At 57.5% G+C, this 57671-nt stretch carries 60 protein-coding genes and 1 riboswitch (2 of these 61 only partly in view); of the genes, 53 read left to right on the forward strand and 7 right to left on the reverse strand.

The features are described from left to right. Both C772_RS00820 and C772_RS00825 read left to right on the forward strand, forming a co-directional pair. Positions 1-102, forward strand: the final stretch of a protein-coding gene (locus C772_RS00820) for a YwdI family protein (RefSeq protein WP_008296589.1). Its footprint begins 162 nt before the window's first position; the window shows 102 of its 264 coding nt (coding positions 163-264); the start codon falls outside the window, past its left edge; its stop codon occupies positions 100-102. A 22-nt stretch (positions 103-124) separates the two neighbouring features. After that, entirely contained in the window at positions 125-505 is a 381-nt protein-coding gene (locus C772_RS00825) for a DUF423 domain-containing protein (RefSeq protein WP_008296590.1), read from the forward strand. Between the two features lie 100 nt (positions 506-605). Here the strand turns inward: C772_RS00825 and gerQ are convergent, their stop codons facing one another. Then, positions 606-977, reverse strand: coding sequence for a spore coat protein GerQ (gerQ, locus tag C772_RS00830; protein WP_008296591.1), 372 nt, complete (start codon positions 975-977; stop codon positions 606-608). 21 nt (positions 978-998) lie between these two features. Then, positions 999-1418: a cell wall hydrolase gene (locus C772_RS00835; RefSeq protein WP_008296592.1), complete on the reverse strand. Its 420-nt coding sequence runs from the start codon at positions 1416-1418 to the stop codon at positions 999-1001. Between the two features lie 84 nt (positions 1419-1502). On the opposite strand from C772_RS00835, the gene C772_RS00840 reads away from it, so the two are divergent. Beyond that, entirely contained in the window at positions 1503-2360 is an 858-nt protein-coding gene (locus C772_RS00840) for a hypothetical protein (protein ID WP_008296593.1), read from the forward strand. Positions 2361-2468: 108 nt separating this feature from the next. Here the strand turns inward: C772_RS00840 and hemQ are convergent, their stop codons facing one another. Continuing rightward, complete coding sequence (gene hemQ / locus C772_RS00845) at positions 2469-3221, reverse strand: hydrogen peroxide-dependent heme synthase (RefSeq protein WP_008296594.1); 753 nt, start codon at positions 3219-3221, stop codon at positions 2469-2471. Between the two features lie 207 nt (positions 3222-3428). Between hemQ and C772_RS00850 the strand changes: the two genes are divergently transcribed. Continuing rightward, positions 3429-4271: a lipoate--protein ligase family protein gene (locus C772_RS00850; RefSeq protein WP_008296595.1), complete on the forward strand. Its 843-nt coding sequence runs from the start codon at positions 3429-3431 to the stop codon at positions 4269-4271. Positions 4272-4368: 97 nt separating this feature from the next. On the opposite strand, the gene C772_RS00855 is transcribed toward C772_RS00850, so the two are convergent. After that, positions 4369-5001 (reverse strand): RsfA family transcriptional regulator, encoded by a 633-nt coding sequence (locus C772_RS00855; RefSeq protein ID WP_008296596.1) that lies wholly within the window; start codon positions 4999-5001, stop codon positions 4369-4371. 212 nt (positions 5002-5213) lie between these two features. Here C772_RS00855 and C772_RS00860 point away from each other — a divergent pair, with 212 nt between their 5' ends. Genes C772_RS00860 through C772_RS00870 form a run of 3 tightly spaced genes read left to right on the forward strand, consistent with a single transcriptional unit; the run spans position 5214 to position 7616 of the window. Beyond that, positions 5214-6512 carry an HD domain-containing protein gene (locus tag C772_RS00860; RefSeq protein WP_035001091.1) on the forward strand — a complete coding sequence of 433 codons (1299 nt, stop codon included), beginning with the start codon at positions 5214-5216 and terminating at the stop codon, positions 6510-6512. 19 nt (positions 6513-6531) lie between these two features. Further along, positions 6532-7038, forward strand: coding sequence for a YwgA family protein (locus C772_RS00865; RefSeq protein WP_008296599.1), 507 nt, complete (start codon positions 6532-6534; stop codon positions 7036-7038). 59 nt (positions 7039-7097) lie between these two features. Then, a complete protein-coding gene (locus C772_RS00870; RefSeq protein ID WP_008296600.1) occupies positions 7098-7616 on the forward strand; it encodes a YwhD family protein in 519 nt (172 codons plus the stop codon). A 273-nt stretch (positions 7617-7889) separates the two neighbouring features. On the opposite strand, the gene C772_RS00875 is transcribed toward C772_RS00870, so the two are convergent. Then, positions 7890-9953 (reverse strand): transglycosylase domain-containing protein, encoded by a 2064-nt coding sequence (locus C772_RS00875; RefSeq protein ID WP_008296602.1) that lies wholly within the window; start codon positions 9951-9953, stop codon positions 7890-7892. A 220-nt stretch (positions 9954-10173) separates the two neighbouring features. Between C772_RS00875 and speE the strand changes: the two genes are divergently transcribed. Together speE and speB are read left to right on the forward strand one after the other, a co-directional pair. Then, positions 10174-11016 (forward strand): polyamine aminopropyltransferase, encoded by an 843-nt coding sequence (gene speE / locus C772_RS00880; RefSeq protein ID WP_008296603.1) that lies wholly within the window; start codon positions 10174-10176, stop codon positions 11014-11016. Next, positions 11013-11885: an agmatinase gene (gene speB / locus C772_RS00885; protein WP_008296605.1), complete on the forward strand. Its 873-nt coding sequence runs from the start codon at positions 11013-11015 to the stop codon at positions 11883-11885. Before speE ends, speB begins: the two co-directional genes overlap by 4 nt. A gap of 57 nt (positions 11886-11942) precedes the next feature. On the opposite strand, the gene C772_RS00890 is transcribed toward speB, so the two are convergent. Continuing rightward, positions 11943-13034: a diguanylate cyclase gene (locus C772_RS00890; RefSeq protein ID WP_008296606.1), complete on the reverse strand. Its 1092-nt coding sequence runs from the start codon at positions 13032-13034 to the stop codon at positions 11943-11945. 158 nt (positions 13035-13192) lie between these two features. Here C772_RS00890 and C772_RS00895 point away from each other — a divergent pair, with 158 nt between their 5' ends. From C772_RS00895 to C772_RS00960, 15 genes are all read left to right on the forward strand, one after another. Next, entirely contained in the window at positions 13193-13627 is a 435-nt protein-coding gene (locus tag C772_RS00895; RefSeq protein ID WP_035001094.1) for a DUF1934 domain-containing protein, read from the forward strand. Next, on the forward strand, positions 13624-15294 hold the full coding sequence (gene argS / locus C772_RS00900; protein ID WP_008296610.1) for an arginine--tRNA ligase: 1671 nt from the start codon (positions 13624-13626) through the stop codon (positions 15292-15294). Before C772_RS00895 ends, argS begins: the two co-directional genes overlap by 4 nt. 186 nt (positions 15295-15480) lie before the next feature. After that, a riboswitch (cobalamin riboswitch) is annotated at positions 15481-15611 on the forward strand. Between the two features lie 151 nt (positions 15612-15762). Beyond that, complete coding sequence (locus C772_RS00905; protein ID WP_008296612.1) at positions 15763-16746, forward strand: ABC transporter substrate-binding protein; 984 nt, start codon at positions 15763-15765, stop codon at positions 16744-16746. Beyond that, positions 16739-17743 carry a FecCD family ABC transporter permease gene (locus tag C772_RS00910; protein WP_008296614.1) on the forward strand — a complete coding sequence of 335 codons (1005 nt, stop codon included), beginning with the start codon at positions 16739-16741 and terminating at the stop codon, positions 17741-17743. Before C772_RS00905 ends, C772_RS00910 begins: the two co-directional genes overlap by 8 nt. After that, complete coding sequence (locus C772_RS00915; RefSeq protein WP_008296616.1) at positions 17736-19226, forward strand: adenosylcobinamide amidohydrolase; 1491 nt, start codon at positions 17736-17738, stop codon at positions 19224-19226. Before C772_RS00910 ends, C772_RS00915 begins: the two co-directional genes overlap by 8 nt. Positions 19227-19437: 211 nt before the next feature. Next, complete coding sequence (locus C772_RS00920) at positions 19438-21603, forward strand: (Fe-S)-binding protein (RefSeq protein ID WP_008296617.1); 2166 nt, start codon at positions 19438-19440, stop codon at positions 21601-21603. Positions 21604-21785: 182 nt separating this feature from the next. Then, complete coding sequence (locus tag C772_RS00925; protein WP_008296618.1) at positions 21786-22991, forward strand: acetyl-CoA C-acetyltransferase; 1206 nt, start codon at positions 21786-21788, stop codon at positions 22989-22991. A 2-nt stretch (positions 22992-22993) separates the two neighbouring features. Further along, positions 22994-23845: a 3-hydroxybutyryl-CoA dehydrogenase gene (locus C772_RS00930; protein WP_008296619.1), complete on the forward strand. Its 852-nt coding sequence runs from the start codon at positions 22994-22996 to the stop codon at positions 23843-23845. 42 nt (positions 23846-23887) lie between these two features. Beyond that, a complete protein-coding gene (locus C772_RS00935) occupies positions 23888-25024 on the forward strand; it encodes an acyl-CoA dehydrogenase (RefSeq protein ID WP_008296620.1) in 1137 nt (378 codons plus the stop codon). A 239-nt stretch (positions 25025-25263) separates the two neighbouring features. Continuing rightward, positions 25264-26403 (forward strand): acyl-CoA dehydrogenase, encoded by a 1140-nt coding sequence (locus tag C772_RS00940; protein WP_008296621.1) that lies wholly within the window; start codon positions 25264-25266, stop codon positions 26401-26403. Next, on the forward strand, positions 26400-27059 hold the full coding sequence (locus C772_RS00945; protein WP_008296622.1) for a TetR/AcrR family transcriptional regulator: 660 nt from the start codon (positions 26400-26402) through the stop codon (positions 27057-27059). Before C772_RS00940 ends, C772_RS00945 begins: the two co-directional genes overlap by 4 nt. Then, positions 27056-30319, forward strand: a complete 3264-nt coding sequence (gene icmF / locus C772_RS00950) for a fused isobutyryl-CoA mutase/GTPase IcmF (RefSeq protein WP_008296623.1) — start codon at positions 27056-27058, stop codon at positions 30317-30319. The genes C772_RS00945 and icmF overlap by 4 nt, the downstream gene beginning before the upstream one ends. Before the next feature lie 111 nt (positions 30320-30430). Next, a complete protein-coding gene (locus C772_RS16600; protein WP_008296624.1) occupies positions 30431-30589 on the forward strand; it encodes a hypothetical protein in 159 nt (52 codons plus the stop codon). 72 nt (positions 30590-30661) lie between these two features. Next, positions 30662-31210, forward strand: a complete 549-nt coding sequence (rpoE, locus tag C772_RS00955; protein ID WP_035001098.1) for a DNA-directed RNA polymerase subunit delta — start codon at positions 30662-30664, stop codon at positions 31208-31210. Between the two features lie 144 nt (positions 31211-31354). Next, positions 31355-32953, forward strand: a complete 1599-nt coding sequence (locus C772_RS00960) for a CTP synthase (RefSeq protein WP_008296626.1) — start codon at positions 31355-31357, stop codon at positions 32951-32953. 214 nt (positions 32954-33167) lie between these two features. Here the strand turns inward: C772_RS00960 and C772_RS00965 are convergent, their stop codons facing one another. Further along, positions 33168-33686, reverse strand: coding sequence for a DUF2529 family protein (locus C772_RS00965; RefSeq protein ID WP_008296627.1), 519 nt, complete (start codon positions 33684-33686; stop codon positions 33168-33170). 169 nt (positions 33687-33855) lie between these two features. Between C772_RS00965 and C772_RS00970 the strand changes: the two genes are divergently transcribed. The 29 genes from C772_RS00970 to C772_RS01110 form a co-directional block, all read left to right on the forward strand. Next, positions 33856-34212, forward strand: coding sequence for a response regulator (locus tag C772_RS00970; RefSeq protein WP_008296629.1), 357 nt, complete (start codon positions 33856-33858; stop codon positions 34210-34212). Between the two features lie 94 nt (positions 34213-34306). Continuing rightward, positions 34307-35164: a class II fructose-bisphosphate aldolase gene (locus C772_RS00975; protein ID WP_008296631.1), complete on the forward strand. Its 858-nt coding sequence runs from the start codon at positions 34307-34309 to the stop codon at positions 35162-35164. Positions 35165-35245: 81 nt separating this feature from the next. Further along, entirely contained in the window at positions 35246-35893 is a 648-nt protein-coding gene (gene fsa, locus C772_RS00980; RefSeq protein ID WP_008296633.1) for a fructose-6-phosphate aldolase, read from the forward strand. 29 nt (positions 35894-35922) lie between these two features. After that, positions 35923-37218 (forward strand): UDP-N-acetylglucosamine 1-carboxyvinyltransferase, encoded by a 1296-nt coding sequence (locus C772_RS00985; RefSeq protein WP_008296634.1) that lies wholly within the window; start codon positions 35923-35925, stop codon positions 37216-37218. A gap of 104 nt (positions 37219-37322) precedes the next feature. Next, complete coding sequence (gene glpX, locus C772_RS00990; RefSeq protein WP_008296635.1) at positions 37323-38288, forward strand: class II fructose-bisphosphatase; 966 nt, start codon at positions 37323-37325, stop codon at positions 38286-38288. A gap of 104 nt (positions 38289-38392) precedes the next feature. After that, on the forward strand, positions 38393-39679 hold the full coding sequence (gene rho, locus C772_RS00995; RefSeq protein ID WP_008296636.1) for a transcription termination factor Rho: 1287 nt from the start codon (positions 38393-38395) through the stop codon (positions 39677-39679). A gap of 240 nt (positions 39680-39919) precedes the next feature. Further along, positions 39920-40138, forward strand: a complete 219-nt coding sequence (gene rpmE, locus C772_RS01000; RefSeq protein WP_008296637.1) for a 50S ribosomal protein L31 — start codon at positions 39920-39922, stop codon at positions 40136-40138. A gap of 195 nt (positions 40139-40333) precedes the next feature. Further along, positions 40334-40945, forward strand: a complete 612-nt coding sequence (locus tag C772_RS01005; protein ID WP_035001100.1) for a thymidine kinase — start codon at positions 40334-40336, stop codon at positions 40943-40945. A 144-nt stretch (positions 40946-41089) separates the two neighbouring features. Further along, complete coding sequence (prfA, locus tag C772_RS01010; RefSeq protein WP_008296639.1) at positions 41090-42166, forward strand: peptide chain release factor 1; 1077 nt, start codon at positions 41090-41092, stop codon at positions 42164-42166. Beyond that, a complete protein-coding gene (prmC, locus tag C772_RS01015; RefSeq protein ID WP_008296641.1) occupies positions 42153-43031 on the forward strand; it encodes a peptide chain release factor N(5)-glutamine methyltransferase in 879 nt (292 codons plus the stop codon). Before prfA ends, prmC begins: the two co-directional genes overlap by 14 nt. A gap of 65 nt (positions 43032-43096) precedes the next feature. Next, positions 43097-43666 carry a stage II sporulation protein R gene (locus C772_RS01020; protein WP_008296643.1) on the forward strand — a complete coding sequence of 190 codons (570 nt, stop codon included), beginning with the start codon at positions 43097-43099 and terminating at the stop codon, positions 43664-43666. 26 nt (positions 43667-43692) lie between these two features. Then, complete coding sequence (locus tag C772_RS01025; protein WP_008296644.1) at positions 43693-44724, forward strand: L-threonylcarbamoyladenylate synthase; 1032 nt, start codon at positions 43693-43695, stop codon at positions 44722-44724. 65 nt (positions 44725-44789) lie between these two features. Further along, positions 44790-45287: a manganese efflux pump gene (locus C772_RS01030; RefSeq protein ID WP_008296645.1), complete on the forward strand. Its 498-nt coding sequence runs from the start codon at positions 44790-44792 to the stop codon at positions 45285-45287. A gap of 30 nt (positions 45288-45317) precedes the next feature. Next, positions 45318-45764 carry a low molecular weight protein arginine phosphatase gene (locus C772_RS01035; protein ID WP_035000993.1) on the forward strand — a complete coding sequence of 149 codons (447 nt, stop codon included), beginning with the start codon at positions 45318-45320 and terminating at the stop codon, positions 45762-45764. A gap of 84 nt (positions 45765-45848) precedes the next feature. After that, positions 45849-46286 (forward strand): ribose 5-phosphate isomerase B, encoded by a 438-nt coding sequence (gene rpiB, locus C772_RS01040; protein WP_008296647.1) that lies wholly within the window; start codon positions 45849-45851, stop codon positions 46284-46286. A 26-nt stretch (positions 46287-46312) separates the two neighbouring features. Continuing rightward, entirely contained in the window at positions 46313-46930 is a 618-nt protein-coding gene (locus C772_RS01045; protein ID WP_008296648.1) for a TIGR01440 family protein, read from the forward strand. A gap of 3 nt (positions 46931-46933) precedes the next feature. Next, positions 46934-48205, forward strand: coding sequence for a serine hydroxymethyltransferase (locus C772_RS01050; RefSeq protein ID WP_008296649.1), 1272 nt, complete (start codon positions 46934-46936; stop codon positions 48203-48205). A gap of 288 nt (positions 48206-48493) precedes the next feature. After that, entirely contained in the window at positions 48494-49123 is a 630-nt protein-coding gene (gene upp, locus C772_RS01055; protein ID WP_008296650.1) for a uracil phosphoribosyltransferase, read from the forward strand. Positions 49124-49137: 14 nt separating this feature from the next. Then, positions 49138-50259 (forward strand): non-hydrolyzing UDP-N-acetylglucosamine 2-epimerase, encoded by a 1122-nt coding sequence (gene wecB / locus C772_RS01060; protein WP_008296651.1) that lies wholly within the window; start codon positions 49138-49140, stop codon positions 50257-50259. A 265-nt stretch (positions 50260-50524) separates the two neighbouring features. Beyond that, entirely contained in the window at positions 50525-50917 is a 393-nt protein-coding gene (locus C772_RS01065) for an ATP synthase subunit I (RefSeq protein ID WP_008296653.1), read from the forward strand. 7 nt (positions 50918-50924) lie between these two features. Continuing rightward, entirely contained in the window at positions 50925-51635 is a 711-nt protein-coding gene (atpB, locus tag C772_RS01070; protein WP_008296655.1) for a F0F1 ATP synthase subunit A, read from the forward strand. Positions 51636-51697: 62 nt separating this feature from the next. Continuing rightward, positions 51698-51910: a F0F1 ATP synthase subunit C gene (gene atpE / locus C772_RS01075; protein ID WP_008296656.1), complete on the forward strand. Its 213-nt coding sequence runs from the start codon at positions 51698-51700 to the stop codon at positions 51908-51910. Positions 51911-52049: 139 nt separating this feature from the next. Beyond that, a complete protein-coding gene (gene atpF / locus C772_RS01080; protein WP_008296657.1) occupies positions 52050-52586 on the forward strand; it encodes a F0F1 ATP synthase subunit B in 537 nt (178 codons plus the stop codon). Further along, positions 52583-53122, forward strand: coding sequence for a F0F1 ATP synthase subunit delta (locus tag C772_RS01085; RefSeq protein ID WP_008296658.1), 540 nt, complete (start codon positions 52583-52585; stop codon positions 53120-53122). The genes atpF and C772_RS01085 overlap by 4 nt, the downstream gene beginning before the upstream one ends. A gap of 26 nt (positions 53123-53148) precedes the next feature. Continuing rightward, positions 53149-54660, forward strand: coding sequence for a F0F1 ATP synthase subunit alpha (gene atpA, locus C772_RS01090; protein ID WP_008296659.1), 1512 nt, complete (start codon positions 53149-53151; stop codon positions 54658-54660). A gap of 40 nt (positions 54661-54700) precedes the next feature. Continuing rightward, on the forward strand, positions 54701-55558 hold the full coding sequence (atpG, locus tag C772_RS01095) for an ATP synthase F1 subunit gamma (RefSeq protein ID WP_008296660.1): 858 nt from the start codon (positions 54701-54703) through the stop codon (positions 55556-55558). Between the two features lie 54 nt (positions 55559-55612). Then, on the forward strand, positions 55613-57028 hold the full coding sequence (atpD, locus tag C772_RS01100; RefSeq protein WP_008296661.1) for a F0F1 ATP synthase subunit beta: 1416 nt from the start codon (positions 55613-55615) through the stop codon (positions 57026-57028). Between the two features lie 24 nt (positions 57029-57052). Beyond that, a complete protein-coding gene (locus tag C772_RS01105) occupies positions 57053-57457 on the forward strand; it encodes a F0F1 ATP synthase subunit epsilon (RefSeq protein WP_008296662.1) in 405 nt (134 codons plus the stop codon). Positions 57458-57597: 140 nt separating this feature from the next. Then, positions 57598-57671 carry the 5' end (the start) of a DUF1146 family protein gene (locus C772_RS01110; protein ID WP_008296663.1) on the forward strand. Its footprint extends 163 nt past the window's final position, so the window shows 74 of its 237 coding nt (coding positions 1-74); it begins with the start codon at positions 57598-57600; its stop codon lies beyond the right edge, outside the window.

Genomic DNA, 57671 nt, shown 5'->3' on the forward strand with positions numbered 1-57671 from the left:
CCGGTGCCGCTTGCAGCACCGGCAGAAACGCCGGGCATTCCTCCCGCACCGCCAAAGCGTGAAGAGGACGGTGCCAACGGCGACTCCATCTTCGACTTTTAATCGCTGAAAGAAGGGGAAAGCAGTGAAGTTCTTTTTGATAGCGGGTGCGGTGAACGCACTGATTTCGGTTGGAATGGGTGCATTCGGCGCACATGGACTGGAGGGCAAGGTAACTGATCATTACATCGCCATCTGGGAGACGGCGGCCAGGTACCAGATGTACCATGCGCTCGGCCTGATCCTGATCGGCATCCTGCAGAGCCAGGCACTCCTTGGTGCTGTGTCCCAGCTGAACTGGGCGGGCTGGCTGATGCTGGCGGGTATCGTCATCTTCTCAGGAAGCCTCTATGTGCTTGCGCTAACGCAGATCGGCATTCTCGGCGCCATCACACCGATCGGCGGCGTCGCCTTTATCGCCGGATGGATCATGGTGATCATTGCAGCCGTCAAACATGTCGGATAAGCCTACCAGTCCGGCCGCCGTTTTTTACGGTGGCCGGCTTTGGTTGACGGGTGATCCGCGAACATGAAAAGAGCCATCCCCGCCGGATGGCTCTTTCCTGTTATCTCGGAGTCTGGTCGAAGTAGTTGAGCTCTTCGTCGAATTCCGCGTAGTCAAAGTAAATCATCGGGAACAGGAAGCGGTGATCGGTGCGCGCTTCCCTCAGGATGACATGATCCCGTCCGGCCGCTTCTACAAATCCCCGTACCGACTTTGTAGTCGTTTGCCGGTCACCGTGCTCGAACGAGAAATGGAACGTGCCCGGCTGCCCCCGGTTCATCCGGAGGATGTTCTCAATGTAGGATTCTTCACCCTGGGGCTGGCGGGAGGCCGTCGGCAGCGTCACCTGCGGAGGGATCACCTGTTGCTGGGGCTGCTGGACCGGCTGCATCGGCATCGGCCGGTAATTCGGATTCCAGTAGTATTGGACCATGTTGTTCCACCTTTCTCTCACTTATACTGTAGGGCAATCACTTTCGGACGGCGAATAGAAGCAGTGCGACTTAAAGCGGCCAGTGTTCCACTGGTTCCACCACTGCGCGGGACACGCTCCCTCAGGCATGAAAAACCAGAGTGAGCGGGTTGCCGGGTGGAACCGTTCCCCGTTGATGACCCGGCGGGCCAGGCGGATGTCCTGTTCGCGGGCGCGCTGATAGAAGTAGCCTTTCGTTGTTGCTTCGAAACCGCCGGGCCGTTGGAAGACCATCTGCTGGATGGTTCGGATGTCCCTGAAATCCAGACAGTCGCCGCGGACCCGATTGACTCCGACGTTTCCGACCATCAGCATTCCGAGATTTCCTTCTCCCTCTGCTTCGGCGCGCATCAGCCGCGCCAGCAGCTGCACTTCTTTTTCAGTTGCTCGTACAACCGCCATCGTCTGACCCCCTCGCTAATGACTATATGAGGAGGGAGGGGGGTACATTCCATATATGCAGATTTGGACGGGAGGAGAATTCGATTGGCGATCAACAACACGGTCTATGAGTTCATGGAGCGGCTGGACAGAGGGGAACTGAAGACAAAGGACGGACTGCTGGATTACTTTTCCCGGTACCCCGAAATTTTCGGGGTGTACTTCCCGGATTACTGTCCAAAAACGGACGAGCGGCTGATCCGGGCGATCGAGCAGTATCCGGCCAAGACGGAAGACATTTCACGTGCGGGCCAGCGGCTTCCCGAGGAGATCGAAAATGTGCGTGACATTTACCGCGGCCTGACCGGAATCGATCCGGACAATGACCATCACCTGTTTGTCGGTGCCTTCGGATCAAGCGCATTTGTGGCGGGCCCGAACAAGGACGAAGTGTTTTACGCGCTTGAAATGCTTTCTTCCGAACCGGATAATCTTCGTCTAGTCGCGGCCCATGAGATTGGCCATGTCGTCCACCACCGCATAAGTGCCAAAGCTTCGGGAGAAGCCTGGTGGCGGGAGGTCGACTGGAGCCATCCGCTCGTCACGCTTGTATCGGAAGGCGGGGCCACTTACCTGTCCAAGCTGGCAGTCCCGGGCAGGGGCCGGCCGGACTATATCTCTTTTGGAGCGCTCGGCGAGGAAGGCTACGGTTTCTACATGGCGAACAGGAGAAAGTTGCATGAAGCCTTTCTTGAAAATATGAAGACCGGCTGGAATGAAGGAAAGGAAAAAGAGTGGTTCCGCCTGTCGGGCGGAACCCGCCACGGCATCCCGCGCCTCGGCTACTATATCGCGGATGACTTTATCGAGCACCGTGCGGAACTTCGCGGCATGGATGCCGCCCTCACCGACTGGGATGCGATGACGCTTGAAGAGGAATTTGCGGATTATCTGAAGCGCTGAGGCTGTATCCGTGGGGATGGAGGAGCCCGGAGGGAGAGTATCACCATTCGGCATACCTGCAACAAAAATGCCCGGCTGCCAAAGAGATGGCAGTCGGGCATTTCTTGCTTAATTTACATTAAAGAAGGAGTCGCGTTCGTCGCCCCGGAGGATGGTTCCGACGAAGAACGAGCCGAAGACGCCGTAGCGCGCGCTTACTTCGTCAAAGCGCATTTCATAGACGAGCTTCTTGAACTGGAGCACATCGTCAGAGAAGAGCGTGACGCCCCATTCGTAGTCGTCGAAGCCGACGGACCCTGAGATGATCTGCTTGACCTTGCCTGCATAGCCGCGTCCGATCATGCCGTGGCTCTTCATCAGCTCGCGGCGCTTTTCCATGTCGAGCATGTACCAGTTGTCTTCGCCTTCGCGCTTCTTGTCCATCGGATAGAAGCACACATACTGAGAGCGGGGAAGTTCCGGGTAAAGGCGTCCGCGGACATACGGGTTCTGGTAAGGGTCTTCGTCCGATTCCTTCGCCAGGTAGTTGGACAGCTCGACCACCGAGACGTAGGAGTACGTCGGAATCGTGTAGTCCGCAATTGCGAGTTTGTTGAACTCGGCCTCCAGCTGCTGGAGCTCATCCATCGTCGGGCGAAGGGTCATGAGCATGAAATCCGCCTTTTGGCCGACCACTGTATAGAAGGCATGGCTGCCCGTCTTTTCGTCATCGGCTTTCTGGAGCTTATCGAGGTAAGCGATGAACTCATCGGTTGCCGCTTTCCGTTCTTCTGCAGGAACGGCCTTCCACGATGCCCAGTCCATCGAGCGGAAGTCGTGGAGGACATACCAGCCGTCCAGTGTGATTGCAGCTTCGTTCATGTGGAAACACTCCTTTGGGATCATATGGCTTCAGTCTATCACAGAAGGCAGGCACGGTCCGCAGGCAAGCCCCCGTGTCACCGATTTGTGAAAAAGTCCCGGTTTTCTGTTTGGCCGCTTTTTGTGTATGCTTGACACTGGAATGAAAAACCGTACCCAGTCCGGCAGGTTCCGGGCGGACGGATCAGATATATGGGAGACATTGCTATGGATCAAACGCTTAATCTTCTCCGGCAGCCGGCCTGGCGGTTCATCGACCAGTCGGTGAGCGGTCTCGGCCGCTCCGCCCTCGAATCGTTCGCCATGGACGACACGCTCTGCCACGTCGTCGGCCAGCAGAAAAGCCTGCCGGCCGTACGCACTTGGGTGCATGACCGGACCATCGTCCTCGGCATCCAGGACCACCGGCTGCCGTATATCGAGGATGCGACGGAACTGCTCAGGCTAAACGGCTGGCGGCCGATCGTCCGGAATTCCGGAGGCCTTGCCGTCGTCCTCGATGAAGGCATCCTGAACATTACGATCGCGCTGTCCGAAAAGGGCCGGGCGATTGACATCCCGGCAGGCTACGAAGTCATGCTTGAGTTTATCCGCATGCTGCTGCCCGAAGCGGCGGACCGGATTGAAGCTTATGAGATCGTCGGTTCCTATTGTCCCGGATCGTACGACCTGAGCATCGGCGGCAGGAAATTCGCAGGCATATCACAGCGCAGGCTGCGCGGCGGCATTGCCGTCCAGATTTATCTGTGTGCGGAAGGAAGCGGCTCCGAGCGTGCACGGCTCATCGGCGACATGTACGAGGCCGGGCTGAAGGGAGAGGAGACGAAGTTCGACTATCCGGCAATCCGGCCGGAGGTGATGGCATCGCTCACCGAACTGCTCGGCCAGCCGGTCACCGTCACGGAACTGAACAGCCGCGTCCGCCGGCTGCTTCATGCACTGTCGGGAGACGTACGGGACAGCCTTCTCGAAGGGGAGGAAGTCGATTTGTACGCGAACTATCTGAAACGCGTCGTCGACCGGAACGAAAAACTCCTTGTGGGCATCTGAACCGGACGCTTAATCAACCGAACAAACGGCAAGGACTCCGCCGCCTGATTCAGAGGCGATGGTGTCCTTGCCGTTTCTATTTCCGGGAGCCGGGGCATCAGTGTGCCTGCTGCTCTTCGTTGTTCACGAGATTTCCGTTCTGTTCCATCCGGAAGACCGCCGATGAGTTCTCGTCCTCCTCGAAGGCGACCAATTTGCGCGCACGGTTCATGATCTGGACGAACTGTTCGTAGTCATCGCGGATTTCGTCGTTTTCCCTGGCAAGACGCGCGACTTCGTTCTCGAGCTCGCCCACACGGCGTTCCGCCGCTTCAGCAGTATGCTTCCACTTCATCGTTTCCTGGTCCGCGAGATTCGTATGCTGCAGGCGCATCAGATAGGCGATCACCACATCCAGCGAGAGGTTCGACAGCCGGATTGCCGCCCGTCCTTCGCCTTCCGCACCGTCCGGTACGACATAAAGTCCCGAATTCTTGCGGCGGAAATCCTTGCCCATCGCCTTCAGGTTTGCCTTGCGTTCTTTTTTCGCCTCGGCAAGCTCTTTTTCATATTCTTTACGGACGACTGCGTTCCACCTGAACCCGCAGGCCGCGGCCGTCCGGTTCATTGCATCACCGGCTTCTTCGAACGCGTTAAGCTGTGTGCTTCCTTCGCGTACATGGCGCAGCACTGTTTCCGCAAGCAGCCGGTCGTTTTCTTCTACCCAGGCATCCTGTCTGACTTTCACCATTTGTGTACCTCCTGCCATCTTCATAGAATGTTTGCCTGGTGTCAGTTTGCACCGCGGCTCCGCGTTTTATACCGTTCCATTTGGAAATGTCGGAGAATGCGCATCTTTTCGGATTTGATTTTAGGAGGGATCAGGAGACCGGCGACCGTTCCAAACAGGCGCCGGTCAGTGGTATACTGGAAGGACCCACTGTTTCCGGGAGGTGCCAGATGATGGACTATGCCACACAAAAACTGAGTGAAGAAAAAGTGTTCAAAGACCCGGTTCACCGGTACATCCACGTGAGGGACCAGGTGATCTGGGATCTGATCGCGACCAGGGAATTCCAGCGGCTCCGCCGCATCCATCAGCTCGGCACGACGTACCTCGTGTTCCACGGGGCGGAGCACAGCCGTTTTAATCATTCGCTCGGTGTCTATGAGATTGTCCGCCGCATCATTGACGACAGTTTCAGCGGACGTCCGCAGTGGAATGATTCGGAACGTCTCGTGACATTGTGCGCGGCGCTGCTTCATGACCTCGGGCACGGGCCGTTTTCCCATGCCTTCGAGAAGGTGTTTGACCTTGATCATGAGCTGTTCACCCAGAAGATCCTGCTCGGGGATACCGGTGTGAATTCGGTCCTCCGCCGTGTCAGCGAGGATTTCCCGAGGAAAGTGGCGGACGTCATCGGTAAAACCTATCCGGACAAGCTGGTCGTGAGCCTGATCTCAAGCCAGATCGATGCCGACCGGATGGATTATCTTCAGCGTGACGCCTATTTCACGGGAGTCAGCTACGGACATTTCGACATGGAGCGGATCCTTCGCGTCATGCGCCCCTCCGAAGAGCAGGCCGTCATCAAGCAGAGCGGCATGCATGCGGTGGAGGACTATATCATGAGCCGGTACCAGATGTACTGGCAGGTCTATTTCCACCCGGTGTCCCGCTCGGCGGAAGTGATTCTCGTTAAAATTTTGCAGAGGGCGAAAGTTTTGAGCGAAGAAGGGTATACGTTCAAGCAGGAGCCTGTCCACTTTAAGTCGTTTTTCGACAAGACGTACGACCTTGCTGATTATATTGCGCTGGATGAATACATCCTTATGACTTATTTTGAAACTTGGATCCGGGAAGATGATGAGATCCTGTCCGACCTGTGTGACCGGTTCGTGAACCGGCGTCTGTTCCAGTACATCGATTTCAACCCGGCCAAGGAATACCGGAAGCTCGGCGAACTGGATGCCCTGTTCCGGAAAGCCGGGATCGACCCGGACTATTATCTTGTCGTCGATTCCTCGTCCGACCTGCCGTATGATTTTTACCGGCCGGGGGAGGAAGAGGAGCGGCTGCCGATCCATCTGCTGATGAGGGACGGCGAACTGCGGGAGCTTTCCCGTGAGTCCGACATCGTCGATGCCATATCCGGCAAGCGGCGCACGGACCATAAACTCTACTTCCCGGAAGACATGCTCAGGGAAGGCAAAAAGAAAAAAGTGCTCAGGCAACAAATCCTAAGCATCTTGAACACATAAAATAGGGAGGGCATTTTTGATGCTTCAGGAACATGCAAAACTTGTTCAGTTCATTTCACTGGCTGATGGGGTGACCGGGCGGAAAAAGCTGCAGAAGATGATCTACATCGCCAAGAAGATGGACTTCCCGTTCCAGGAAAAATACGAACTCCACATCTACGGCCCCTACTCGGAAGAGCTGACGCTCCGCATCGAAGAGCTTTGCGAGATGGGCTTTCTTGCTGAAAACTGCGAGGATAAGGGTTCCTACGTTCAATACAGTTACGGGGTGACCGGTGAAGGCCGGGATTTCATCGGAGATGCGGACGAAGTTCCGGACACTCTCGGCGAGTGCATCGGCCGGATGAAGGAAAAGAGCTCGCGATTTTTGGAGCTGGTTTCCACACTGCTGTATTTTGATTACCTGCCGCGGGAAGAGCAGATTGCGAAAGTACATATCGTCAAGAACAAGCTGAATTATACGGATGAAGAAATGGATCAGGCCTTTGCCTTTATCGGGGAACTCTCCGCCTGTATCCGTCAGTGAGCCGCCGCCTTTTATTGCCGGGGGCGGATTGGCTATAATACAGGGAAGGGGGTATGATCATGGCCAACGGAGAAAAACCGAAACCGAAAATGGAGTTCACAATCATCCGCGACAACCCGACTGCCGGCCACAAGGGATTCGGCATCGGTTCGATTTCGCTGGAGAACGTATCGCCCATTATCATTGATGTGGAAGAGGAACTCGCCCAAATAGAGATCGGCGCACTGCATGCCAGGAGCAAGACGGAGCGCGGCGTCAAGTTCACCCCGAACCGCGAGGATTCCGCGGGAGGCAAGCCGTACTGGCTCGTCTGGGTCGCGATCGACTATAAAGAAGAGGGCCCTTACTTCGCCGGAGTCACGGCGGCCGAAATGGTCGTCAACCGCGAAAAGCGGCGCGGCTACAAGAACCTGCCGGAGCACGTGAACCTGCTGGACAAGGCGCTGAAACGTCACGTCATTGTCGACAAGATGGATGACCGCTCGAAAAAGGTGCTTGCAGAATTTCTGCTTGAACAGAACCCGGAGCTATGGGAACGTAGCCCCGAACTTCAGGAGGCGCTCGGCGTCACCGGATGAATCCGTAATTATGAACGATCTTTGACAGTTTCGCCGGCACGGGTACAGCCGGTTGAACCGCTCCGAAAAAGGGAGTAAACTTGAGTTAACGCTTGCTGAATACAAGCTAGGACAGTGCGGCGTCTAGCTAACGCCTCACACTTAACCCGCCCCGCCTCCATTATTTGGAGGCGGGGCGGGTTTTTGTTGTTTGGATGAAGTTAATCAACGTTTCACTAAAGTTTGTCAACGTCTCAATGAACATCGTCAACGTTTTCCGGCAAAACCGGGTTTTCAGTCAAAAAACGAGAACGGGAACAGCCGGATCGGTCCGCCGTCTTTTGTGTCTTTCGAGCGTTCCTGCCGGAGAGTCGGGTCCGTGCAGAGTTTCCGCGGCACATTCCGTTCCTTGACGTAGACGAGGCGCTGCTTGCCGCATCCATCGACGGCGAGCCCGCCGGTCTCGACGTCGACGATGACTCCGGTGACGCCTTCCGGCTGGGCAAACGGCTTTGGAGGCAGGCCGGCATGGGCGTTTTCCATGAACTCGATCCACATCTTCTTCGCAGCCATCTTGTCGCTGTTTTCGGTGAGCCGGCGCCCTTCATCAAATCCGGCCCAGATGCCGGCGGTCAGGCTCGTGGAGAAACCGATCAGGTACTGGTCGGAAAGCGTCGTCCCTGACTTTGCCGCATACGGACGCGTCTGGCCCGGCCGCATCGACAGGCCTGTCGCAGGGGTATAGTCGCTGAAGACGGGGTCGAACATGCCGGTCATCATCTGGGTCAGGACATAGGCATCTGCCGGATCCAGAACTTCCCGGGTCTCCTTATCCTCCTCGGCGCTCCGGTAGACGGTTTCGCCTGAGGCATCCGTGATTGACTGGATGGTCGTCGGAATGACCCGCTTCCCGCCGGAAGCGATCCGGTTGTAGGCACCTGTCATCTCATAGAGGGTGACCTCGGTCGTACCGAGCGCGGTCGCCGGCGCTTCGACGAAGTTTCCGGTGATGCCGAGGCGTGCCGCCATATCCTTGAACGGCTTGTAGCCGATTTCCTCGAGTGTCTTGACCGCAAATATATTGTCTGAGATGGCAAGCGCCTGGGCAAGAGAAATCGGCCGTTCTGCAAATTTGCCGTTGACGTTCTGGGGCTCGTATTCCTGGCGACCGTCGTCGAAAGTGAAAACGGTCGGCTCGCTTTTCAGGAAGGTGAGCGGCGTGAATCCCTGTTCGAGCGCAGCGGCATACAGCACCGGCTTCATCGCGGAACCGGATTGGCGCTCCGCCTGGGTGACCCGGTTAAAGGGGCTCGCCGCATAATCCCGGCCGCCGATCAGGGAAGTGATCTGTCCGCTTTCCGGCTCCATCGTGACGAATCCGAACTGGAGCCCGTTATCGGGCATCCATTTATCCGCTGCGGCTTCCGCCGTTTTCTGATGGAACGGGTCGAGTGTCGTCCGGATCGTCCAGCCGCCTTCCGCGATGTCGCGTCCCGCTTCATCCAGCCGTTTTTCGGCCTCCCGCCATACCTCGTCCAGGAAGTACGGGGCGACTTTTTCGCCCGCATCCCACTGGTCGTGCTTCAGTGCAATCCGCTGGTTCAGGGCATGGTCCGCCTGATCACGCGTCACGTACCCTTCACGCACCATCGCATTGAGGATGACTTTCTGGCGTCCCGCGGCCGCCTCCGGATTGTTGACAGGGGAGTAGACGGACGGCCCCTTCGGCACTGCGGCAAGCAATGTCGCTTCAGCCAGCGTCAGGTCCTTCGCTTCCTTGCCGAAGAAGAACTTGCTTGCCGCCTCGGCACCGTACATGCCGTGGCCGAAATAAACCGTGTTCAGATAGCCTTCGAGAATCGTGTCCTTGTCGTAGAACGTTTCGATCCTTCTGGCGTAGACGGCCTCGTTGATCTTCCGGGTCCAGGTTTTCTGGTGGGTAAGGAACAGGTTTCGGGCATACTGCTGGGTGATCGTGCTCGCGCCTTCCGCCTTGCGGAACGATTTCACATCCTTCAGCACGGCTGAGGCAATCCGGGAATAGTCGAACCCTTTATGCTCGTAAAAGTCCTTGTCTTCGACAGCGACGAACGCATCTGTAAGAAACGGGGACATGTCATCCAGGGAAGCCCAGTACCGGCGCTCGCCCGAATGCCGGTCGCCGATCGGATCGCCGTTGCGGTCGAGGAAGACGGTCGCGTTCGGCACCTTCAGTGAAGGGGGGCCGGCCGAATGGATATAGATGAGGAGCGCTCCGTACATGACCAGCCCGGCCACGCTGAGGCTCAGGGAAAGAAGCAGCAGCCGTTTCACGAGCGTCCGCCGTTTCCGCTTCCGTTTGAAATGTGCCCGTTTCACCGCAATCCCGCCTTTCGTGCGCTTTTCCGCAAGTATGTGCAGACAGGCAGCGTTTCATCCGGCGGATTTAGGAGAGTTTTGGCTTCTGGACAATCGTCGGGATTCATGAAAAAACAGTTGCAACGAATGCCGGTGGCCGTATAATGAAGCTTAGTTTCGTGAAGGCCGGGAATACAGGCAGTGCGGGACGTTTCCCTTTAATGAAGGAGGAATGCAGCCCATGGCAGGGTTATGGTATACAGAAAAACAGACGGACAACTTTGGAATTACGATGAAGATCAAGCAGACGCTGCATGTTGAACAGACGGATTTCCAGCTGCTGGAGATGGCAGAGACGGAAGAGTGGGGGAACATGCTGTTCCTCGACGGCATGGTGATGACCTCTGAGCGTGATGAATTCGTTTACCACGAGATGGTCGCACACGTGCCGCTGTTCACCCATCCGGACCCGAAAAAGGTGCTGGTCGTCGGCGGCGGCGACGGCGGCGTGATCCGCGAAGTGCTGAAGCATCCGCAGGTCGAAAAGGCGGTTCTCGTCGACATCGACGGGAAAGTCATCGAGTACTCGAAAAAGTACCTGCCGTCGATCGCGGGCAAGCTCGAGGACCCGCGCGTGGACGTCCGTGTCGGCGACGGCTTCATGCATATCGCCGAGTCCGAAAACGAATATGATGTCATCATGGTCGATTCGACGGAGCCCGTCGGCCCTGCGGTCAACCTGTTTACGAAAGGTTTTTACGCGGGCATCTCAAAGGCGCTGAAGGAGGACGGCCTGTTCGTCGCGCAAAGCGACAACCCTTGGTTCAAGGCCGATCTGATCCGCCAGGTACTGAAGGACGTCCGGGAAATCTTCCCGGTCACCCGAATGTATACCGCCAACATCCCGACGTATCCGAGCGGGCTCTGGTGCTTCACGCTCGGCTCGAAAAAGCATGACCCGCTCGAAGTGAAGGAAGAGCGGTTCCATGAGATCGACACGAAATACTACACGAGTGAACTGCACCGGGCAGCTTTCGTATTGCCGAAATTCGTCCGTGACCTGGCGGAAGGAGAAGGCGAATGAAGTTCGATGAAGCATACTCAGGCAATGTGTTCATCAAAAGCGCCGACAGCTACAATGAGGCCGATGCGGTCATCTACGGGATGCCGATGGACTGGACGGTCAGCTGGCGCCCGGGCTCCAGGTTCGGCCCCGCGCGTATCCGCGAGGCATCGGTCGGGCTTGAGGAATACAGCCCGTATCTGGACCGGGAACTGGATGACATCCGCTATTATGATGCGGGGGACATCCCGCTTCCGTTCGGCAACGCCGGAAAATCCCTCGACCTGATTGCCGGATTTGTCCGGCAGCTGCTGGCTGACGGAAAGATCCCTGCGGGGATGGGCGGCGAGCACCTCGTGTCACTCCCGGTCATGAAGGAAGTGGCGGCCGTGCATGAGGATCTCGCCATCATCCACATTGATGCACACACCGATCTCCGTACAGAGTATGAGGGGGAGGAGCATTCCCACTCGACGCCGATCCGCAAGATTGCCGACATCATCGGCCCTCGCAATGTGCATTCGTTCGGGATCCGTTCCGGGATGAAGGAAGAGTTCGAATGGGCGCGGGAGAACGGCATGCACATCTCGAAGTTCGACGTGCTCGAGCCGCTTAAAGAAGTGCTTCCCTCACTCTCCGGCCGGCCTGTCTACGTGACGATCGATATCGACGTCCTGGATCCCGCCCATGCGCCTGGCACGGGCACGGTCGACTGCGGCGGCATCACGTCCCGCGAGCTGCTCGCGTCGATCCATGAAATCGCACGCTCCGGTGTCCGGGTCGCCGGCTTTGACCTGGTCGAAGTCGCACCTGTCTACGACCCGTCGGAACAGACGGTCAATACGGCTAGCAAGCTGTTCCGGGAAATGCTGCTCGGGTTTGTGAAATAATTGAAAAGGTGATGCGCCAGGGAAATCCGCGCATCACCTTTTGTGTTGGATGGATATTTAGCTGACGGGCTGAGTGGTTCCGTGGACCGCAACCCGGTTTCGTCCGCTGTTTTTCGCCCGGTAAAGAGCCTCGTCGGCAAGTTCGTACAGCTCCTTCGTGCCGGCGGCATCCTCCGGGTGGGCGGAGACGCCGAGCGAGACGGTGACGGTGAGGGAAAGCCCGCTGTCCAGGATAAACGGGTTGTCGCCGACAGCCCGCCGGATGCTCTCTGCAGCTGCTGCAGCCTCCTGTTTGTCCGTCCCGGGCAGAAGGGCGGAAAATTCCTCCCCGCCGTTTCTCGAGAGGATGGCGCCTTCCGGGAGACGGAAATTCTTCAGACGAAAAGCCAGTTCCCGAAGCACCTCGTCTCCTGCCGGGTGGCCATATGTGTCATTGACGGACTTGAAGCGGTCAATGTCGAGCAGAATCAGGGAAACCGGCCGATCGCCTGTGAGGAGCGCCTCCGATAATTCGCCGAAGGTACGGCTGTTGTGCAGACCCGTCAGATAGTCGGTACGGGACAATCGCTCGATACCGGAAAGCTTTTTGAAATGGCCGGACAGTTCGGCAAGGATAAACGTGATCGTGAAAAAGGAGATATAGGAATAGAGGGCAAAAATAGAGACGTTCATGACCATATTTGAACCTGCCGGTAATAGATAAATGATGACGAGGCCGGTCTGTACCGCCGCATAATGGAACACGAAGCGTGCCGTCCGGAATGATGCTCCCCGCCACATGAAAATCAGGGCCGCGACCGCTCCGATCAGCAGGGTGTTGCTTCCTGCGATCAGCGCCTCCCCGGAAAAACCGCCCAGCATGATGCGGTCGATGCCGATGATGAGGGCGGAAATCAGCGGCGAAGCGGGACCCCCGAACACACCGGACAGGATAATCACCGGGAGACGGGCGTCAACGATCACGCCGTCCGAGATGGTGACGGATGCGCCAAGCAGGAATAGCCCGGTGACGCCCGCCATCATTCCGATCAGGATGGGATGAAGCCGCGGAAAGGGAATCCGGAACCGGACCCTGTCCTGGAATGGCCAATAGCTGAGCACAGAGAATGTGAAGAGGATACAAAAATTGATCGCGAGCTGGTAGAACATGGACATCCCTCCGTTGGCACGATTATACCAATTTGCGGGATATTCGTGGACAGCAGATGGAAATTCTTTTCCGCTCACAGCTGTATAGCCGGCTTCCGTTGAAATCCCCCACCCGTGCGGGATATAATAGGGAAATGACTATGAACGGGGGCATCCAGATGAACATACCCGAGGAAGGAAGGGCGGTCAGCATCCGCCTCGTCACGACGGTCCGCCAGCCGGGCGAGAAGCCGTTCCGGAACTTCATCCGGGCGGAGGGCCAACTGATCGAAAAAGCGGGCAGGTTCTATCTCAGTTTCGAAGAGAACATGGACGGCCACGGTGTCCGGACGATGGTCCGCATGGGACATGATGAGGGCCTCATCATGCGGAACGGCGACGTTTCGATGCGGCTTCCCCTCGTCCCGGGCGAACGGCGGGAAGGCCGCTACGCGAGCGGCGGCGTGGAACTTCCGCTGACGGTCAAAACCGATTCGGTCCGCTATGAACCGGGATCCGACGGGCGGTTTTCGGCCGCATATGACCTGCTGTCCGGCAGCGAGACTGTCGGCACCTATGATGTGGAATTTACTTATTCGGAGGGAAAAGCATGAGCACAGTGGAACAGATCAAACAGCAGCTGAAAGACGCGCTCGGCAGCGCGGTGGAAAAGGCGGGCCTCACGGAAGGCGCAGACGTGCCGGATGTGATGCTCGAGACGCCGAAAAACAAGGAAAACGGCGACTACGCAACCAATATCGCGATGCAGCTGACGAAAATCGCGAAAAAGCCGCCGCGCGCCATCGCTGAAGCGATTCTCGGCAACCTGGACACCGACGGTACCCCGATCAAATCGGTCGATATCGCCGGCCCGGGCTTTATCAACATCACCGTCAAAACCGACTACCTTGGTGATGTCGTAAAGGACGTGCTGGAGAAAGGCGAGAACTTCGGACGCAGCGATGCGGGCGGCAGCGAGAAGATCCAGGTCGAGTTCGTCTCGGCGAACCCGACGGGCGATCTTCACCTCGGCCATGGCCGGGGCGCATCAATCGGTGACGCGCTCTGCAATGTGCTCGATTATGCAGGCTATGATGTTTCCCGCGAATACTACATCAATGATGCCGGCAATCAGATCAACAACCTGGCTTTGTCGATCGAGGCCCGCTATTTCCAGGCACTCGGCGAGGAGCGCGAGATGCCGGAAGACGGCTATCACGGCAAGGATGTCATCGAGATCGCCAATGCGCTTGCGCAGGAGCACGGAGACAAGTTCGCCAAGATGCCGGAAGAAGAGCGGTTCCAGTGGTTCCGCAAGCATGGACTCGGCATCGAACTGGACAAGATCAAGAAGGACCTGGCCGACTTCCGCGTGTCGTTTGACAACTGGTTCTCGGAATCGACGCTTTATGGATCCGGAAAGATCGATGCAGCACTCGATAAGCTCAAGGAAAACGGCCATGTCTACGAGGAGGACGGTGCCACCTGGTTCCGCTCGACGACATTCGGCGACGACAAGGACCGCGTCCTCATCAAGCAGGACGGCTCCTACACCTACCTGACTCCGGACATCGCCTATCACGAGGACAAGCTCCAGCGCGGCTTCGACAAGCTGATCAACATCTGGGGAGCCGACCATCATGGCTACATCCCTCGCATGAAGGCGGCGATCGAGGCGCTCGGCTACGACAAGGATACGCTTGAAGTGCTCGTTTCCCAGATGGTCCAGCTGTACAAAGACGGAGAAAAGTTCAAGATGAGCAAGCGGACAGGCAAGGCAGTCACGCTGCGCGAGCTCGTCGATATGGTCGGCCTGGATGCAGTCCGCTACTTCTTCATCATGCGCTCCGGCGACTCGCAGATGGACTTTGACCTCGATCTCGCAGTGTCCCAGTCCAATGAAAACCCGGTTTACTACGCGCAGTATGCGCACGCCCGGATCTGCTCAATTCTCCGCCAGGCGGATGATGCAGGGCTGTTCCGCTCGGAAGAAAATGTCGGATTGCTCCAGGACAGCGAAAAGGCGATCGATCTCATGAAGAAGATCGGCGACTTCCCCCAGGTTGTCGCGGACGCGGCGAAGCTTCGTGCACCGCACCGGATTGCCACCTATATCCAGGAGCTGGCATCGGCATTCCATACGTTCTACTCGACCGACAAAGTCGTCGACCCGGACAACAAGGAGCTGTCGGAAGCGCGCCTTGCGCTCGTCACGGCAACCCGCACGACCGTTGCAAACGCACTTCGCCTGATCGGCGTCGCCGCACCGGAGCGGATGTAAGATCATGATGACCGGCCCTCTCAGCATCGGCTGAGGGGGCCTTTTTATAGGTGAAACGTTGGTGATATTCATTGAGACGTTGATTAACTTTACCGAAACGTTGATTAACGACGGTTCCCGGATGCCCTCGACAAAACCGGCACCGTCTGATTAAATAAAGTAGGAATTGAATATCCGGCACAAGCTTGTGCCGGATGACGCTGAGGTGCCCCAACTCGGGGGTAAAAGGGAAGCCGGTGAAAATCCGGCACGGTCCCGCCACTGTGAGCGGCTTGAAAGCCGCAAGTCAGGAAACCTGCCTCAGCCGAAAACACCCGAAAGCGCCTGCGAGGACAGGCCGGTGTGGAACGGTGCCTGCTGTTGCAGGATGCGGCTGTTTTTCCGCATGTCCGTCCTGCCGGCATTTCTGCCCCCGCCACGCGCGGGGGTTTTTTCTGTTCCATACATAAAAGGTAGGGGGAATCGGATTTGGATAAGAAGTGGTTAAGATGGCTTGCCGCACCGGCTGTGGCACTGATGCTTGCAGCGTGCGGCGGCGGTGAGGAATCGGCTGACAAGCCTGCGGACCAGCAAGAAGAAGGAACAGGCCAGGAATCGGCGGAGCAGGCGGCATTCCCGGTGACGATGACCGATGCGGTCGGCAATGAAATTACACTTGAGGAAGAACCGGATGCCATCGTCTCGATGATCCCGAGCAATACGGAAATCCTGTTTGCCGTAGGCGCAGGCGACGCGGTTGTGGGAGTAGGAGATTTTGACGATTATCCGGCGGAAGCACAGGAGATCGAGAAGATCGGCGGGTTGGAATTCAATGTGGAGAAGATCCTGTCCCTTGACCCTGATCTTGTGCTTGCACACGGATCCGCAATGGGCACCCATGAAGCAGGCCTTCAGCAGCTCCGTGATGCGGGTGTGACTGTGTTTGTCGTCGAAGAGGCGCAAGACTTTGAAACAGCGTATGAAACCATCGAACAGATCGGCGAACTCACCGGAAACTCCGAAGAAGCGGCCGATGTCGTGGATGAGATGCAGTCTAAAGTAAATGAGATCGTCGGGGCGACGGAAGGGATGGAGCCGAAGAAAGTGTTCGCGGAAACCTCGCCTGCTCCTGAAATCTATACACCGGGCGGCGGAACGTTCACGGACGAGATGCTCGGAATGATCGGTGCGGAAAACGCGGCCGGAGACCAGGAAGGCTGGGTCATGATGGACCCTGAAGAAATCATCAGCCGGAACCCGGATGTCATTCTGGTGATGTACAGCTATATGGAAGGGGCAGTTGACGGAGTCAAAGCCCGCGAAGGATACGGAACGGTCAGCGCGGTGAAGAATGACGCGGTTGTCCAGGTGGACGAGAACATCACGAGCCGCCCGGGACCGCGTCTGGCAGACGGGCTGGAAGCCATCGCGAAAGCAGTCTACCCGGAAGCGTTTGAAGGAGGAAATGAATAAGGCGGTACCCGCCTATGCGGTTTCGTTTGCAATCTTCCTGGCCGCTGCATGGGCGGGCGTATCGATCGGGTCGGTCGACATCCCGCTGCGCGCGCTTTGGGGAGAAGGGGACGAGATCGCGGTCAATATTCTCTGGAATATCCGTTTGCCGAGAGTGGTGCTCGCAGGCCTGGTCGGTGCGGCACTGGCAATTGCGGGTGCAGCATTCCAGGGCCTGTTCCAGAATCCGCTTGCCGATCCCTACACGCTGGGGATTTCCTCCGGTGCTTCTGTCGGTGCCGTTGTGACGCTGTTTTTCGGAATCTCCATCCCGGTGCTGGGCCTCTTCACGCTTCCCGTCTTCAGCATGGCCGGCGGGGCGATCACGATGTTCCTCGTCATTGCCTTTGCCCGCATGGTGGACAGAGGGATGAAGATGGAGACCCTCATCCTGACGGGGATCATTTTCAGCTCATTTCTCGGATCGGTGCTGTCTCTCATGATAGCAATGACAGGCGATGAACTGAGACAGATCATCGGCTGGCTGCTCGGCAGCGTGTCGATGAGGGGCTGGCCCTATGTCAGGATGATCTGGCCGTTCATATTGGTAGGCGCTGTCCTCCTTTATCTGAACAGGCGGGAGCTGAATGCCTTGCTGTTCGGGGAAGAACGGGCCCACCACCTCGGCGTCGATGTCGCCAGGAGGAAAATGATGATCCTCGCCGGCGGATCCGTATTGACGGGAGCGGCTGTTGCGGTGTCGGGGACGATCGGCTTTATCGGCCTGGTCGTGCCGCATATGACACGGCTATTGTGGGGAACGGACCACCGGCATCTGCTGCCCCTTTCTTTCCTTAACGGGGCATCTCTCCTGATTATCTGCGACCTGATCGCACGGACGGTCATTTCCCCGTCCGAACTGCCGGTCGGAGTCATTACCGCACTGATCGGGGCGCCGGTATTCGCCTATATCTTCTGGCGGCAACGGAGCAGGAAGGGAGGGACGGCCCATGCTTGAGGCAGTCAGAATTCGCGGCGGATACGGGCAGGAAGATGTGATCCGCGACGTTTCGTTTTCTGCGGCGGCCGGCGAGTTTGTCGGCATTCTCGGTCCGAACGGCTGCGGGAAGTCCACTTTGATCAAGCTGATCAGCGGGCTGCTTCCGGTCCGGTCAGGTACAGTCCGGATCGGCGGGAGCGATGCTGCAGGCTTTTCCAAGAAAGAGTTCGCACGCAAGGTGGCCGTCTTGCCCCAGCTGCACCACAATGCGTTTTCCCAGACCGTCCGTGAAACGGTGGCACTCGGGCGCTATCCGCACCAGACAGGGCTGTTTCCGGGATGGAAGAATTCGGATGAGCGGGCGGTCCTCCGGGCGATGGACGCTTCAGGCATCGCCGATTTCGGAGAAAAGCGGATCGACCTTCTTTCCGGCGGGGAGCGGCAGCGCGTGTTTGTCGCACAGGCACTGGCCCAGGAAGCACCGATCCTGCTTCTTGATGAACCGACAAACCACCTTGACATTGCCCATCAGCAGCAACTGCTGGATTCGGTCAGAAACCTGGCCAAAGAACAGGGGACTGCGGTCGTCTCGATTTTCCATGACATCAACCTCGCTGCCCTTTATTGCGACAGTCTCATTCTGATGTCGGACGGGCAAATTGCAGCAGAGGGTACCCCGGATGAAGTCGTCCGGGAAGACATTATCAGTGACGTATACGGTGCCAGGGTGGACGCGCGGATCCACCCGGAAATCCCGAAACCCCAAATTCTGCTGCTTCCGGCGGGGAAGGAAAAAACGGCAGCGGAAGTGCGCGCAGCAGATTTTACGGTCACGGCCGATGAGGTCCGCTTTGAGGCGGACCGCCCCCTCCGGACGGTATCCTCCGCAGTGCTGAATGCCGGTGCAGGCTGGGCAAGGCTGTTCATCAACCGCAGGGTGGATCCGGAATACAGCACGGTCGATGTCCGGGAGGAGATGGCGGACTATGTCAGGAAAACCGGCGGCAAACCGGCGGAGACAGTGGCCATGATGACCGCCGTCCCGGTAGGACGCGCCGTCATCCGGGATTACAGGGAGGGGGATGTCCGCCTCACTGTCATGGTGACGGCAGCCACCGGCCATGCACTGGATGCTTCAGTGCGTCAGCCTTCACGGTGTGAATGGCGTCCGGGTACCATCAACACTTGGGTGATGATCAACGGCCGCCTGCCGGACGAAGCCTTTGTCCAGGCGCTGGTCACGGCAACCGAGGCGAAATCTGCCGTGCTGAACCGGATGGGGATCCGGGATCCGGAAACCGGCACTCCCGCAACCGGCACGGCGACCGACAGCCTGCTTATTGCGGCGACCCAATCCGGCCCGGACCTTCCGTATGCAGGGCCGCTCACGCAGCTTGGGGCCCTCATCGGCCGGGCAGTCGGCGAGTGTACGGAAGAAGCAATCCGGAGGGAGCAGGCCCACACCGGGAAAAACACCGGAAATTCTCCGGAATACCAATAAAAAACCACATTGCAGAGGCATCCGCTTTCCCGTAAAATCGGGAACACGGATGCCTCACTTTTGTCACTCGGGACAAAATTCGAAAAATATTGTTGACTGAATGCTCATTCATTATTACACTGGAGTCATAAAGAGATGCCGGAGACGGATTGAACTTCACGATGTGAAAGCGGATTCAATACCGGCCGGTACCGGAAAGGGAGGGACCAATGTGAACCCATTGCTTATCGCCAACTGGATTCTGTTCCTGGCCGTCACTGCGTACGCGCTCGGATTGTTCACATACGTGGTCAAAACACGCATTGATTTTATCAGGCTCGGAAAGAAAGAGGAGTTTGATGCCAGGATCGATGAACGCCTGCGGGCGATCTGGACAAACGTCTTCGGACAGAAAAAACTTCTGAAGGACAAGAAGAGCGGGACGATCCACGTCATGTTCTTCTACGGATTCCTTCTTGTCCAGTTCGGGGCGATCGACCTGATTTGGAAAGGGCTGAAACCGGGTTCCCACCTGCCGTTCGGGCCGGTCTATCCGTTTTTCACGTTCTTCCAGGAAATCGTCGTCTTCACGATCCTTGTTGCGGTCATCTGGGCGTTTTACCGGCGCTATGTGGAGAAGCTGGTCCGGCTCCGCCGCGGATGGAAGGCGGGACTTGTCCTGATCTTTATCGGGACACTCATGCTGTCGACGCTCGTCGCAAACGGCATGAATATGATCTGGCGCGGACATGAAACAACCTGGACGGAGCCGATGGCCTCGGCGATCGCCTCCGCATTCAGCTGGATGTCTCCGACAGCGGCGGCCGTCGTATTCTTTGCCGCATGGTGGGTGCACCTGCTGACGCTTCTTGCGTTCCTCGTGTATGTGCCGCAGTCGAAGCACGCCCATCTGATTGCGGGACCTGCAAACACGTACCTGATGCGGTTTGACCGCCGCGGCAAGCTTGCGCCGATCGACTTCACCGCGCTTGAGGAAGACGATGCGGAAGGAGAAGACGGCGAAGAAGAGATGCCGTCGATCGGCGTCGGCAAGATTGAGGACTTTACCCAGCTCCAGATGCTCGACTTCTATGCCTGCGTGGAATGCGGCCGATGCACGAACATGTGCCCGGCAACCGGCACGGGCAAGATGCTGTCGCCGATGGATCTGATCACGAAACTTCGCGACCATCTGACCAACACGGGTGCTGTCACGACCAAGCAGAAACCATGGGTGCCATCGTTCATGTTCAATGACACGAGAGGAAACCAGCTCGCGGTGGCGGCAGGCGCTGAAGGCGCGGTCATCGGTGATATCTACAGCCCGTCCCTGATCGGGGATGTCATCACGGAAGAAGAGATCTGGGCGTGCACCACTTGCCGGAACTGTGAAGACCAGTGCCCGGTCATGAACGAACACGTCGACAAAATCATCGATCTCCGCCGCTACCTCGTCATGACGGAAGGCCGCATGGACGCGGATGCACAGCGCGCGATGACGAACATCGAACGCCAGGGCAACCCTTGGGGCCTCAACCGGAAGGAAAAGGAGAACTGGCGCGATGCCCGTCCGGACCTCCACATCCCAACGGTCAAGGAAGCCAAGAAATCTGCCGAAGACTTCGAGTACCTTCTCTGGGTCGGCTCGATGGGTGCATTCGACAACCGTTCCCAGAAGATCGCTTTGTCGTTTGCCCACCTTCTGAACGAAGCCGGCGTGAAATTCGCCATCCTCGGAAACAAAGAGAAAAACTCCGGCGATACGCCTCGCCGCCTCGGAAACGAATTCCTGTTCCAGGAGCTGGCCGAAGCGAATATCAAGGAGTTTGAAAAGAATGGCGTGAAGAAGATCATCACGATCGACCCGCATGCCTACAACATCTTCAAGAACGAGTATCCGGACTTCGGCTACCAGGCCATCGTCTACCACCATACCGAGTTTCTGCATAAGCTTCTGATGGAGGGCAGGCTCAAACCGAAATACGCGGTCAACGAGAAAATCACCTTCCACGACTCCTGCTACCTCGGGCGCTACAACGACGTCTACGATGCGCCGCGTGAGATCCTGAAGTCCATCCCGGGCGTCGAGCTTGTCGAGATGGCCCGGAACCGCGAGGATGCCATGTGCTGCGGCGCGGGCGGCGGCCTCATGTGGATGGAGGAAGACAAGGGCCACCGGATCAACGTCGCACGGACCGAACAGGCGCTGGAAGTCAATCCTTCCGTCATCTCATCCGCCTGCCCATACTGCCTGACGATGATTTCGGACGGCACGAAGGCGGTCGAAGTGGAGGACAAGGTCGGCACGTATGACGTCGCGGAACTCCTCGAGCGCTCCATCTTCGGGGACAATCTGGAGCCGGCGGTCAAGGAAGAGGAAGAACCGATTCTCCAGTAAGCCGTTGCGGATTCTTTGAAAATTCGATACAATGAAACAAATGGAAAGGGGAGTGCCGGACACTCCCTTTTTCTCAGGATTTTTGCCGAGCGAGCGTTCAGTCACTCAAGTGACAGACGTTGCCCGGCGTTTGCTGAAACCATTATGAAAACGCTGTCAAAACCAAAAGGGGGAATTCGATCATGGCAAGAACGGCGATTCTTGGCGGGGCGCGTACACCATTCGGAAAATTCGGTGGGCTGCTTGCATCACAGACGGCAAGCGACCTCGGAGGAGTGGCGATCCGCGCGGCTCTGGAGCGGACCGGCACATCACCAGAAGAAGTGGATGAGGTCATCATGGGGACCGTCCTGCAGGGCGGTCAGGGACAGATCCCGTCCCGGCAGGCCGCGAACAAAGCAGGCATCCCATGGAAGGTGAAGACCGAGACGATCAACAAAGTCTGCGCATCCGGCATGCGTGCGGTGACGCTCGGCGACCAGCTGATCCGTCTCGGAGAGGAGCAGGTGATCGTGGCAGGCGGCATGGAGTCGATGTCGAACGCACCGTATTACATGCCGAAGGGCCGCTTCGGCCTGAAGATGGGGGATGCACCACTGATCGATGGCATGATCCATGACGGGCTGTCCTGCTCGTTCCACCCGGACCGGGTGCACATGGGTACGTACGGGAACAGCACAGCGGAAAAGATGGAGCTCACACGCGATGCCCAGGACGAATGGGCACTCCGCAGCCATGAACGCGCCGTGAAGGCGATCGATGAAGCCCTGTTTGTAGAAGAAATCGTACCGGTCGAAGTACCTGCACGAAAAGGGCAGACGATCCACGTCGGGGAAGACGAGGCGCCGCGCAGGGATACATCGCCCGAATCGCTCGCGAAGCTGAAGCCGGCATTCGGCAAGGAAGGCACGATCACGGCAGGCAACGCACCGGGAGTGAACGACGGCGCCTGCGCGCTTGTTCTCATGGACGCGGACCGTGCAAAGCAGGAAGGAAAAGACATCCTGGCGGAGATCATCGCCCACGCAGAAGTCGCCGTCGAACCGGAAAACTTTCCTCAGACACCTGGGCTTGTCATCAACGAAATCCTGGAAAAGACCGGCAAGTCTCTTGAAGAGATCGACCTGTTTGAGATCAATGAAGCGTTCGCGGCCGTCTCGCTCGCCAGCGCGAAAATCGCCGGGCTTGATCCGGAAAAAGTCAATGTCAACGGCGGTGCGGTCGCGCTAGGCCATCCGATCGGAGCGAGCGGCGCACGGATCATCCTGACACTCGCGCATGAACTAAAGCGCCGCGGCGGCGGCATCGGCATCGCAGCAATCTGCTCGGGCGGCGGCCAGGGGGATGCCGTCATGATCGAAGTACCGAAGCAGGGACAGGGGGAGTAAGCATGGAAATCAAACGCGTCATGGTCATCGGAGCCGGACAGATGGGCGGCGGCATCGCACAGGTGTGTGCACAGGCCGGGTTCGATGTGATCCTTAACGATATCAGCGAAGCAGCCTTTGAAAAAGGACTCGGTGTCATCACGAAAAACCTTTCCCGGGGAGTGGATAAGGGCCGGATGACAGAGGAAGAAAAAAATGCGGTACTCGGCCGCATCCGGAAGTCGACGGACCTTTCGGATGCAAAGGAGGCCGACCTGATCATCGAAGCGGCCGTCGAGAAAATGGAAATCAAGCAGTCGATCTTCAGGCAGCTAGACGAGCATGCACGGGAGCACGCCATTTTGTCCACGAACACCTCCGCACTGCCGATCACGGAAATCGCCGCTGTAACAAAGCGGCCGGGACAGGTGATCGGGATGCACTTTATGAACCCGGTGCCGGTCATGAAGCTGGTCGAGATCATTCGCGGGCTTGCGACCACCGACGAAACCTATCAGGCCGTCGAGGACATGACGAGGAAGCTGTCCAAGACGCCTGTCGAGGTCAACGACTATCCCGGCTTCGTCTCGAACCGTGTGCTCATGCCGATGATCAACGAAGCGATCTACACACTGTATGAAGGTGTCGCATCGAAGGAAGCGATCGACGACGTGATGAAGCTCGGCATGAACCATCCGATGGGCCCGCTCCAGCTTGCAGACTTTATCGGCCTGGACACCTGCCTGTACATTATGGAAGTGCTGCACGAAGGCTTCGGAGATCCGAAATACCGTCCGTGCCCGCTTCTTCGAAAATACGTCAACGCCGGCTGGCTCGGCAAGAAATCCGGCCGCGGGTTCTATGTCTATGAATAAGCCGGTTTGTCCGCACGGCTTTTATTAAACGAGGTGTACAGCATGGATTTTACATTCACCGAAGAACAGAAGATGATGCGCCGGATGGTGCGCGACTTTGCGAAAAACGAGGTGGAACCGTTTATCCCGAGGATGGAAGCGGGCGAGTTCCCTCGCCCGCTCCTGGAAAAGATGGGCGGGCTCGGCCTCATGGGCATCACGGTTCCTGAGGAGTATGGCGGCTCCGGGATGGACTACACGAGCTACATCATCGCCATCCATGAGCTGTCGAAGGTAAGCGCGGTCATGGGCGTGATTCTTAGCGTCCACACATCGGTCGGCATCAACCCGATCCTGAAGTTCGGCACGGAAGAGCAGAAGCGGAAGTACATTCCGAAGATGGCTTCTGGCGAGTATCTCGGCGCGTTCTGCCTCACCGAGCCGTCCTCCGGATCCGATGCAGGAGCGATGAAGACGCGGGCTGTCAAAAAAGACGGCCATTACGTCCTGAACGGTTCGAAGGTGTTTATCACAAACGGCGGAGAAGCCGATGTCTACATCGTCTTCGCCAACACCAATCCGGATGCGGGAAGCCGCGGCGTCACGGGGTTCATCGTCGAGAAGGGCACTCCGGGACTTGTCATCGGCAAGGATGAGGAGAAGATGGGCCTTCACGGTTCCCGAACCGTCCAGCTGACGTTCGAGGACATGAACGTGCCTGAGGAGAATGTGCTTGGCCGGGACGGGGAAGGTTTCAAGATTGCTCTTGCCAACCTTGATGCCGGCCGGATCGGCATTGCCGCACAGTCGCTCGGCATCGCGGAAGCCGCAACGGAAGCGGCCGTCGCCTATGCGAAGGAACGAGTGCAGTTCGGCAAGCCGATTGCGGCAAATCAGGGAGTCGGCTTCAAGCTCGCCGACATGGCGACGTCGGTCGAAGCGGCACGCCTCCTCGTCTACCAGGCAGCCGACCTGTACGGACGGGGCCTGCCGGCGGGGAAGGAAGCCTCGATGGCGAAACTGTTCGCCTCCCAGGCGGCCATGGACTGTGCCATCGAAGCCGTCCAGGTGTTCGGCGGTTACGGCTACACAGAAGACTATCCGGCGGAGCGCTACTTCCGCGACGCGAAAGTGACGCAGATCTATGAAGGCACAAGCGAGATCCAGAGGATTGTTATCAGTAAGCATCTTACGAAGTGAATGTGATGCTTACTTACTGGGCCGGGGCGGGATGAAAGATCAATAAGAGCGGCCGAAAGATCATTAAGCGTCCGCGAAAGATCAATAAGGGGCGTCGAATGATCAGCAAGCGCCGGCGAAAGATCATGAAGCGGCCGCCCCGGAAATGGACAAAAGTACACGAACGCGCACCCGGACCTCCAGGGCGCACACTATACAAACAACGGCCCGGCCGATTGACCGAAAGGTGGAAGACGAAAATGAACTTTAAACTGTCCGAAGAACATGAAATGATCCGGAAAATGGTACGCGACTTTGCAGAGAAGGATATCGCACCGACCGCTGCAGAGCGTGACGAGGAAGAGCGCTTCGACGTCGAGCTTTTCCATAAGATGGCCGAACTCGGCCTGACGGGCATTCCATGGCCGGAAGAGTACGGCGGCATCGGCTCCGACTTCCTCGCGTATGTGATCGCGGTCGAGGAGCTTTCCCGCGTGGATGCGTCGGCGGGCGTCGTCCTGTCCGCGCATACGTCGCTTGCCGGCTGGCCGGTCTATAAATACGGCTCGGAAGAGCAGAAGCAGAAATACCTCCGCCCGATGGCGGAAGGCTCGAAGATCGGTGCCTACTGCCTGACGGAGGCGGGCTCCGGGTCTGACGCGGGCGGCATGAAGACGACCGCGAAAAAAGACGGCGACCACTACATCCTGAACGGCTCGAAGATGTTCATCACAAACGGCGGCATTGCGGACACGTATATCGTGTTCGCGGTCACTGATCCTTCCTCGAAGCACAAGGGCACGAGCGCGTTCATCGTAGAAAAGGACTTTGAAGGCTTCTCCGTCGGCAAAAAGGAGAAAAAGCTCGGCATCCGTTCGTCCCCGACAACGGAAGTCATCTTCGACAACTGCAAGGTCCCTGCCGAAAACCTCCTGGGCGAAGAGGGCCAGGGCTTCATCATCGCGATGAAGACGCTGGACGGCGGCCGGAACGGCATCGCGGCACAGGCAGTCGGCATCGCGCAGGGTGCGCTTGACCACTCGGTTGCCTACGCGAAGGAGCGCGAGCAGTTCGGCAAGCCGATCGCGGCAAACCAGGGCATCGGATTTAAGCTTGCCGACATGGCGACTTCGATTGAGGCGTCCCGTCTTCTCACTTATCAGGCGGCCTGGCTCGAGTCGAACGGCCACCCGTACGGCAAAGAGTCCGCAATGGCAAAACTCATGGCGGGCGACACCGCGATGAAGGTGACGACGGAAGCGGTCCAGGTGTACGGCGGATACGGCTACACGAAGGACTATCCGGTCGAGCGATTCATGCGTGACGCGAAAATCACGCAGATCTATGAGGGCACGCAAGAGATCCAGCGCCTCGTCATCTCCCGCATGCTGACGAAATGACCGGCAAGAAAACGTCGGTGCGCCATGAGGTCAAGTCGTCGGTAAAAGACGAGTCACTGATCGAGAAGCGCCGCGACCAGATGATCCGCGGAGCGGTGAAGCTGTTCAGGGAGAAGGGGTTCCACCGCACGACCACGCGGGAAATCGCAAAGGAAGCGGGCTTCAGCATCGGCACGCTCTATGAATATATCCGGACAAAGGAAGACGTCCTGTATCTGGTGTGCGACCGCATCTATGAGGAAGTCAATGACCGACTGTCCCAGCTTGCCGAAAAGCAGGGCACGGTCGACGGCCTGAAGGACGCCATCCGGCTCTATATCGAAACGATCAATGACATGGATGACGAATTCACTGTCATGTACCAGGAGACGAAGTCACTGCCGAAAACAGCGCTCAGCTATGTTCTGGAAAAGGAGCTTGAAATGGCCGGCCTGTTCGAACGGATGCTGGCCGGCTGCTCCGAAGCGGGCGAGATCAGGCTTACCGAGAAGGAAGCCCGGCTCGGCGCTCACCATATCATCGTCCAGGGGCAGATGTGGGCGTTCCGCCGCTGGGCGCTCCGCAAACAGTTCACATTAGGGGAATTCATCGAAATGCTGACGGACCAGCTGCTCCACGGGGTGGCCGGCCTTCAGCGGGAGGGGGAAGCAACATGACAACGGCACCAGTCGAAGTCTACAAGCCGGTCAACCATGTCCGGTTCGTGACGGCATCCAGCCTGTTCGACGGCCACGATGCCTCGATCAACATCATGCGCCGCATCCTGCAGTCGAGCGGGGCGGAAGTGATCCATCTCGGCCATAACCGCTCGGTCGAGGAAGTCGTCAATGCGGCCATCCAGGAAGACGTGCAGGGCATCGCGATCTCTTCCTACCAGGGCGGCCACGTCGAATATTTCAAGTACATGCATGATCTCCTGAAGGAAAAAGGCGCGCCGCATATCCGCATCTACGGCGGCGGGGGAGGCGTCATCATCCCGAGGGAGATCAAGGAACTCCACGACTACGGAATCTCGGGCATCTTTTCGCCGGAAGACGGTCGCCGGCTCGGCCTCCAGGGCATGATCAACGAAATGCTGAAGCAATGCGATTTCAGGACATCCGAGAAAAAGGACCTCGGCCAGCCGGAAGAGCTGACCACGGACAATGTGCCGCTCCTGTCCGGACTGATCACACTGGCTGAAGACGCCCATCTGAACCAGACTGAAGAGGCACAGAAGATGCTGGAAGCAATCCGGCAGAAGTCAAAGAACACGCCGGTCTTCGGCATCACTGGTACGGGCGGTGCAGGGAAAAGCTCCCTCACCGATGAGCTGATCCGCCGGTTCCTCCATGAGTTGCCGGACAAGAAGGTCGCCATCCTGTCAATCGACCCGACCAAGCAGAAAACAGGCGGCGCGCTCCTCGGCGACCGGATCCGCATGAACGCGATCTTCAGCGACCGGGTCTACATGCGGAGCCTGGCGACACGGGGATCCCGCTCCGAACTGTCGGGTGCCATCCGCGATGTGCTGGATGTGGTCCGTGCGGCAGGCTTTGATCTGATCATCGTCGAAACGAGCGGAATCGGGCAGGGCGATGCCGAGGTCGCGGAAATCGCGGACGCGTCGATGTACGTGATGACGAGCGAGTTCGGCGCGCCGACGCAGCTCGAGAAAATCGATATGATCGACTTCGCGGATCTGATCGCGATCAACAAGTTCGAGCGCAAAGGCTCGGAGGATGCCCTTCGCCAGGTCCAGAAGCAGTACCAGCGCAGCCGACAGCTGTGGGACCGTCAGCTTGACGAGATGCCGGTTTACGGCACGATTGCGAGCCAGTTCAACGACAAAGGCACGAACTCATTGTTCGCGGCGATCGTCGATGTCCTGAACGACAAATTCAGCCTCGGCTGGGAAACGTCCTATAAACATTCCGTCAAGACGCAGAAGCAGAACGTCATCATCCCGAATGACCGCCGCTACTACCTGCGTGAAATTACCGATACGATCCGCGACTACCACAAGCGCGCGGAACAGCAGGCCGAGCTCGGCCGGCGGCTTTTCCAGCTGGAAGGCACGCTCGCCATGATCCGCGAAAAGGGAGGGGACGAAGCGCTTGAAGGGTCCCTCCAGTCACTGATCGACGGGGTGGACAATGAACTGTCCACCGAATCAAAGCGCATCCTCGGGAACTGGGAAAGCCTGAAGGAAGCGTATTCCGGAGAAGAGTTTGTCACGAAGATCCGGGACAGGGAGATCCGCACGATCCTCCGTACGGAAAGCCTGGCAGGCCTGAAGATCCCGAAGGTCGCCCTTCCGAAGTTCAAGGACTACGGGGAGATCCTCCGCTGGGTGTATGCGGAAAACGTGCCGGGCTCATTCCCGTATACGGCGGGTGTGTTCCCGTTCAAGCGCCAGGGAGAAGACCCGAAGCGCCAGTTCGCGGGCGAAGGAACGCCGGAGCGGACCAACCGCCGGTTCCACTACCTCTCGAAGGACGACGATGCGAAGCGCCTGTCCACGGCATTCGACTCGGTCACGCTATACGGCGAAGACCCGGCATACCGTCCGGACATTTACGGCAAGGTCGGTGAGTCCGGCGTATCGGTCTGTACGCTCGATGACATGAAAAAGCTGTACGACGGTTTCGACCTGTGTGCTCCGTCGACGTCTGTCTCGATGACAATCAACGGCCCGGCGCCGATCATCCTGGCGATGTTCATGAACACTGCGATCGACCAGCAGGTGAAGAAGAAGGAAGAGGAACTGGGCCGGACCCTGACGGTGGAAGAATTCACGGAAGTCCGCGAAAAGACGCTCCAGACCGTCCGGGGCACCGTACAGGCCGACATCCTGAAGGAAGACCAGGGCCAGAACACGTGCATCTTCTCGACCGAGTTTGCGCTCCGCATGATGGGGGATATCCAGCAGTACTTTATCGATCACCAGGTCCGCAATTACTACTCGGTGTCCATCTCCGGCTACCATATCGCCGAGGCGGGGGCGAATCCGATTTCTCAGCTGGCCTTTACGCTGGCGAACGGTTTCACCTACGTGGAATATTACCTGAGCCGCGGCATGGACATCGATGACTTCGCGCCGAACCTGTCGTTCTTCTTCTCGAACGGCCTCGATCCGGAATATACGGTCATCGGCCGCGTCGCGCGCCGTATCTGGGCGATCGCGATGCGCGAGAAGTACGGCGCAAACGAACGCAGCCAGAAGCTGAAGTATCACGTCCAGACGTCGGGACGGAGCCTGCACGCGCAGGAGATCGACTTCAACGACATCCGGACGACGCTGCAGGCACTCATGGCACTGCAGGACAACTGCAACTCGCTCCATACAAACGCCTACGATGAGGCGATCACGACGCCTACAGAGGAGTCGGTGCGCCGGGCGATGGCCATCCAGATGATCATCACGAAAGAGCATGGGCTCTCGAAAAACGAGAATCCGCTCCAGGGTTCGTTCATCATCGAGGAGCTGACCGACCTCGTCGAGCAGGCCGTCCTTGCAGAATTCGACCGCCTGAATGACCGCGGAGGCGTCCTGGGAGCGATGGAAACGCAGTATCAGCGGGGCAAAATCCAGGAAGAATCGATGTACTATGAGCACCTCAAGCATTCGGGTGCACTGCCGATTGTCGGCGTCAACACCTATCTGAACCCGAATCCGCCGTCCGAGGAAGAGATCGACAACATGGAGCTCGCCCGTGCGACGAAGGAAGAGAAAGAAACACAGATCCGCAATCTGAAAACGTTCCAGGAGCGTCACGGCGACCGTACGCAGGAAGCCCTTGACCGCCTGAAAAAAGCGGCCGTCACAGGAGGAAACATCTTTGAGGCCCTCATGGATACGGTCAGGGTCGCCAGCCTCGGCCAGATCACGGCAGCCCTCTATGAAGTCGGCGGGCAATACAGAAGAAACATGTGAGCGGCAAGTGACGTCCTGATAAGAAAAAATTTCCGATGTTCCGCCTCTGCGGGACATCTATTTTTTCTTCTGTTGTATAATGTAGGAAGAAGCGCAGAGGAGGGCCTCCCGTTGAAAACGTCCCATCACGCCGCTATCATGGTGATCCTGATTATCCTGTCAATCGTCCTGTATAACCGCGGGCTGGCAGCCGTGCCGCTCATCCTGCTGTCCGCGCATCTGTTTTATTTGTTCTTTAGCGGATGGCGTACGCTCAAAAACAAAAGTTGACGGTGGCATAGCGTGAACCGGATTGTATATAATGGTGATTATGCCAACGCATGCAGAAAGGACGTGCTCCTGATGAACCTTCAAGATCTAACACAGGAACAATTAAAAGAAGAAGCCCTGATCGACCTTGCCTTCGCCCTGCTGGAGGAGCGCCGGGAGCCGATGGAGTTCCCTGCCCTTATGGCCGAGCTCGGCCGGATGATCGGCCTGTCCGAGGAAGAAACCAAGGAACGCCTCGTCCGCTTCTATACAGATATGAACATTGACGGGCGGTTCCTCGCGCTCGGTGACGGGCGCTGGGCGCTCCGGGAATGGTACCCGGTCGACAAGATCGAGGAAGAGACCGCGCCGTCGGTCAAGCCGCGCAAACGCAAGGCCAAGGCGAAAGTCGTGGAAGACGATGATGAAGAGGTCATCGAGGACGATGAGGATGTCGACTTCGATGAGGACTTTGATGAATTCGCCGACGACGATGAGGAAGAAGACTTCGAAATCGAAGATGAGGAAGAAGAGGACGTCGACGAACTCGAAGATGATGAGGAAGACGAGGATCTTCTGGACGGCGAGATTGACCTTGCCGACGAAGTCGACGACGAGGAAGAGGACGAAGAAGAAGTTTAACCTTGACGAATCATCATCACCGGTTTATGATTTAGTTCGGGCTCCTCAGTTTGAGGAGATTAAAATGTGCGTATGCGCTCCCCTGCAGAACGGTTTGCAGGGGGGCCTTTTTTGTTTTTGGGAATGACAGGAGGAGATTTTGAAGTGACCAAGTATATCTTTGTAACCGGCGGCGTCGTATCTTCACTCGGAAAAGGGATTGTTGCAGCGTCCCTCGGCCGCCTTCTGAAAAACCGCGGCCTCGAAGTGACCATCCAGAAGTTCGATCCGTACATTAACGTGGACCCGGGGACGATGAGCCCTTATCAGCACGGTGAGGTGTTCGTCACTGAAGACGGAGCGGAAACCGACCTCGACCTCGGCCACTATGAACGATTCATCGACATCAACCTCACGAAGTATTCCGCGGTGACAACCGGGAAGGTCTATTCCACCGTCCTGAAGAAAGAGCGCCGCGGCGACTACAACGGCGCAACCGTCCAGGTCATCCCGCACATCACGAATGAGATCAAGCAGCGCGTGCTCCGCGCCGGCAAGGAAACGAATGCGGATGTCGTCATCACCGAAATCGGCGGCACTGTCGGCGACATTGAATCGCTTCCTTACCTGGAAGCGATCCGCCAGCTCCGGTCCGACCTCGGCCGCAATGAAGTCATGTACATCCACTGCACGCTGATCCCGTTTATCCACGCGGCAGGGGAAATGAAGACCAAGCCGACACAGCACAGTGTCAAGGAACTGCGTGGCCTCGGCATCCAGCCGAACCTCATCGTCGTCCGTACCGAGCAGCCGGTCCCTCAGGACATGAAGGACAAGATCGCCCTATTCTGCGACATCCGTCCGGAAGAAGTCATTGAATCCCGGGATGCCGAGACGCTCTATGAGATTCCGCTCAGGCTTCATGCACAGGGGATGGACGACCTGGTCCTGGACCACCTCCGCCTGGAAGCGCCGAAGCCGGAACTCGACGATTGGGTAGCACTCGTACAGAAAGTCAAGTCGCTATCGAAATCCGCCAAAATCGGGCTTGTCGGCAAATACGTGGAGCTTCAGGACGCCTATATCTCGGTTGTCGAAGCACTCCGCCATGCCGGGTTCGCCTTTGATGCAGAAATCGACGTGAAGTGGATCAATGCAGAGGACATCACACGGGAAAATGCGGCGGAACTTCTGTCCGACGTCGACGGCGTACTGGTGCCGGGCGGCTTCGGGGACCGCGGCATCGACGGCAAGATTGCGGCAGTCGAGTACGCGCGCGAGAACAACGTGCCGTTCTTCGGCATCTGCCTCGGCATGCAGCTCGCATCTGTCGAGTACGCCCAGCATGTCATGAAGATGGACGGCGCTCACTCCTCCGAACTCGATCCGTCAACCGCGTTCCCGATCATCGATATCATGCCGGACAAGAAAGACCTCGAGGACCTCGGCGGAACGCTGCGCCTCGGCATTTATCCGTGCAAGCTGAAGCCGGGCACGAAAGCGCACGAAGCATACGGCGAAGACCTCGTCTATGAGCGTCACCGCCACCGCTTCGAATTCAACAACGAATTCCGCGAGACATTTGAAAAAGCAGGCTTCGTCTTCTCCGGCCTCAGCCCGGACGGCCGCCTCGTCGAAATCGTCGAGCTGCCGGAACACAAGTGGTTCGTCGCATGCCAATTCCACCCGGAATTTGTATCCCGCCCGAACCGCCCGCAGCCGCTCTTCCGCGAATTCATCCGCGCCTCGATCGGCGAAAACTGAACAAAGGACAAGCCAGGCACCACTTGAAACAGTGGGCGCCTGGCTTTTTATTTGGAAAAATGACCGCATACAAAAAGTCTTCCGATGTCCGACTTCTACAGAAATACCCATAAGTTTACAAATAGAGGTATTCATCATATCAGTTTTGTTTTATGATAGGTTACATAACAGCAAATACATAAAAAACGCCCTGTACGATAACAGGGCGCCGGGTTCAACTGAATTCGGCCAGCAATTCTTCATAGTCCATCCTGACGGCTTCGTAGACAAAGAGCGCAGCAAGGGCATGTGGGAAGACGGTGCGACCGCCGTCCTCCGACGGAAGCAGGCCGCGCTTCACGCCGAGCGATACATAGGCAGTGGCCAGATCGGCGAGTTCATTGCCCTCGGCATCTTCCGGCTCGTCCGCCACTGCTGCAAACGGGATGAATCTCTCAAACAGCTCGCGTGCAAGCTTCAGTGCTTCCACATCCGAACTGCTGCGGGCCAGAATCCATACCCGGTCCGTGCTGTCGATCTCTTCGCCTCGGTAGCGTACGGCTCCCCTGAGCGGCTCCTGACCGCGAATGGCATTTGCACTTACGGCACCAAGCTCTCCGAATGCCGCGATGAATACCCGGCCTTCGCCTGCTGTCGCCTGGGCAAGAAGGCGGGCTGTCATCCCGATCATCTCTTCTTCGCGCCCGGCGATGCGCTGGAGCAGACCGGACATTTGTGTAGTCAGCATTTTCATTGAGAATCCCTCCGGCTTCATTATAAAAGGAGGGAGCCGTCCCGTCCAAAAAAGGGACGCAGCAGAATAAACTTTGCTGGCACAAAAAGTATGTTGATAAAGAAAGGAAATGTTAGAATTATCTCGAATGAAAGAAAATATAGAATCTTGAGAAAGCAGGGACTGTCCTATGAAACGGATTTTAATCGTTGATGACCAGAACGGCATCCGCCTTCTGCTGGAAGAAGTGTTCAAGCGTGACGGATTTAAAACGTCCGTCGCAAAAAACGGATACGAAGCGATTGAACGGTTCAAAGACACGCCGCCGGACTGCGTGCTGCTCGATATGAAGATGCCGGGGATGGATGGCATTGAAGTGCTCAGGGAGTTCAAGTCACAGAGGCCTGACATTCCGGTGTTCATGATGACGGCCTATGGGGAGCAGGAGCAGATTGATGCGGCAAAAGCACTTGGTGCAGAAAAATATTTCACGAAGCCGTTTGATATTCATGAGCTCCGCAGCGAGATCGGCGGAATCCTGGCCTGACTGGAGGGCAGTGGCGGACACTGCCTGTTTTTGTTATGATGGGAGGGTGTAAAAACGAAAGATTGACTTCCCATTTTCGAAGGAGGAATCGAGTATGGCACTTGTCTCCATGACGGACATGCTGAATAAAGCAAGAAAAGAAGGCTATGCGGTCGGCCAGTTCAACATCAACAACCTGGAGTTCACCCAGGCGATCCTGCAGGCTGCGGAAGAAGAGAAATCCCCGGTCATCCTGGGTGTTTCAGAAGGCGCCGGCAAGTACATGGGCGGCTTCAAGGCAGTCGTACCGATGGTGAAAGGCCTTATGGAATCCTATGGAACGACCGTTCCGGTCGCTATCCACCTGGACCACGGCTCTTCCTTTGAAAAATGCAAAGAAGCGGTGGATGCGGGCTTCACATCGGTCATGATCGATGCGTCCTCGAAGCCGCTTGAGGAAAATATCAAGATCACGGCTGAGGTCGTCGAATACGCCCACAAACACGGTGCATCCGTGGAAGCGGAACTCGGTGTCGTCGGGGGCCAGGAAGATGATGTCATCGCGGATGGCGTCATTTATGCGGATCCGAAAGAATGTGAAGAGCTTGTGAAGCAGACGGACATCGACTGCCTCGCGCCTGCACTCGGCTCGGTTCACGGCCCGTACAAAGGCGAACCGAACCTCGGATTCAAGGAAATGGAAGAAATCTCGAAACAGTCGGATCTCCCGCTCGTCCTGCACGGCGGCACAGGCATCCCGACAAAAGACATCCAGCGCGCCATCTCACTCGGCACGGCGAAGATCAACGTCAACACCGAGAACCAGATTGCGTCGACCAAAGTCATCCGTGAAATTCTGGACAATGACAAAGAGGTCTACGACCCCCGCAAATACCTCGGTCCTGCACGCGAAGCCATCAAAGAAACTGTCCAAGGCAAGATGCGTGAATTCGGCAGTTCCGGGAAAGCTTAAAAACAGGGAAAGAATCGGGAGAGGTGCAGGGCATCATCTCCTTCTTTTCCATTCATCAGAGAAACTTGGGAGGAACCAGACATGAAATTTTTCATCGATACAGCCAACTTTGACGAAATCAAGGAAGCCCACGCTTGGGGCATCCTATCCGGCGTCACGACGAACCCGTCGCTCGTCGCCAAGGAAAACGTCCCATTCCATGACCGCCTGAAAGAGATTGCGGAACTGGTTCCGGGATCAGTCAGCGCGGAAGTCATTGCGACAGAAGCGGAAGAGATGATCCGCGAGGGTCGTGAACTCGCGGCGATCGCCCCGAACATCACGGTCAAGCTTCCGATGACACCGGAAGGCCTGAAGGCATGCTCCGTGTTCGCAAAAGAGGGCATCAAGACGAACGTCACCCTCATCTTCAGCGCAAATCAGGCGCTGCTCGCGGCCCGCGCCGGCGCAACATATGTTTCGCCGTTCCTCGGCCGCCTGGATGACATCGGCCACAACGGGATGGACCTGATTGCAACCATTTCCGAAATCTTCATCCAGCACGGGATCGAAACAGAAATCATCGCGGCTTCGATCCGCCACCCGCAGCACATCACGGATGCTGCGCTGAACGGTGCGCATATCGCGACCACGCCGCTCAAAGTGCTGAAGCAAATGTTCAACCACCCGCTGACGGACAAGGGCCTTGAAGCGTTTCTCGCGGACTGGAACAAACGGACTGCCGAGTGACGGAACTTTTTCGGAACGAGGGAAATGAAATGGACGTTTACAAAATCACCGGCGGCCGGGAGCTAAAAGGCACCATAAAGGTCAGCGGCGCCAAGAACAGCGCGGTCGCCCTTATTCCCGCCTCCATCCTGGCAGGCTCGGAAGTCTCGATCGAAGGCCTGCCGGAAATCGCCGATGTGTTCACACTGAAAGCACTGCTCGAGGAAATCGGCGGTGTGGTCACGTTCCGGGACGGGACGATGACGATCGACCCTTCGGAAATGATCGCCATGCCGCTCCCGAATGGCAATGTCAAGAAACTGCGCGCCTCCTACTACCTGATGGGGGCGATGCTCGGCCGTTTCGGCAAGGCCGTGATCGGCCTTCCGGGCGGCTGCCATCTCGGCCCGCGCCCGATCGACCAGCATATCAAGGGATTCGAGGCGCTCGGCGCAAAAGTCACGAATGAGCACGGCTCGATCTACCTCCGCGCCGAAAAGCTGCGGGGGGCGAAGATTTACCTTGACGTGGCAAGCGTCGGTGCAACGATCAATATCATGCTCGCCGCTGTTCTGGCGGAAGGGCGGACGACCATTGAAAATGCGGCGAAAGAGCCGGAAATCATCGATGTCGCGACCTTGCTTTCGAACATGGGGGCCAACATCAAGGGAGCCGGGACGAATATCATCCGGATCGAAGGTGTCGAGTCTCTGTCGGGTACGGCCCACACGATCATCCCCGACCGGATCGAAGCAGGGACATTCATGATCATGGCCGCGGCGATGGGTGCCGGTGTCACAGTCGATAACGTCATTCCGTTCCACGTTGAGGCCCTGACGGCCAAGCTCCGCGAGATGGGCGTGGATGTCATCGAAGAAGAAGAGCGGATCGTCATTCCGAAGCCGGAGCGGCCGCTCAAGGCGATTGATGTAAAGACACTGGTTTATCCGGGATTTGCGACCGACCTCCAGCAGCCGATGACCGTCCTCCTCACACAGGCGGAGGGGACTTCTGTCGTGACCGATACCATCTACTCGGCACGGTTCAAACATATCGACGAACTGCGGCGCATGAATGCGGATGCCCGTGTCGAGGGAAGCTCGGCGATCATCACGGGCCCGCTTCAGCTTCAGGGAGCATCGGTAAGGGCGACCGACCTGAGAGCGGGCGCCGCGCTCGTGCTTGCCGGACTGATCGCGGAAGGCGAGACGGAAGTGCAGGCGATCCACCATATCGAACGCGGATATTCCAACCTGATCGGCAAGCTGGGCGGCCTCGGAGCAGACATCCGGAAAGTCAGCCTGCCGGAAGGTGCCGCATCCGGCAAGGATGGCGGCAATCACTGACCTGACCGAAAAGATAAACAGCGGCCGGCGGCAGGTTTTCCTGCCGGTCGGACCGCAAAACTGATTTTGCTTTCCCTGCCATGCGGGGAGAAAGGAAGTGCACGATGGAACGCAGCTTATCGATGGAACTTGTCCGTGTCACAGAGGCGGCGGCACTCAACTCCGCACGCTGGATGGGGCGTGGACTCAAGAACGAAGCGGACGACGCAGCGACCAGCGCGATGCGCACCGTTTTTGATACGATTCCGATGCAGGGTGTCGTCGTGATCGGCGAAGGCGAAATGGACGAAGCGCCCATGCTCTACATAGGGGAAGAACTCGGCACCGGCACCGGCCCTGCGGTCGATGTTGCGGTCGACCCGCTTGAAGGGACGAACATCGTAGCATCCGGCGGCTGGAATGCGCTCGCGGTCCTTGCTGTAGCCGACCGCGGAAACCTTCTCCATGCGCCGGACATGTACATGGAAAAAATCGCAGTCGGCCCGGAGGCGGTCGGCCAGGTCGATATCGATGCCCCGATCATCGATAACCTCCGCGCAGTCGCCAAGGCGAAAAACAAAGATATCGAGGACGTTGTCGCAACGGTTCTGCACAGGGACCGCCACGCAAGGATCATCCAGGAAATCCGGGATGCAGGGGCACGCATCAAGCTGATCAATGACGGCGATGTCGCAGGCGCGATCAACACGGCGTTCGACGACACGGGTGTGGACATCCTGTTCGGTTCCGGCGGTGCGCCGGAAGGGGTCATCTCCGCAGTCGGCCTGAAATGCCTCGGCGGCGAGATCCAGGGCCGCCTCGTCCCGTCCAATGACGCCGAAATCGAGCGCTGCAACAAAATGGGCATCGAAATCGACAAAGTGCTCCGGATGGAAGACCTCGTCAAAGGGGACGACGCCATTTTCGCTGCGACCGGCGTTACGGATGGTGAGCTTCTTAAAGGCGTCCAGTTCAAAGGCACCTACGGTTCAACACACTCCCTTGTTATGCGTGCCAAGTCTGGTACGGTGCGCTTTGTCGAAGGCCGACACAGCCTTCAGAAAAAGCCGCACTATGTCATGGAATACTGATTATCTGTGCCCGGCGGAAACGCCGGGCATCTCCTTCTTCATCACTTCGCAACGCCTGCGGGCGGCTGCCATCCCCCAACTGAACGAAAAGAGGTGACCGCCCGATGGCGGAAGAACTCACACTGGCTGGCATGCAGGAAAAAACCCTCAAGGAACTTTACGGCCTTGCCCGTAAATTGAACATCTCCTACTACAGCAAACTGACGAAAAAAGAACTCATTTTTGCAATCCTGAAGTCGCGCGCCGAGCAGGAAGGCTACTTCTTCATGGAAGGCGTGCTCGAAATCATCCCGACGGAGGGCTACGGATTCCTCCGCCCGATCAACTATTCGCCGAGCATGGAAGACATCTATATCTCGGCCTCCCAGATCCGCCGCTTTGACTTGCGGAACGGCGACCGGGTCAGCGGCAAGGTCCGCCCGCCAAAAGAGAATGAGCGCTACTACGGCCTTCTGCAGGTCGGGGCGGTCAATGGCGAAGACCCGGAAGTCGCGAAGGAGCGCGTCCACTTCCCGGCGCTGACCCCGCTTTATCCGGAACGGCAGATCAAACTCGAGACGACACCGGACAAGCTGTCGACCCGGATCATGGACATCGTCTCCCCGGTCGGCTTCGGCCAGCGCGGCCTCATCGTCGCTCAGCCGAAGGCGGGGAAAACCCAGCTCCTTAAAGAGATTGCCAATGCCATCACGGAAAACCATCCGGAGGCGGAACTGATCGTCCTTCTCGTCGATGAGCGCCCGGAAGAGGTCACCGACATCGAACGCTCCGTCGATGCGGATGTCGTCAGCTCGACGTTCGACGAGCTGCCCGACCACCATGTCCGTGTTGCGGAGCTTGTCCTCGAACGGGCGATGCGCCTGGTCGAACACAAGCGGGATGTCATCATCCTGATGGACTCGATCACACGGCTTGCCCGTGCCTACAATCTCGTCATCCCGCCAAGCGGAAGGACGCTGTCCGGCGGGATCGACCCGGCTGCACTCCACCGGCCAAAACGGTTCTTCGGTGCCGCACGAAACCTCGAGGAGGGCGGCAGCCTGACGATCCTTGCGACGGCACTCGTGGAGACCGGTTCCCGGATGGATGACGTCATCTATGAGGAATTCAAGGGGACGGGCAATATGGAGCTTCATCTGGACCGGCACCTGGCCGAACGCAGGATCTTCCCGGCGCTGGACATCCGCCGCTCCGGCACCCGGAAAGAGGAACTCCTCCTGCCGAAGGAGCGCCTGGACAAACTGTGGGCCATCCGCCGCACATTCTCCGACACCCCCGACTTTGCCGAGCGCTTCCTGAAAAAGCTCCGCAGCACGAAAAGCAACGCGGAATTCTTCGAACTGCTGAACCGGGAAATGAAAGAAAAGCGGGGCGGCAAGGGGCTGCTCTGATCATATTGAGGTGGATATTCTATGATTGACATCCACCGGCAGACGTTTTATCATAGGGAACGTCCTGGTCAAAGGACCCAAATTTATCATTTGCATTGTGCCTGTTTCGGTGCTATACTGTGAAATGTAAGTTTGTGACTATCTGACAGCATATACGGCTCGCCTGTATGGTCGTGTAAGGCTGCAGTACGATAATTTAACTCTGTTCCAGATGGTTCAGGGCGAGAGGAGAAGAATTTCATGAAAACAGCCATTCATCCGGAATACAAAACAGCGAAAGTCACTTGCTCTTGCGGCAACTCTTTCGAAACTGGTTCCGTGAAAGAAGACATCAAAGTTGAAGTCTGCTCCGAGTGCCACCCATTCTACACGGGTCGCCAGAAGTTCGCTGCAGCCGACGGCCGTATCGACCGCTTCAACAAAAAATATGGCCTCAAAGAAGAAGAAGGCCAGGAGTAATTCCTGCATTAAACCCGTCCACCGCGTCTGCGGCGGGCGGGTTTTTGCATGTCCGGATGTCTTTTGGCCAAGATAGGCTATAACACATCCACCGACAAAAATAAAGACGGGAAATCCTTTTCGAAATCCGTTAAGATGAGAACCTGGAATGCCAGGATCGGGGGATTGCCCCTGAGGTTGAAAGGGGAAAACCGGATGTTCGTTTCAATGCAGGGAGGCTGGGCCGAAGTGATCTGCGGCAGCATGTTCTCGGGTAAATCCGAGGAGCTGATCCGCCGCGTCCGCCGTGCCCGGTTTGCCAAACAATCGATAGCGGTATTTAAGCCGGCCATTGATGACCGATACAGCGAGACGGCCGTTGTCAGCCATAACGGAAACGAGATTGTCGCGCTCCCGGTCGCCAGAGCGGCCGATATCTGGCGCCATATTGACGACGAAGTGGACGTGGTCGGAATCGATGAGGCCCAATTTTTCGATGAGGGCATCGTGGACACGGTCGCAGAACTCGCAAACCACGGCTACCGCGTGATTATCGCGGGTCTTGACCAGGATTTCCGCGGAGAGCCGTTCGGCCCGATGCCGAAACTGATGGCCATGGCCGAGCTTGTCACGAAGCTCCAGGCGGTCTGTGCGGTCTGCGGATCGCCGGCCAGCCGGACACAGCGGCTGATCGACGGAAAACCGGCGCATTACGATGACCCGGTCATCCTCGTAGGGGCGGAGGAAGCTTACGAGCCACGATGCCGCCTCCACCATGAAGTGCCGAACGGGGTATCCGTAAAAAGCCGCTGCGATGCAGAAAACTGAATTCATGATGCCTGACCGATACACCCGGCCGATGACGGCCGGGTGCTTTTTGGGTTATAATGATTGGATGAATGAACTGGAATAACGTGGGGTCCGCTTGGGCCCCCTGCAGATAATCTGATATTGCGGGAGGAAAATTCCCTTATGTATGAACGCCTACAGGCGGTGGAAGACCGCTACGAAAAACTGAATGAACTGCTGAGTGACCCGGAAGTCGTCAGTGACACCGGGCTGCTGAGGAAGTACTCAAAGGAGCAGTCGGAGATCGCCGAGACGGTCGAGGTGTACCGTGCCTACAAAAAAGCATCGGATGAGCTGACGGATGCGAAGGAAATGCTCGAGGACAAGCTGGATCCGGAGATGAAAGAGCTTGTGAAAGAAGAGGTGGCGGGACTCGAGTCCGATATTGGGCAGATGGAAGAATCGCTGAAGTTGCTGCTTCTTCCAAAAGACCCGAACGACTCAAAAAACGTCATCATGGAAGTCCGGGGGGCTGCCGGCGGGGATGAGGCGGCACTGTTCGCCGGAGATCTGTTCCGCATGTACAGCCGCTACGCCGAGTCAAAGGGCTGGAAGACCGAAGTGATCGATGCGTCTCCGACGGGCCTGGGCGGCTTCAAGGAGATCATCTTCATGATCAGCGGGAACGGTGCCTATTCCCGGCTTAAATTTGAGAACGGGGCACATCGCGTCCAGCGCGTGCCCGAGACGGAGTCCGGCGGCCGCATCCATACGTCGACAGCGACGGTTGCCTGCCTGCCGGAGACTGAGGAAGTCGAAATCGACATCCATGACAAGGACATCCGTGTCGACACTTTCGCTTCCAGCGGGCCGGGCGGACAGTCGGTCAACACGACCATGTCCGCCGTGCGCCTGACACACCTGCCGACGGGGATCGTCGTCTCCTGCCAGGACGAGAAATCGCAGATCAAGAACAAGGAAAAGGCGATGAAGGTTCTGCGGGCGAGGGTTTATGACAAGTTCCACAGGGAAGCGCAGGCGGAGTACGATGCGATACGCAAATCGGCGGTCGGTACCGGGGACCGCTCCGAACGGATCCGGACCTACAACTTCCCGCAGAATCGCGTAACTGACCACCGGATCGGCCTGACGATCCAGAAGCTGGACCAGATCATCAGCGGAAAGCTCGATGAAGTGGTCGATGCCCTCATCATGGAAGAGCAGGCCGCCCGTCTGGAGTCGCTTGATGCGGCAGAGTAACACGGCAGCAGCGATTCTCGCTGAAGGAAAAAAGCTTCTAATGGAGGCCGGACGTGAATCAACTGCTGCGGAGCTGCTTCTGATGGATGTACTCGGCATCAGCCGGACGGAACTCCTGATCCGGCTGCGCGATGACGTGGGGGAAGAGGAGCGGGAACGGTTCTTTTCCGGGATTGCACAAATGGCCGGGGGCACACCTCTCCAGTACGTGACCGGAAGGGAAATGTTTTATGGACGCCTGTTCACGGTAACATCGGATGTGCTCATTCCCCGGCCGGAGACGGAAGAACTGGTTTCCGGCGCACTGGCCCGTGCCGAACGGATCTGGGCCGGAAAAGACGGTCTCAACATGGCCGACATCGGCACGGGGAGCGGTGCAATCGCCGTAACGTTCAAATTGGAGCTGCCGGGGACAGAGGTCACCGCGACGGATATTTCCCCTGCTGCACTACGTGTCGCAATGCGCAACGCGGACCGATTGGGCGCGGAAGTGACGTTCCTTGAAGGGGATATGGCGGCGCCGCTTACGGGCAGGAAGTGGGACATCGTCCTTTCCAATCCGCCGTATATCGACCCCGAAGACCGATCGGTAATGTCCGATACGGTGACGGGACACGAGCCGCATGGCGCGCTGTTCGCTGAGGAAAAGGGACTCATCCACTACCGGACGCTGGCCGCTTCGCTGCCGGCCCTGATGGCGGTGCCCGGACTGATCGGAGTTGAGATCGGCCATGACCAGGGACCGGCTGTCCGGGAGATGTTCCGGGCCGCTTTCCCGGATGCATCCGTTGAGTCCGTGCGGGACATCAACGGCAAAGACCGGATGGTATTCTGCGAGATCCCCCAGAACGATTATGAAAGATAAATTCTAGTTTGGTTGAATAGATTCGATGCCTCCTGCCCACAATGCGGTCAAGGAGGTCGTTCGAAATGCTGACAGATTACAATATTAAGAGGAAGGGCAACCGACGGGAAATCTTCCTTGCCGTCCTTCCGTTCATTCAATTTATGCTCCTGCTGACCGCGCTTCAATGCGCATTGATCCTTCTGTCCGGAACCGCGGGCGAAGAGGCGAGGGAAGCGGTACGTGTAAGGGTAATTGCCGACAGCAATACGGCAGCAGCCCAGCAGGTCAAGGCGGGTGTGGCAGCCGAGGTCAGCCGTGTGCTCGGCCAGGCCGCGCTCAAGGACCCGTCCGGTATTGAAGGACTTATTCCGGAGCTGCAGCTCGCCGCTGAAGCGGTTTCCGGCGGAGCACCAGTCCGGATCATGTACGGGGCTGCTTTCTTCCCGCCGAAACCGGTGGATGGGGGATTCATCCCGCAGGCCAGGACGGATTCCCTTGTGGTGACTGTCGGAAGCGGCCGCGGCGATAACTGGTGGTGCGCGCTTTTCTCGGATGTTTGCGAGCCGGGCGAAGTTGCCGCAGAAGAAGAGGAAACAGAAGAAGAGCCGGTCACCTTTTTCATCGTCGAATGGCTGAAGTCGCTGTTCGGATAAGGCCGGCGGAAAGGAAGAGATGCCGAATGGAGACGGTCATTTCACAACTTAAGGGAGAAAGCGACGAAACACGGTTCAGTGACGCCGCTGAAATCCTGAAAAAGGGAGGGCTCGTCGCGTTTCCGACGGAGACTGTATACGGCCTCGGTGCGGATGCGACGAATGAAGAGGCAGTCGCAGCGATTTACCGTGCCAAGGGACGCCCTTCAGACAATCCGCTGATCGTCCACATCGGGACTGCCGATGAAATCGGGCGTTATGCCGTGAAAGTCCCCGATTCGGCCTGGAAATGTGCAGAGGCTTTCTGGCCGGGGCCGCTTACGCTCATCGTCCGGGCAAAGCCAGGTGTTTTCGCACCTTCCGTAACTGCGGGACTGGATACGGTCGGCCTGAGGATGCCTTCACATCCTGCAGCTCTCGGGCTTCTTAAAACGTCAGGTTTGCCGGTCGCCGCACCCAGCGCGAACACGAGCGGCAAGCCGAGCCCGACCCGCGCGGAACATGTCGCCGCCGATATGGGCGGCAAAATCCCCTACATACTGGACGGCGGCCCGACAGGCATCGGCATTGAGTCGACTGTCCTTGATCTCACGTCCGAGCCGCCTGCGATCCTGCGCCCGGGTGCCGTTACGGCGGACATGCTCAGGCCGGTCATCGGTGAGGTCAGCCAGTCGGCGGAAGCAGCCGATGCCGGAGAAGAGGCGCCCCGTGCACCGGGCATGAAGTACACCCATTATTCTCCGGATGCTCCGGTCTGGCTGATCGAGCCGGACCGGAATCAGATCCGGAACGCCGTCCGCCGGCTGAAGGAGGAGGGCAGGAGGATCGCCCTTGTTGCCCCGGAAGGCTTCGGGGAAACGGGGGCGGACTGGTATTTTCCGACAGGGCGGCAAAATGACCCGGCTTCCGTCTCGGGCGAGCTGTACGCATCGCTCCGCGCCTGCGACGGGACGGATGCCGACATCGTCCTGGCAGCGACAGTCGATGATGCCGGGATCGGCGGTGCGGTCATGAACCGTCTGAACAAGGCGGCCGCCGGGCGCATGTTCCGCGTCTGAGCCTGTACATACACCCCTTTTGTTCCGCATAAGCTGGACAGAGTCGGAACGGGGGGAACAAACGGATGTGGCAGGAACCGGTTGCGGGTCTTTTGACAGCGTTGGACGTGGCGGCAGTCTATGCGGTCCTGCCGCTCCGGCGCAAGCGTTTGCTGCTTGCTGTCTGGACAGGGCTGCTCCATATGGCCTTCCCGGTCGCGGGATTCGTGGCGGGCGGAGCGGCAGCGGAACTCATGGCAGGCCTCGGAGTCTACCTGTCGGCACTGATGCTGATCCTTCTCGGGATCCACATGATGCTGAGTGAGGAAGGGGCGGATGTGAAGATGCCGCCCCATCTGCTCGCGGCACTGCTCAGTATCGATTCCTTTTCGGTCAGCGTGTCGTTTGGTATGCTTCAATTAGATATGGTCCGGTTCATCCTCAGCGCGGGAATCAGTGCATTCGTCCTGTCCTGTGCAACGCTTTATGTCCGCGGGTCAGTTGCCCTTCTCGGAGGACGGAAACTCCGGGTCGCGGGCGGGATCGGTCTTGCCTTCATGGGGATTGTTCCCCTGATAAGCTGAGCGGGGGATGGACGGACGGCAAGGGCGGTGATGGGATTGAATATACTTTTTGTATGTACGGGCAACACCTGCAGGAGCCCGATGGCTGAAGCCATTCTAAAAGCCGAGCAGATTCCGGGTGTCTCCGTCCGGTCCGCCGGCATCTCTGCCTACCCGGGTTCACCGGTTTCCGGCCATTCGGCGGAGCTGATCCGGGAGGCGGGCTTCGAAGAACCCGGACTTTCCTCTCCGGCCGACAGTGAAGCTGTCGAGTGGGCGGACCTCATCCTCACGATGACAGATGCCCACAAGCGCATGCTTGAGCGGGCGATCCGTGAAGCGAATGGCAAGACATTCACCCTCAATGCCTACACGGGCATCGGAGACAGGGATATTGCGGATCCGTTCGGAGGTAGCAGGGAAGACTACTGGCAGACATTCGGAGAACTTCAAAAGGCGATCGCGATTCTGGCCGACTCGCTGAGACGCAATATGTGATACAGTCCATCGAAATGGGCTGTATTTTTATTTGTCAAATAATGATATGATGGTGTTGAAATATATCGGAAACGAGGGAAGCGGATGAAAGTAGCGATTTCTTCCGATCACGGCGGCAACCGGTTGCGTGCCGAGATCATCGATCTGATGGACGAGATGGGCATTGAATATGAAGATTTCGGACCGAAAGATGACGGGTCCGTTGACTATCCCGATTATGCAAAGCCAGTCGCGCAGCGCGTGGCGGACGGTGAATTTGACCGCGGCATCGTGATCTGCGGGACAGGCATCGGCATGTCGATTGCGGCAAACAAGGTCAAGGGCATCCGCTGTGCGCTCTGCCATGATGTGTTCAGCGCGAAGGCGACCCGCGGCCACAATGATTCCAATGTGCTTGCGATGGGCGAGCGTGTTGTCGGTCCGGGGCTGGCAAGGGAAATTGCCCGCACCTGGCTGGAAGGCGAGTTCGAAGGCGGACGTCATGAACGCCGCATCGAAAAGCTGAAAGAGCTGGAGCAGTAATTTCGGTCTGAAGGGAGTTGGTCTTCTTGGATGCGCGTCAATTATGGAAGCTGCAGCTGGAGGAGATCTTGGGCCAGCTGGAGGAGCAGGCGGAATTCCGCCCGGGCCGGATGTTTGTCGTCGGCTGTTCCACGTCCGAAGTGGCGGGCAGCCGGATCGGCACAGCCGGTGCGATGGATATCGCATCCATCCTCTACGGCCCGCTCCGTGAGTTTGCTGACCGGAACGGCCTCTGGCTGGCGTTCCAGGGCTGCGAGCACATCAACCGTGCTGTGACGCTCGAGCGCGAAGCGGCCGAGAAGTATGGGCTGGAAGAAGTTTCGGTCATTCCGGTTCAGAAGGCGGGCGGCTCGATGGCCGCCCATGCCTACCGCCAGATGGACGACCCTGTCGTCGTGGAAGGCGTCCGTGCGCACGCGGGCATCGATATCGGCCAGACGCTGATCGGGATGCAGCTGCGTCCGGTCGCAGTGCCGCTCCGGACAACAGTGGAGAAGGTCGGGGACGCGGTCGTCACGGCCGCCACGACGAGGCCGAAACTGATCGGCGGCGCCCGCGCCGTATATGTGCAAGAACAGGAAGAGGCAGAAATGGATGATTTCGATCTTGAATCATCACAAACAGATGAAATGGAAGGGGAATGAAGAATGAAACTCGAACACGTGAAGTCCCAGGACCAGGCAGTATATGACGCGATCATGGCGGAGAAAAAGCGCCAGCAGGACAATATTGAACTGATCGCCTCCGAGAACTTTGTATCCGAAGCGGTCATGGAAGCCCAAGGTTCCGTCCTGACCAACAAATATGCGGAAGGCTATCCGGGCAAGCGCTACTACGGCGGCTGCGAACACGTCGACGTCGTGGAAAACATCGCACGTGACCGCCTGAAGGAAATCTTCGGTGCAGAGCATGCGAACGTCCAGCCGCACTCCGGCGCCCAGGCGAACATGGCTGTCTACTTCACGGTGCTCGAGCATGGGGACACAGTTCTCGGGATGAACCTGAGCCACGGCGGCCACCTTACCCACGGCAGCCCGGTCAACTTCTCCGGTGTCCAATACAACTTCGTCGAGTACGGCGTCAGCGAAGGCGACGAAACGATCGACTACGAAGACGTCCGCCAAAAAGCCCTCGAGCACAAGCCGAAGCTGATCGTGGCGGGCGCAAGTGCGTACCCTCGTGAAATCGACTTCAAGAAGTTCCGTGAAATCGCCGATGAAGTCGGTGCCTACTTCATGGTCGACATGGCTCACATCGCAGGCCTTGTCGCTGCGGGCCTCCATCCGAACCCGGTTCCGCACGCACACTTCGTGACGTCCACAACACACAAGACGCTCCGCGGACCGCGTGGCGGCATCATCCTGACAACCGAAGAGTTCGCGAAGAAGATCGACAAGTCCATCTTCCCCGGACTGCAGGGCGGCCCGCTCATGCATGTCATCTCCGCAAAGGCGGTCGCATTCGGCGAAGCACTCAAGCCGGAGTTCAAGGAATACATCGGACAGGTCGTCAAGAACGCAAAGGCGCTCGGCGAATCCCTGAAAGCGGAAGGCATCGACCTCGTGTCGGGCGGCACCGACAACCACCTGCTCCTCCTCAACCTCCGCTCCGTGGGCATCACGGGCAAGGTTGCCGAGCATGTGCTTGACGAAGTCGGCATCACCGTCAACAAAAACACGATTCCGTTCGATACCGAAAAGCCGTTTGTCACTTCCGGCATCCGCATCGGCACGCCGGCCGTCACATCCCGCGGCTTCAAGGAAGAGGAAATGAAGGAAATCGGCGCCATCATGGCCAAGCTCCTGAAAAACCACGAAGACGAATCGGTGAAGCAGGAAGCGAAAGAGCGCGTCGCTGCCCTCACCTCGAGATTCCCGCTTTACGAAACAAAAGAAGAAGCCGCTGCAGCAGAGCGCTGATCAGCAAAGAGCGATTCCCCAAGAGCGGGGAATTGCTCTTTTTTTATAGAGGGGAGGCCTGATGTAGCCGTTCCGGGTTTGCTCATGAATCCAGGAAGTTCACGTGCGGAATATTGCCCGCCGTACTCTCACTGCGAAGATGCTGCCGGCCCTGGCGCCTGTTTCCTTCTGCACTGTCCATGAGCCAATGCGACTGTTATAATGAACGAGGTTGAATAAGATTGCCGGGCATTTGCCCGGCCGGACAAACAGGCCGGCCCAGCCGGCACTGAACAGGAGAGTGAAACGATGGGAAAAGTGCATGTGTTCGACCACCCGCTCATCCAGCATAAGCTGACGTTCATCCGGGACGTCAAAACGGGAACAAAGGAGTTCCGGGAGCTGGTCGATGAGGTCGCCACATTGATGGCCTACGAAATCACAAGGGACATGCCGCTCCGGAAGACCGAAGTCGATACACCGGTCATGAAGGCGGAATCCTATGTCCTTGCCGGCAAAAAGATTGGAATCGTCCCGATCCTCCGTGCGGGACTCGGGATGGTGGAAGGGATCCTTGAACTCATCCCGACCGCAAAAGTGGGCCACATCGGCCTGTACCGTGATCCGAACACGCTCAAGCCGGTTGAGTACTATGCCAAGCTGCCGTCCGATGTCGGCGAGCGCGAGTTCATCGTCGTCGACCCGATGCTTGCGACGGGCGGATCGGCCGTTGCCGCCATCGACTCCCTGAAGTCCCGCGGCGCGACGAACATCAAGTTCATGTGCCTCATTGCGGCGCCGGAAGGGGTCGAGGTTCTGGCCGACGCCCATCCGGATGTGGACATCTATATCGCTGCGCTCGATGAAAAGCTGAACGAACATGGCTATATCGTACCGGGGCTCGGAGATGCCGGGGACCGGCTGTTCGGAACGAAGTAAGGAGTGTGACTGAATTGACAAAACGGTGGAAAGTGATGACGATCTTCGGGACGCGCCCGGAGGCCATCAAGATGGCGCCGCTCGTCCTTGAACTGGAAAAGCATCCCGACACAATTGAATCGATCGTCACCGTTACCGCCCAGCACCGTGAAATGCTGGACCAGGTCCTGGAGGCCTTCGACATCACGCCTGACCATGATCTGAACATCATGAAGGCGCGCCAGACGCTTACCGATGTCGCGGCACGCGGCCTTGAGGGCCTTGACCGTGTCATGAAAGAAGCGGAGCCCGATATCGTTCTCGTCCACGGGGATACGTCAACGACATTTATCGCAGGGCTGGCCGCATTCTACAACCACGTCGCGGTCGGACATGTGGAGGCAGGCCTCCGGACCTGGGACAAGTACTCCCCGTATCCGGAAGAGATGAACCGTCAGCTGACGGGCGTCCTTGCAGACCTTCATTTTGCACCGACCGAGAAGTCCGCAGGTAACCTGGTCGCGGAAGGAAAGCCGGAAGACCGCATCGTCATCACGGGGAACACGGCGATTGATGCGCTGCAGACGACGGTGCGGGACGATTACGAGCATCCGCTCCTCGATTGGGCATCAGAAGGCCGCCTGATCCTTATGACGGCGCACCGCAGGGAAAATCTCGGCGAGCCGATGCGCCACATGTTCCGGGCGATCCGGCGTCTGCTCGACAAGCATGAAGACACCCGGGTCATCTATCCGGTCCACCTGAACCCGGCGGTGAGGGAAGTGGCCGATGAAATCCTGGCAGGCCATCCGCGCGTCCGCCTGATCGAACCGCTCGAAGTGGTCGACTTCCACAATTTCGCGGCACGGTCCCACCTTATCCTGACCGATTCCGGCGGCATCCAGGAAGAAGCCCCGTCGCTCGGCAAGCCGGTGCTGGTCCTCCGGGATACGACGGAGCGCCCGGAAGGGATCGAGGCGGGAACGCTGAAGCTTGCGGGCACGGACGAGGAAACGATTTTCGGGCTGGCGGATGAACTGCTCAGTGACAGGGAAGCCTACGACCGCATGGCGCATGCATCGAATCCTTACGGGGACGGCCATGCATCGGAGCGGATCGTCGGCGCCCTCAAGGAATACCTCGAACAAAACCGCTAAAAAAGACACCCGCAAAAGGCTCAAGAAGCCTTCCGCGGGTGACTGGCATGAATTTGTCGAATCTTTGACAAACGTGGTCGCTTGTGAATAATTTCACGGGAATCAATTGACATCAAAATACCCCTATTGTATGCTTTTTAAGGGTAAGAATGACAAGGGTTTCAGGCGTTTTCAGCGTCTGTGCACTTGCTTTGACTGCATTCTATCATACTCGCTCCGACAGTCGGAAACCGTCCGGAATACATGATGCGGAGGACCTCGAAAAATGGAGAATTTACGGCAAATCCATAATAGGCAGAAGAGGGCTCTCTTTTTTTTGCTTGCATTGCTCGCCCTCGGTTGGGGATTCTCCCCATGGCCGACTGTGTTTGCCGGGTTGATCCTCGGGGTCCTTTTCGGTCTGTATAACTTCTGGATCCTCACGAGGAGGATGGAACGGTTCGACCGCGCCCTGGCGGATGGGAAAAAGGCGCCCTCACTGGGCTCCGGACTCCGCTTTGCCTCGGGCATCGCAGCCGCGGCCATCGCGGTTTCACTGCCGGAGACATTCGATCTGATCGCCACGGTGATCGGCCTGATGATCCCATATCTCTTCCTTTTGGCGGAGCGGATCATCTCGCAACTGAAACACCCGGATCCTGGGGGGAAAGAGAGGTGAACATTTAATGAACCACGTAAACCCCAAGTGGGAATTTCTTGGGCTGACGTTCAACCCGTCGAACATCCTCATGTTGGCGGTGACATGCCTCATAGTCTTCCTCATTGCGTTCATCTCGACCCGGAACATGAAATTGAAGCCGACAGGCATGCAGAACTTCATGGAATGGGTCATGGATTTCGTCAAGGGGATCATCAAGAGCAACATGGACTGGAAAACAGGCGGGCGGTTCCATCTGCTTGCACTGACACTCATCATGTTCATCTTTGTCGCGAACATGCTCGGTCTTCCATTCGCCATCGCGTACGACCACGTGCTCTGGTGGAAATCTCCGACCGCGGATCCTACTATCACGATGACCCTTGCGGTCATGGTGCTCGTCCTGACGCATTACTACGGCGTCAAGATGACAGGCGTGAAGAACTATCTCCTCGGATTCACGAAGCCGCTCGCTTTCATGACGCCGCTTAAGATCATCGAGGAATTCGCAAACACGCTGACACTCGGTCTGCGTCTTTACGGAAACATCTATGCGGGTGAGATCCTCATCGGACTCCTCGCCGGCCTCGCAACTGCAGGCGTCGGCGGCTTCCTCGGTGCGATTCTCCCGGCAATGGCCTGGCAGGGCTTCTCGATCTTCATCGGGACGATCCAGGCGTTCATCTTCGTTATGTTGTCGATGGTCTACATGTCCCACAAAGTGCAGACAGATCATTGATCATATAATTCCCGCTTAGCGGGCGACAAAACAAAACCAACTTTTTAGGAGGAAATTATAAAATGGGTCTTCTTGCAGCAGCACTCGCAGTAGGATTGGGCGCACTTGGCGCCGGTATCGGTAACGGTCTCATCGTTTCCAAGACAGTAGAAGGTATTGCACGTCAGCCAGAGGCGCGCGGCGTCCTTCAGACGACCATGTTCATCGGGGTCGCACTCGTCGAGGCCCTTCCGATCATCGCTGTCGTTATCGCGTTCATCGTAATGAACAGATAATTATAGGGCAATGCAAAAATGGCGAAGAGCATCTATTGAATCCCTTCGCCATTCCTTTATGTACGGATATTGAAAGCAATACCATCTGACGGGAGCCGGTCCGCCGGCTTCCCTAGTTTCCGAAGGGAGTGAGACAATCGTGTCTTTGGACCAGTTCGTATTGGCGGCATCAGCCGGCGATGGAATTTTGGATAAACTGAACACCGGTGATATCCTCGCCACGCTCTTCTTCTTCACGTTGCTCATGATTCTCCTCAAGAAATTCGCATGGGGCCCGCTTATGGGCATCATGGACCAGCGCGCCGAACTGATCGCTTCCGAAATCGACGAAGCGGAAAAAAGCCGCGCCGAATCCGCCAAGCTGCTGGAAGAGCAGCGTGCGCTCCTCAAAGAAGCGCGCACTGAAGCACAGGCGATTGTGGAGAACGCAAAGCAGCAGGGTGACGCCCAGCGCGCAGAGATCATGGAAACTGCACGTGCGGAAGCAGCCCGCCTGAGAGAAAATGCAGCGGCAGAGATCGCAAACGAGAAAGAAAAGGCCATCCAGGCCGTTCGCGAAGAATTCGTCTCGATGTCCATCCTCGCGGCAGAGAAGGTTCTTGGCAAGGAAGTCTCTGAAGAGGACAACCGTGCCCTCATCGAGGAGACGATCCAGAAGGCAGGGGAAGGCCGATGAGCGAGTCCACTGTAGCCAAGCGCTATGCGCTCGCGCTGTTTGAAGTGGCCCGTGAAAAAGGGAAGACGGAAGTCGTCAGCGCCGAAATGGGCGAGATCCGCAAGGTATTCGCAGAGACGCGTGAACTCCGTACGCTCCTGACTTCCCCCAAACTTTCGAACCGGGAGAAAAAGGCGCTTCTGGCCAAGCTGTTTGATGGCGCGGATCAGCTGACGCTCAATACACTGTACGTGCTTTCCGATGCAGGCCGACTTAATGAGACGGTGAATGTCGCGAACGACTTCATCTCCCTCGTAGATGAAGCAGCAGGCATCGCGGAAGCCAAGGTGTACTCCACCCGGCCGCTCTCCGATACGGAACAGCAGGGGCTTTCCGCTGCATTCGCCGGCAAGGTCGGCAAGCAGTCCCTCCGCATCGTGAACATTGTGGACCCGTCGCTGATCGGCGGACTCCGCATCCGTATCGGGAACCGGATCTACGACAACAGCCTCAGAACAAAACTGGATCACCTCAAGCGTGATCTCGTGAATGCATAATCTTTTGAAATGAAGGGGTGACATGCATGAGTATCAAAGCTGAAGAAATCAGCGCTCTCATCAAACAGCAGATTGCGGACTACCAATCTGAGTTGGAAGTCAGCGATGTCGGCACCGTTATCACCATCGGTGACGGAATCGCACGCGCGCATGGCCTCGATAACGTCATGGCCGGTGAACTCCTTGAGTTCTCCAATGGTGTCATGGGCATGGCGCAGAACCTCGAGGAAAACAACGTCGGTATCGTCATCCTTGGACCGTTCACGGACATCAAGGAAGGCGACGAAGTCCGCCGCACAGGCCGGATCATGGAAGTTCCGGTCGGTGAAGAACTGATCGGCCGCGTCGTGAACCCGCTCGGCATGCCGATCGACGGACTCGGCCCGATCAACACAACGAAAACCCGCCCGATCGAAAGCCCGGCGCAAGGCGTCATGGCACGTAAATCGGTCGATGAGCCGCTCCAGACCGGTATCAAGGCGATCGACGCACTTGTTCCGATCGGCCGCGGACAGCGGGAACTGATCATCGGTGACCGCCAGACCGGTAAAACGACGGTTGCGGTCGATACGATCATCAACCAGGCTGACCAGGACATGATTTGTGTCTACGTCGCGATCGGACAAAAAGAATCGACGGTCCGTGCCCTTGTGGAAACCCTCCGCAAAAACGGCGCGCTCGACTACTCGATCGTCGTCTCCGCAGGCGCATCCGACCCTGCACCGCTTCTTTACCTCGCGCCTTATGCAGGGGTAACGATGGCTGAAGAATTCATGTTCCAGGGCAAGCACGCACTCATCGTCTACGATGACCTGTCCAAGCAGGCTGCTGCCTACCGTGAACTTTCCCTCTTGCTCCGCCGTCCTCCGGGCCGCGAAGCTTACCCGGGTGACGTCTTCTACCTCCACTCGCGCCTTCTTGAGCGTGCAGCGAAGCTGAACGACGACCTCGGCGGCGGCTCCATCACGGCACTGCCATTCGTTGAGACACAGGCAGGGGACATCTCCGCCTATATCCCGACGAACGTCATCTCGATCACCGACGGACAGATCTTCCTTCAGTCCGACCTGTTCTTCTCGGGTGTCCGCCCGGCGATCAACGCGGGTCTTTCCGTATCGCGTGTCGGCGGTTCCGCGCAGATCAAGGCGATGAAGAAGGTTGCCGGTACGCTCCGTCTTGACCTGGCTGCATACCGTGAACTCGAAGCATTCGCACAGTTCGGCTCGGACCTCGATGCCGCAACCAAGGCGAAGCTCGACCGCGGTGCGCGTACGGTTGAAGTCCTGAAGCAGGACCTCAACAAGCCGATCAAAGTCGAAAAGCAGGTCGCGATCCTTTACGCGCTGACCCGCGGCCATCTTGATGACATCCCTGTCCAGGACATCCGCCGTTTTGAAGCGGAATTCCTGAGCTGGCTCGACAGCAACCACACGAACGTACTGGATCATATCCGCACAACAAAAGCTCTTCCGGCTGATGAAGAAATGACAGCAGCTCTTGACGCATTCAAGAAAACATTCGTCCGCTCCGAAGACTGAGTTCCGGCAGATCCAATAACGAGAAGGTGGTGAACAACCGATGGCATCATTGCGCGAAATCCAGAGCCGGATCAACTCCACGAAAAAGACGAGCCAGATCACGAAGGCGATGCACATGGTATCGGCTTCCAAGCTGAGCAAGGCGGAACTGAACGCGAAGTCGTTCAACCCGTATATGGAGAAGATCCAGGAAGTGATCGGGGCGATCGCGGCCGGCGCACCGGACGCGACACACCCGATGCTCGAGAGCCGGCCGGTCAAAAAGACCGCCTATCTCGTCATTACTTCCGACCGGGGACTTGTCGGAGCCTATAACTCCCACGTCCTGAAGGCGGCTCTCGGCAAAATCCGTGAACGGCACACATCCAAAGATGAAGTCGTCATCCTTTCCATCGGACGCAACGGCGTTGATTTCTTTAACAAGCTCGGATATAACGTGATCCAGAGCGTCATCGGCGTTTCGGATCACCCGACCTTTGCCGAGATCAAAGACATCACGCGTGAAGCGGTCGGCAAATTCATCGACGGTGAGTACGATGAGCTGTACATGTACTACAACCACTTTGTGAGTGCGATCAGCCAGGAAGTGACCGAGAAAAAGGTCCTTCCGCTGACTGACCTCTCTTCGATGAAATCGACTGCTTCGTACGAGTTCGAACCTTCCGCGGAAGCCATCCTCGAAGTGCTCCTCCCGCAATACGCGGAAAGCCTGATGTACGGCGCCCTGCTTGACGGCAAGGCTTCCGAGCACGCTTCGTCGATGACCGCGATGAAGGCGGCGACCGACAACGCGAAGGAACTGATCGACGATTTGACACTTTCATTCAACCGTGCGCGCCAGGCAGCGATCACCCAGGAAATCACGGAGATCGTCGGCGGGGTCGCGGCGCTGGAATAAGCGCCGGCCCTGTCCGTGCATGGCTCCCGCAGCATACAGACAGGAGGGAACAGCATGAACCAAGGACATGTCCTCCAGGTCATGGGTCCGGTCGTCGACGTAAAATTCGACGGCGACAACATGCCTGAGATCTACAATGCCCTTACAGTCCAGATTGCGCGCCCGAACGAAGAGGCGCAAACACTGACGCTTGAAGTTGCCCTTCACTTGGGCGACGACTCCGTCCGCACGATCGCCATGTCCTCCACGGACGGCCTTCAGCGCGGAGCGGCTGTCACCGACACAGGCGCACCGATTTCGGTTCCTGTCGGAGACGTAACGCTCGGCCGTGTCTTCAACGTTCTTGGAGACACGATCGACCTGAACGAGGAAATCCCTGCATCCGAACGCCGTGACGCCATCCACCGCGATTCCCCGAAATTCGAGGAACTGACGACAGACGTCGAAATCCTCGAAACGGGCATCAAGGTTGTCGACCTGCTCGCTCCTTACATCAAGGGCGGCAAGATCGGCCTGTTCGGCGGTGCGGGTGTCGGCAAGACAGTCCTCATCCAGGAACTCATCAACAACATCGCACAGGAGCACGGCGGTATTTCCGTCTTCGCGGGTGTCGGCGAACGTACCCGTGAAGGGAATGACCTCTACTTCGAGATGTCCGACTCCGGCGTTATCAAGAAGACGGCAATGGTCTTCGGCCAGATGAACGAGCCGCCGGGCGCACGTATGCGTGTTGCTCTGACAGGCCTGACGATGGCTGAATACTTCCGTGATGAAAAAGGCGCGGACGTTCTTCTCTTCATCGACAACATCTTCCGGTTCACACAGGCCGGTTCCGAAGTATCGGCCCTTCTCGGCCGCATGCCTTCTGCGGTTGGTTACCAGCCGACGCTGGCAACCGAGATGGGCAAACTCCAGGAGCGGATCACATCCACAAACAAAGGGTCCGTCACATCGATCCAGGCGATCTATGTCCCTGCCGATGACTACACTGACCCGGCTCCTGCGACAACATTCGCCCACCTCGACGCTACGACAAACCTTGAGCGTAAGCTCTCGGAGATGGGGATCTACCCTGCGGTTGACCCGCTGGCTTCCTCTTCCCGTGCGCTTTCCCCTGAAATCGTCGGCGAAGAGCACTACGAAGTCGCGACACAAGTCCAGCAGACGCTCCAGCGCTACCGCGAGCTCCAGGACATCATCGCGATCCTCGGTATGGACGAGCTCGGCGACGAAGACAAGCTGGTCGTCGACCGCGCGCGCCGTATCCAGTTCTTCCTTTCCCAGAACTTCCACGTTGCCGAGCAGTTTACGGGCCAGAAAGGTTCTTATGTGCCGGTAGCGGAAACGGTCAAAGGCTTCAAGGAAATCCTTGAAGGCCGCTACGACCACCTTCCTGAAGATGCCTTCCGTCTTGTCGGGCGCATCGAGGAAGTTATCGAGAAAGCGAAGGAAATGGGCGTAGAAGTCTGATTATCCTGACCAGGAGGGAAAAGCATGAGCACAATCAAAGTGAATATCGTCACTCCCGACGGTCCGGTATATGATTCGGATGCGAACATGATCATCGCAGTCACAACGACTGGTGAACTGGGGATCCTCCCGGGCCACATCCCGATGGTCGCGCCGCTTGAAATCGGCGCCGTCCGCCTGAACAAAGACTCGTCCACTGAACGTGTGGCGGTCAGCGGCGGATTCCTGGAAGTCCGTCCGGATCAGGTCACGATCCTCGCCCAGTCCGCCGAGCTTGCGGAAGACATCGACACTGCACGCGCCATCGAGGCGAAAAAGCGTGCCGAGGAACGTCTTCAGCAAAAGCAGGAGGACCTGGATGCCAAACGTGCAGAGTTGGCACTCAGACGCGCGATGAACCGTTTGGACGTCGCGAAAGGCAAAATCTAACGATATCATCACAAAGAAAAGCGGGCAGAACTGATCTGCCCGCTTTCTTTTCATTTTTTCAACGTTTGAACATGAATGACATGAAGGACCAAAAGTGCTGAATCCGGATAAGAATCCATACAGAAAGGCGGAACGAGGAGATGGACCAATATTTTGCCTTCCAGTCCGTCACAGGGCTGATTTCCCATATTTTCTTTATCGCCATCGCGTTTTA

It is taken from the genome of Bhargavaea cecembensis DSE10 (assembly GCF_000348905.1).
In the GTDB taxonomy this organism is placed as follows: domain Bacteria; phylum Bacillota; class Bacilli; order Bacillales_A; family Planococcaceae; genus Bhargavaea; species Bhargavaea cecembensis.

Coding starts and splice junctions, on each gene's coding strand:
- C772_RS00890 (WP_008296606.1), bottom strand. CDS start 13,034: ATGTTCTACCAGCTCGCGATCAATTTTTGTATCCTCTTCACATTCTCT.
- rpoE (WP_035001098.1), top strand. CDS start 30,662: ATGAACCTTCAAGATCTAACACAGGAACAATTAAAAGAAGAAGCCCTG.
- C772_RS00910 (WP_008296614.1), top strand. CDS start 16,739: ATGAATAAGGCGGTACCCGCCTATGCGGTTTCGTTTGCAATCTTCCTG.
- C772_RS00970 (WP_008296629.1), top strand. CDS start 33,856: ATGAAACGGATTTTAATCGTTGATGACCAGAACGGCATCCGCCTTCTG.
- rpmE (WP_008296637.1), top strand. CDS start 39,920: ATGAAAACAGCCATTCATCCGGAATACAAAACAGCGAAAGTCACTTGC.
- icmF (WP_008296623.1), top strand. CDS start 27,056: ATGACAACGGCACCAGTCGAAGTCTACAAGCCGGTCAACCATGTCCGG.
- gerQ (WP_008296591.1), bottom strand. CDS start 977: ATGGTCCAATACTACTGGAATCCGAATTACCGGCCGATGCCGATGCAG.
- atpE (WP_008296656.1), top strand. CDS start 51,698: ATGGGTCTTCTTGCAGCAGCACTCGCAGTAGGATTGGGCGCACTTGGC.
- C772_RS01025 (WP_008296644.1), top strand. CDS start 43,693: ATGGAGACGGTCATTTCACAACTTAAGGGAGAAAGCGACGAAACACGG.
- speB (WP_008296605.1), top strand. CDS start 11,013: ATGAAGTTCGATGAAGCATACTCAGGCAATGTGTTCATCAAAAGCGCC.
- atpG (WP_008296660.1), top strand. CDS start 54,701: ATGGCATCATTGCGCGAAATCCAGAGCCGGATCAACTCCACGAAAAAG.
- C772_RS00860 (WP_035001091.1), top strand. CDS start 5,214: ATGGACTATGCCACACAAAAACTGAGTGAAGAAAAAGTGTTCAAAGAC.
- C772_RS01005 (WP_035001100.1), top strand. CDS start 40,334: ATGTTCGTTTCAATGCAGGGAGGCTGGGCCGAAGTGATCTGCGGCAGC.
- C772_RS01105 (WP_008296662.1), top strand. CDS start 57,053: ATGAGCACAATCAAAGTGAATATCGTCACTCCCGACGGTCCGGTATAT.
- atpA (WP_008296659.1), top strand. CDS start 53,149: ATGAGTATCAAAGCTGAAGAAATCAGCGCTCTCATCAAACAGCAGATT.
- C772_RS00870 (WP_008296600.1), top strand. CDS start 7,098: ATGGCCAACGGAGAAAAACCGAAACCGAAAATGGAGTTCACAATCATC.
- C772_RS00895 (WP_035001094.1), top strand. CDS start 13,193: ATGAACATACCCGAGGAAGGAAGGGCGGTCAGCATCCGCCTCGTCACG.
- C772_RS00925 (WP_008296618.1), top strand. CDS start 21,786: ATGGCAAGAACGGCGATTCTTGGCGGGGCGCGTACACCATTCGGAAAA.
- C772_RS00850 (WP_008296595.1), top strand. CDS start 3,429: ATGGATCAAACGCTTAATCTTCTCCGGCAGCCGGCCTGGCGGTTCATC.
- prfA (WP_008296639.1), top strand. CDS start 41,090: ATGTATGAACGCCTACAGGCGGTGGAAGACCGCTACGAAAAACTGAAT.
- C772_RS00975 (WP_008296631.1), top strand. CDS start 34,307: ATGGCACTTGTCTCCATGACGGACATGCTGAATAAAGCAAGAAAAGAA.
- rpiB (WP_008296647.1), top strand. CDS start 45,849: ATGAAAGTAGCGATTTCTTCCGATCACGGCGGCAACCGGTTGCGTGCC.
- C772_RS00930 (WP_008296619.1), top strand. CDS start 22,994: ATGGAAATCAAACGCGTCATGGTCATCGGAGCCGGACAGATGGGCGGC.
- atpD (WP_008296661.1), top strand. CDS start 55,613: ATGAACCAAGGACATGTCCTCCAGGTCATGGGTCCGGTCGTCGACGTA.
- C772_RS00945 (WP_008296622.1), top strand. CDS start 26,400: ATGACCGGCAAGAAAACGTCGGTGCGCCATGAGGTCAAGTCGTCGGTA.
- C772_RS01020 (WP_008296643.1), top strand. CDS start 43,097: ATGCTGACAGATTACAATATTAAGAGGAAGGGCAACCGACGGGAAATC.
- upp (WP_008296650.1), top strand. CDS start 48,494: ATGGGAAAAGTGCATGTGTTCGACCACCCGCTCATCCAGCATAAGCTG.
- C772_RS00985 (WP_008296634.1), top strand. CDS start 35,923: ATGGACGTTTACAAAATCACCGGCGGCCGGGAGCTAAAAGGCACCATA.
- C772_RS00835 (WP_008296592.1), bottom strand. CDS start 1,418: ATGGCGGTTGTACGAGCAACTGAAAAAGAAGTGCAGCTGCTGGCGCGG.
- C772_RS00940 (WP_008296621.1), top strand. CDS start 25,264: ATGAACTTTAAACTGTCCGAAGAACATGAAATGATCCGGAAAATGGTA.
- argS (WP_008296610.1), top strand. CDS start 13,624: ATGAGCACAGTGGAACAGATCAAACAGCAGCTGAAAGACGCGCTCGGC.
- C772_RS00855 (WP_008296596.1), bottom strand. CDS start 5,001: ATGGTGAAAGTCAGACAGGATGCCTGGGTAGAAGAAAACGACCGGCTG.
- C772_RS01065 (WP_008296653.1), top strand. CDS start 50,525: ATGGAGAATTTACGGCAAATCCATAATAGGCAGAAGAGGGCTCTCTTT.
- hemQ (WP_008296594.1), bottom strand. CDS start 3,221: ATGAACGAAGCTGCAATCACACTGGACGGCTGGTATGTCCTCCACGAC.
- speE (WP_008296603.1), top strand. CDS start 10,174: ATGGCAGGGTTATGGTATACAGAAAAACAGACGGACAACTTTGGAATT.
- C772_RS00965 (WP_008296627.1), bottom strand. CDS start 33,686: ATGAAAATGCTGACTACACAAATGTCCGGTCTGCTCCAGCGCATCGCC.
- C772_RS01035 (WP_035000993.1), top strand. CDS start 45,318: ATGGGATTGAATATACTTTTTGTATGTACGGGCAACACCTGCAGGAGC.
- C772_RS01050 (WP_008296649.1), top strand. CDS start 46,934: ATGAAACTCGAACACGTGAAGTCCCAGGACCAGGCAGTATATGACGCG.
- glpX (WP_008296635.1), top strand. CDS start 37,323: ATGGAACGCAGCTTATCGATGGAACTTGTCCGTGTCACAGAGGCGGCG.
- prmC (WP_008296641.1), top strand. CDS start 42,153: ATGCGGCAGAGTAACACGGCAGCAGCGATTCTCGCTGAAGGAAAAAAG.
- rho (WP_008296636.1), top strand. CDS start 38,393: ATGGCGGAAGAACTCACACTGGCTGGCATGCAGGAAAAAACCCTCAAG.
- atpB (WP_008296655.1), top strand. CDS start 50,925: ATGAACCACGTAAACCCCAAGTGGGAATTTCTTGGGCTGACGTTCAAC.
- C772_RS00915 (WP_008296616.1), top strand. CDS start 17,736: ATGCTTGAGGCAGTCAGAATTCGCGGCGGATACGGGCAGGAAGATGTG.
- C772_RS01030 (WP_008296645.1), top strand. CDS start 44,790: ATGTGGCAGGAACCGGTTGCGGGTCTTTTGACAGCGTTGGACGTGGCG.
- C772_RS01085 (WP_008296658.1), top strand. CDS start 52,583: ATGAGCGAGTCCACTGTAGCCAAGCGCTATGCGCTCGCGCTGTTTGAA.
- fsa (WP_008296633.1), top strand. CDS start 35,246: ATGAAATTTTTCATCGATACAGCCAACTTTGACGAAATCAAGGAAGCC.
- C772_RS00935 (WP_008296620.1), top strand. CDS start 23,888: ATGGATTTTACATTCACCGAAGAACAGAAGATGATGCGCCGGATGGTG.
- C772_RS00865 (WP_008296599.1), top strand. CDS start 6,532: ATGCTTCAGGAACATGCAAAACTTGTTCAGTTCATTTCACTGGCTGAT.